Raw genomic sequence first — 47,463 nt, 5'->3', positions numbered from 1 at the left:
TCCATCGCGAAGCGACGCCGAAGGCGCCCTTGACTTTGGAGGGGCGGCCCCGTACGCAAGCGCCACCCCACCACCCGAACACCCCTCACGCCGATTCTCCCGAACAACCCCTCATACCGATCCCGATCCGTCGATGGCGTCACCTCAATGGCGTCACCTCGATGCGACCACCCCGGCACGCCCCCCCGGCACGATTCCCCCCCAGCACGACCACCCCCCAGCACGACCACCCCGATGCGAGCATCTCGGCGCGACCACCTCGATCCATCCCCGCGCGGATTCGTCGAGGCTTCCCGGTGGCCCTCTGCCACTATTCGTCCGTGGGCCTTGCCGTCACCGTGTCGTGCTCGGCGAGCAGGAGCGCGGCGACGGCCTCCGGGGCCTCGCGCATGGCGTCGTGACCGGTCGGCAGCTCGTGGACCCGCCACCCGGGATCGGCCAGGAGCCGGCCGCGGAGGCCGGCGAAGGGCGTCCGGTCCTCCCACCCCGAGCAGTAGACGAACTCCCGGCGAGGGACCCGGTCGAGCTCACCGGTGAGCCGGGCCGCCTGCACGAACGAGGCGAGCGGGTGGGGCCGGCGGCGGGGATCGCCGCCGCCCGGCGGCCGGACGGCGTAGCCGGTGGCCGCGGCGCCGGCGGCGAACACCTCCCGGAAGCGCTCGGTCGTCGACGACCAGCACGACTCGCCGTCGCGCGGGACGTAGGCGTCGAGATGCACCAGCCGCGCGACCCTCCCGGCGGCGCGGTCGGCGGCGGCGGAGATCACCATCCCGCCGTAGCTGTGCCCCACCAGCGTCACGCCGGTGAGGCCGGCGCGATCGAGGAGCCGCAGGACGTCATCGGCGTGCGTGTCGAGGTTGGCGGACGCGACGGTCGCCTCGTCGTCGTCCGGCCGCAGGCCGGTCAGGGTCAGCGCGTGAACCGCATGCCCGGCGCGCTCCAGCAGCGGAACCACCGCCTCATACGTCCAGGAGCCGCGCCAACCGCCGGGCACGAGAACGAACGTCGCCATGCACTTCTCCCTCAACTCGGCCACGGCGTCCAGGCACGCCGCTGCGACGGCCCGCGGTCTCGGGCGTCGCTCCGCATGAAGGCAGTGTCACAAGCCCCAGGCGTGGCCGACCACCGTCAGGAAGCCAACCGATACCCGTCCACCGCCAAGAGCCCCGGCCCAAGCCAGGCTGCTCCAGTTCGCCCCGTCGGGACGCGAATGATGATCTTCGTGGTACTTTCGGCGTCGCCGTGCACCACTGCGACTTCGAGGAGGTGAGACCGATCAACGCTGTGACAGGTCGGGGCTCCCTCCTTCGCATGGCCTAGGGAGCGCCCGCACAAGGCATCCCGAAAGGCGTGAAACGTTGATGCGCTTCACCTCCCGGACGTCGTCGGACGGCGTCACCGAGCAGTTCTTCACCCTCGGCGAGATCCCCGGTGTGCTGTGGACGCCGGAAGGCGCCCGCGGCACTCGCCCCCTGATTCTGCTGGGCCACGGCGGAGGGCAGCACAAGGCGGCCACCGGCATCGTGTCCCACGCGCGCCGCTACGCCGCCGAGGGTTTCGCGGTCGTTGCGATCGATGCGCCTAACCACGGCGACCGGCCCAAAGACGAGGAGTTCGGCCGGATCGCGGCCGGGATGCGGGCCGGTATGGCCGCTGGTGAGGATCCGGGCGCGCTGGTCGCCGGCATGCACAGCCATCTGGCCGGCCGGGCCGTCGCGGACTGGCAAGCGGTCCTGAGCGCGGTCCAACGCCTCGACCAGGTCGGCGTCGGCCCGGTGGGCTACTACGGCATGTCGATGGGCTGCGGGCTCGGCATCCCGCTCATCGCCGCAGAGCGCCGGATCCGCGCGGCGGTGCTCGGCCTGCTCGGTGTGCACGGGCTGGCCGAGGACGCCGCGCGGATCACCGTTCCGGTGCAGTTCCTGGTCCAGTGGGACGATCAGATGGTGCAGCGGGACCAGAGCCTGGCGTTGTTCGACGCCTTGGCCTCGACCGAGAAGACGCTGCACGCCAACCCCGGCAGGCACGGGGATGTGCCGTCGTTCGAAGCGGACAGCTCGTTGAGGTTCTTCGCCCGGCATCTGAGCTGACACGAGGTCGCACTGCTCGGCGCGCCGGCCGGAACTCGTTTTCCGGCCGGCGCGTCGGGCTCAGGTAGCCGTCGGCCGGCTCGGGGCTGAGCGTCCGCGTCTCGGCCGGGGACCGCTCCATCTCCGTCACAGTCCAGCAGGCATGCCCGGACGTGACCAGTTCGAGGACGCCGTCCATCCGCGCCTCTACCCGGACCGCCCATGGCTGGCCGGACGCGGACACCGCCGCTGCACGAGGGCGCTCGCTTGACATCTGAAATCTGACAGTTCACTATCACTTGGTAGTTGGCTGTCATTTTCTTGGAGGCGGGCCATGGCGGAGAAGAGCGGACGGCGGTGGTGGGCGCTGGCGGCGCTCACGCTGAGCGTGCTGATCGTGGGACTGGACGGGACGATCATCAACGTCGCGCTGCCCACGCTGTCGGACGAGCTGGGCGCGACCAGCGCGCAGCTGCAGTGGATCGGCGGCGGCTACCTGCTGGCGCTGTCGGTGGGGATGCTCCCTGCGGGGCTGCTCGGTGACCGGTACGGCCACCGGCGGCTGCTGGTGGGCGGGATCGCGCTGTTCGGGCTGGCGTCCGCGGCGGGCGCGCTGGCGGGGACGGCCGGGCAGGTGATCGCGGCACGCGCGGTCCTCGGCCTCGGCGCGGCGATGATCACGCCGCTGTCGATGGCGATCCTGCCGCGCGTGTTCGGCAGGGACGAGCTGCCGCGCGCCATCGGCGTGTGGACGGCGGCGACGGCGGTCGGGATGCCGATCGGCCCGCTCGTCGGCGGCTGGCTGCTCGACCACTTCCCGTGGGGGTCGGTGTTCCTGTTCAACGTGCCGGTGACGGTGCTCGCCGCGATCGCGTGCCTGCGGCTGCTCCCGGCGGACGGCCCGCGCGCGCGGGACGGCAGGCCGTTCGACTACCTCGGCACGGTGCTCGGCACCTTCGGCATCATCGCGCTCGTCTACGGGACCATCCAGGTGCCCGGGCACGGCTGGGGCAGCGCGTCCGTGCTGGTGCCGCTCGCCGCCGGCGCGGTGCTGATGGCGCTGTTCGTGCGGCGGCAGCGCCGGGCGGCGGCGCCGCTGGTCGACCTCGGCCTGTTCGCGGACGGGACGTTCCGGTGGGGCGCGATCATCGCCGTCTTCGTCAACTTCGCGGTGATGGGGCTGCTGTTCGTCGTCCCGCAGTACCTGCAGGCGGTGCTGGGGAACGGCGCGTTCGGCGGCGGGCTGCGGCTGCTGCCGCTGATCGGCGGGCTGATGGCGGCGGCGACGCTGGCCGAGCCGCTCGTCCCGCGGCTCGGCGCCCGCGTCGTGATCCCCGCGGGACTGCTGCTCCTCGCGGGCGGCGCGCTGCTCGGCGCCGCCACCGGCCCCGGCGACGGCTACGGCCCGACCGCCGGGTGGCTCTCGCTGGCGGGTCTCGGGTTCGGGCTGGCGATCGTCCCGGCGACGAGCATGGTGATCGGGTCGCTTCCGGAGGACGGCCCCGGCACGGGGACGAGCCTGCTGGAGACGATCCAGCAGCTCGGCGGGGCGCTCGGCGTCGCGGCGCTCGGCAGCGTGCTGAACGCGGGGTACCTGGCGCGGCTGTCGGTGGCGGGGCTGCCGGACGCGGCGGCGGACGCGGCGCGCGGCTCGGTGACCGGCGCGGACGCGGTGGCCGGGCGGCTGCACGACGGGGCGCTGGCGGCGTCCGCGCACGGCGCGTTCGTCCACGGGATGGATTTGACGCTGCTGGTCTGCGCGGGCGCGGCCCTTCTCGCCGCCGTCCTCGCGGTCGCCTTCCTGCCCGGGCGCCGCGCGGACGCCGCGGAGGCCGGGCGGAACGCCGCCGCGGCCCCGGTGCCCGCCGCGCGCGCGGGAGAATTGCCGGCATGAGCACCAGGGAGACCCCGGCCGGCAAGGCGTGCGGGCTGCGCGAGCGCAAGAAGGCGAAGACCCGGCTGGCGATCCGGCGCGCGGCGTACCGGCTGTTCGCCGAGCAGGGCTACGAGGCGACGACCGTCGACCAGATCGCCGAGGCGGCCGAGGTCTCCCCCAGCACGTTCTTCCGCTACTTCCCGGCGAAGGAGGACGTGATCCTGTCGGACGAGTACGACTCGGCGCTCGTCGACGCGCTCGCCGCGCGCCCGGCGGACGAGCCGGTGCTGCTGTCGCTCCGGCACTCGATGACCGACTCGCTGGGCCGCGTCCTGGAGGCCGACCGCGAGGAGCTGTTCACCCGGATCCGGCTGTCCTTCACCGACCCCGGCATCCGGGCCCGCGCGATGGACGAGCAGCTGCGCAACCAGGACGCGGTGGCCGCGGCGGTCGCGGACCGGACCGGCCGGGACGCCGCCGACCTGGACGTGCGGTGCGCGGCGGCGGCGATCATCGCGGTCTCGATGACGGTGATGCGGCACTGGGTGGACGGCGGCGGCACCGAGGACCTCACCGCCCTGTACGACCGCCAGCTGACCACCTTGTTCGAGGGCCTGCGCCTGTGACCCCATCCCCGCCCGAGCGGCCGGTGCGCGCGGTCGACGCCCGCCTCACCAGCGCTGGCGGGCCTCCTCCGCCCATCCCGTGAGGCCGTCGAACTCGATCCAGGTGCCGTCGTCGGTGCGGGCGCGCCCGCCGAAGTGCCCGAAGCACTGGTGCGTCTCGCTGCCGACGACGCCGAGCTCGACCCGGGAGACCTTCTCGTGGAAGGGCCGGAACTCCACCTCGACGCGGTCGCCGAGGATCGCCCAGGGGCGGGTCCAGCCGGACCGGTCGTAGGTCCATTCCAGCTCGTCGCCGATCTTGTGCAGGCGGCCGTCGACGATGAGCGCGTTCTCGGTCAGGCCGGTGCCGGCGGTCCACTTGCCGCCCAGCTGGAGCGCGACGCCGGGGCCGGCGGCGGCCGCCCAGTTCCACGTCATCCGGTACGGCCACTTGCCGCGCCCGTGGTCGAGGACGGCGAACGACTCGTCGCCGCCGATGGCGTGCTCGCCGGACGGGAGGACCAGCCGCCCGTGCACGGGCCGGCCCACGTCCTTCACCGTGTACTGGAACCGGGTGTCGCTCCACGGGATCACGACGCCGAGCGACTCGTGGCCGTCCGGCAGCGGGATCTCCAGCTCGATCCGGACGCCGCGCGCGGCGGCGCGCAGCGAGGTGCCGCCGGGGCGCTGCCGGATGCCGACCGCCACTCCCCCGCCGCGGACGGCGGCCTCGCCCTCGCCGCTGCGGTCGGGGAACGCGGCGCCGCGCGCGAACGGGACCACCGCGTCCCTGGCGGTCTCCTCGCCGGTCTCGCGGTCGAGGACGTAGACGCCGTGCACGCCCGCGTAGTCCAGCGACGACGCGACGATCCCGATGATGTGCCGGGGCGTGACGACGCCCCAGTACTCCCAGCGCTTCGCGCGGCCCCAGCCGCGCAGGTCCGCGCGGTGCAGGGGGCGGCGCGTCCAGCCGACCGCCGCCGGGTTGAGGCGCCCGTCGGGGAGGCACAGGTCGACGGGCTCGGTGATCTCGCGCTCGGTCGGCATCCCGCGAGCCTAACGGCGCCGGCGCGCCCTCGTCCCGCCCCGCCGGGGGTCCGTCCCGGCGGGGGCGGGACGGGGCTCACCGGCGGTCAGGACTTGTCGACGTGGCCCGGGACCGGGTCGGAGGCGTGCGGACCGGGGATCACGGTGCCGCAGCCGCCGCAGGCCTGCTGGACCTGCTTCAGCAGCGTCATCTTGTTCGCGGTGAGATAGCCGATGTTCATGGTGACCGCGGCGTTGTCCGAAACCAGCACCGCGACGGCCGAAATGTTCGTCTTGGTGTAGTTTCCGTAGGCGGTCGCCTGGGCCGGGGTGCCGAACTCGGCATAGGTCATCTGTCCCGCCGCGTTCGGGAACAGCTCGCCCTTCTTCTCGTAGCAGCTGTATTCGCGGTAGAACGTCGTCTGCTTCGAGTACGGCGTGCCGATCGCGAACGTGCCGTCGTTCCATTCGCCGTAACCGCACGCCCGGTCGCCCTCGAGGGCGGTGTCGCCCAGCCCTTTGACCAGGTCGAACGTGAGCTTCTTGGGAGCCGCCTTGACCGGCGCGGCGCTCTTGGCCGTGCTCTTCGCCGTGCTCTTCGCCGCGGTGTGCGACGTCCCGCCGGAGCCCCCGCAGCCGGCGGCCAGGACCATGCTCACCCCCATGAGCCCCACCATCGTCCCCCAACGTGTGCCGGTTCCCCGCATGTCCGGACTTCCTCTCTGAACGGCCTTTACGCGAATGATGGGCAGTTCAATGACCCAGACGCCAGGGACTCTGGAACGGTTCAGCCCGGGACACGCGGCGCTTCAATAAGTCCATACCTTGGCCAGAGTTTCTTTAGTGCCGGACCGGCGAATCTCACAATGGTGATCACCGATTCACCCTGGAGCGCGTTCGACCACGACCGGATGCTGGACGCGCTGGCGGCACGGGAGAACTTCCCGGTCGCCGCGCGGCTGCTGCCCGCCCGGCACCGCGCCGACCTGCGGGCCGTCTACGGCTTCGCGCGGCTCGTCGACGACATCGGGGACGAGGCGCCGCCCGAGCAGCGCGCGGACCTGCTGGCCCTGGTCGACGACGACCTGGACCTGGTCTACAAGGGCGGGACGCCGAAGCTGCCGCAGCTGCGGCGGCTGGCCGGCACGGTGCACGCGCACGGGATCCCGGCCGAGCCGTTCCGGCGGCTGGTCGAGGCGAACCGGCAGGACCAGGTCGTCCACCGCTACGAGACGTTCGAGCAGCTGGTGGAGTACTGCGCGCTGTCGGCCGACCCCGTCGGCCGCGTCGTGCTGCACGTGTTCGGCGCCCAGGGCGCCGGGCTGGAGGGGGCGTCGGACCGGGTCTGCACGGCGCTGCAGATCATCGAGCACTGCCAGGACGTCGCGGAGGACCACCGCGCCGGGCGCGTGTACCTGCCCGCCGAGGACCTGCGCAGGTTCGGCTGCGAGGACGCCGACCTGGCCCGCCGGGCGACGCCGACGCGGCTGCGCGGCGTGCTGGCCCTGGAGGCCGGGCGCGCCCGCGACCTGCTGGACCGCGGCGCCGCGCCGCTGATGAGGGGACTGTCCGGATGGGCCCGGGTCGCCGTGGGCGGCTACGTGGCCGGCGGGAGGGCGGCGCTGAGGGCGCTGGCCGGGGCCCGCTACGACGTGCTCGCGCATCCGCCGCGTCCCCGCCGGGCCGCAGTGCTGGCCGGGTGGGCGCGCGCACTGGGAAGGGGCTGAGCGATGACGGTTTCAGAGACGTGTGAGCGTGCCGAAGAGGTCGCCGGGGCGTACCGGCACTGCGAGCGGGTGGTTCGCGAGGAGGCCCGCAACTTCTCCTACGGGATACGGCTGATGCCGCCGCCGAAGCGCCGCGCGATGAGCGCGATCTACGCGTTCGCGCGCGGCGTCGACGACATAGGGGACGGCCCGGAGCCGGCGTGCGTGCGGCTGGACCTGCTGGACCGGTCGCGGCAGCGGCTGCTCACCGTGCAGGAGGTGCTGCGGCGGCGCAGCGACGCGCGGGCGCTGGAGGGCCATCCGGTGCTGACGGCGCTGGCGGACGCGGCGGGCCGGTTCCCGATCCCCCTCGCCGCGTTCGACGAGCTGATCGACGGCTGCGAGAGCGACGTGCGCGGCGCCCGCTACGAGACGTTCGACGACCTGCTGCGCTACTGCCAGCAGGTCGCGGGCACGGTGGGCCGGCTGTCGCTCGGGGTGTTCGGGTCGGACGGCCGGCAGCGCGCCGAGGGCCTCGCGGACTCGCTGGGCGTCGCGCTGCAGCTCACCAACATCCTGCGGGACGTCCGCGAGGACCGGATGGCGGGGCGGGTGTACCTGCCCGCCGAGGACCTGGAGCAGTTCGGCTGCACGCTGGAGCTGGACGAGTCGGGCGTGTTCATCGACCCGCCGTGGCGGCTGCACAAGCTGATCGGCTTCCAGGCGGAGCGGGCCCGCGCCTGGTACGCGGAAGGGCTGCGGCTGCTGCCGCTGCTGGACCGGCGCAGCGCGGCGTGCACCGCCGCGATGGCGGGGATCTACCGACGGCTGCTGGAGAGCATCGCGGCGAACCCGGCGGCGGCGCTGAACTCGCGGGTCTCGCTGCCGACGTGGCAGAAGGCCGTGGTCGCTGCGCGCGCGCTCACGGGGGTGGAACGGTGAGCGTCGTCGTCGTCGGCGGCGGACTGGCCGGCATCAGCACCGCGATCGCCTTGCAGGAGACGGGCGTCCCGGTCACGCTGGTGGAGGCCCGCCCGTGGCTCGGCGGCGCGACCCACTCGTTCCGCCGCGACGAGCTGAGCGTCGACAACGGCCAGCACGTGTTCCTGCGCTGCTGCACCGCGTACCAGGGGCTGCTGCGGCGGCTCCGCGCCGAGCACCTGGTGCGGATGCAGGACCGGTTCGACGTCGCGGTGCTGCGGCCGGGCGCGCGGCCGGCGCGGCTGCGCAGGTCGCCGCTGCCGAGTCCGCTGCACCTGGTGCCGTCGCTGGCGCGGTACTCGCACCTGCCGGTCGCCGACCGGCTGCGGGCGGTGCGCGCGGCGGCGGGGCTCCAGCGGCTCGACCCCGACGACCCGGCGCTGGACCTGCTGTCGGCGGGCGCGTGGCTGGCCGAGCGCGGGCAGCGGCCGTGGGCGCGGGAGGCGCTGTGGGGCCTGTTCATCACCGCGGCGCTGAACGCGGAGGTGGGCGACGCCGCGCTCGGCCTGTCGGCGATGGTGTGCCGGCGGGCGCTGTTCGGGCGGCCGGACGCCGCCGACATCGGCGTCCCGACCGTCCCGCTGGGCGAGCTGCACGGCGGCCCGGCGCTGCGCCGGATCGCGGAGATGGGCGGCACCGTCCGGCTGAAGGCGAAGGTCGAGGCGGTGACCACCGACCCGAAGGTGGTGGTGGACGGCGTGCCGATCGCCGCGGACGCGGTGGTGCTCGCCGTCCCGCACGAGGCGGCGGCGCGGCTGCTGCCCGCCGAGGCGCTGCCGCAGCCGCTGCGCTGGCACGAGCTGGACGCGAGCCCGATCGTCAACGTGCACGTGGTGTACGACCGGCCGGTGCTGGACGAGCCGTTCGCCGCCGCGGTCGGCTCCCCCGTCCAGTGGATCTTCGACCGGTCGGGGGTGGCCGGGCTGCGCGACGGCCAGTACCTGGCGATCTCGCTGTCGGCGGCGGACCGCTGGATCGACCGGCCCACCGCGGCGCTGCGCGCGGAGTTCGTGCCGGAGCTGGCGCGGCTGCTGCCGGCGGCGCGCGGCGCCCGCGTCCGGGAGCTGTTCGTGACGCGCGAGCGGCGGGCGACGTTCCGGCAGCGGCCGGGCAGCCGGTCGCCGCGGCCGGGGGCGGCGACCCGCGCCCGCGGCCTGTTCCTGGCCGGCGCGTGGACCGACACGGGCTGGCCGGACACGATGGAGGGCGCGGTGCGCAGCGGCCTGACCGCCGCACGCCTGGTCCGCCGCCATCTGGAGGGGGTGAGGGACCGGTGACCGCCGCGTCCGCCACGGCTCACCCGACCCACCGCTGCTTCGAGAGGTGTGATCGATGACGGCCGTTCCGGTCTCGATGACCGATGTTCGCGGGCTGGTCGACGGGGCGCTGCGCGCCGCGGTGGGCCGGCTCGATCCCCGCACCTACCGGGTCGCGGCCTACCATCTCGGCTGGGCCGACGAGGAGGGCCGCCCGCTCGCGGCGCCCGCCGGGAAGGCGCTGCGCCCGGCGCTGGCGCTGCTGTCGGCGCGGGCGGCGGGCGCGCCGCCGGAGAGCGCGCTGCCCGGCGCGGTCGCGGTGGAGCTGACGCACGCGTTCTCGCTGCTCCACGACGACATCATGGACGGCGACCGGACCCGCCGGCACCGCCCGGCCGCGTGGACGGTGTTCGGGGAGCCCGCCGCGATCCTCGCGGGCGACGCGCTGCTCGCGCTCGCCCTGGAGGTGCTTCTGGAGGCCCCCGGGCAGGGCTCGGCGCGGGCGGCGCGCGCGCTGACCGTCGCGACGCGGCGGCTCATCGCGGGCCAGTCCCTCGACCTGGAGTTCGAGACGCGCCGGCAGGTCGGGCTGGAGGAGTGCACCGCGATGGCGGCGGACAAGACCGCCGCGCTGCTCGCCTGCTCCTGCGCGATCGGCGCGGTGCTGGACGGGGCCGCCGAGCCGCTGGCCGCCGCGCTGGAGGCGTTCGGCGCCGACCTCGGGCTGGCGTTCCAGCTGGTGGACGACCTGCTCGGCATCTGGGGCGACCCCGCCACGACCGGCAAGCCCGCGCTGTCGGACCTGCGGTCGCGGAAGATGTCGCTGCCGGTGGTGGCCGCGCTGAACTCCGGCACGCCGGAAGGGGCGCGGCTCGCCGAGCTGTACGCCCGGCCGCCGGACCCCGAGGGTCCGGACGAGGACGAGCTGGCCGAGGCCGCCGCGCTCGTCGACGCCGCCGGGGGCCGGGCCTGGGCCGAGGCCCGGGCCGACGAGCGGATCGCGAGCGCGACCGCGCACCTGGCGTCCGCCGCGCTGCCCGAGCCCGTCCGCGCCGAGTTCCTGCGCATCGCCGCCTTCGTCACCCGCCGGGACCACTGATGACAGCGACCGAACCGACCGAGACCAGCGCGTCCACCGTGCCCGCCGCGCCCAGCGCGCCCAGCGCGTCCGCCGGGACCCGCACGCCCGCCGAGGCGATGGCGGCCGCCCGCGACCACCTCCTGCGCCTCCAGGCGCCCGAGGGCTGGTGGAAGGGCGAGCTCCAGACCAACGTGACCATGGACGCCGAGGACCTGCTGCTCCGCGAGTTCCTCGGCATCCGCACCGCCGACGACACCCGCGAGGCGGCCCGCTGGATCCGCTCGCAGCAGGCCCCCGACGGCACCTGGGCCAACTTCCACGACGGGCCGCCGGACCTGTCCACGACCGTCGAGGCGTACGTCGCGCTGCGGCTCGCCGGCGACGAGCCGGACGCCCCGCACATGCGCCGCGCCGCCGCGTTCGTCCGCGGCGAGGGCGGCATCCCCGCCACCCGCGTCTTCACCCGCTTCTGGCTGGCGATGTTCGGGCACTGGTCCTGGGACGAGCTGCCGGCGCTGCCGCCGGAGATGGTGTTCCTGCCGCGCTGGTTCCCGCTGAACGTCTACGACTTCGCGTGCTGGGCGCGGCAGACGATCGTCCCGCTGACGGTCGTCGCGGCGAAGCGGCCCGTCCGGCCGCTGCCGTTCGAGCTGGAGGAGCTGCGGTCGGGGCGGCCCGTGCGGCGCGGGCGGCGCCTCGTCCCCGGCTGGGACGAGGCGTTCACCGCGCTCGACCGGGCGCTGCGCGTCTACGAGCGGCGTCCGCTGCCCGGCCTGCGGAAGGCGGCGCTGCGCCGCGCCGGCGAGTGGATCATCGCGCGGCAGGAGCCGGACGGGTCGTGGGGCGGCATCCAGCCGCCGTGGGTGTACTCGCTGCTCGCGCTGCACCTGCTCGGCCACGGCCTGGACCACCCGGTGGTGCGGCGCGGCCTGGACGGGCTGGAGCGCTTCACCATCCGGGACGCGAAGGGCCGCCGGCTGGAGGCGTGCCAGTCCCCCGTCTGGGACACCGTCCTGGCGATGAACGCGCTGGCCGACGCGGGCGTGCCCGCCGGCCACCCGGCCCTGGAGACGGCGGCCGAGTGGGTGCTCGGCGAGGAGGTGCAGGGGCCGGGCGACTGGTCGGTGCGCCGCCCCGACCTGCCGCCGGGCGGCTGGGCGTTCGAGTTCGACAACGACTACTACCCCGACACCGACGACACCGCCGAGGCCGTCCTCGCGCTCAGCCGGGTCGCCCACCCGAAGGCGGAGCCGGCGATCGAGCGCGGGGTCCGGTGGATGGCCGGGATGGTCTCCAGGGACGGCGGGTTCGGCGCGTTCGACGCCGACAACACCCGCGCGCTGTGCCGGCGGCTGCCGTTCTGCGACTTCGGCGAGGTCATCGACCCGCCGTCCGCCGACGTCACCGCGCACGTCGTGGAGGCGCTCAGCCACCGCGGGATGGCCGACTCCACGCTGGTGAAGCGGGCCGTCGTGTGGCTGCTGAAGGCGCAGGAGGACGACGGGTCCTGGTTCGGCCGGTGGGGCGCCAACCACGTCTACGGCACCGGGAGCGTGGTGCCCGCGCTCATCGCGGCGGGCGTCCGGCCCGGGAAGCCGGCGATCCGGCGGGCCGTCCGCTGGCTGGAGCGCCACCAGCGCGAGGACGGCGGCTGGGGCGAGGACCTGCGCTCCTACCGCGACCCGGAGTGGGTCGGGCACGGCGTCTCCACCGCCTCGCAGACCGCGTGGGCGCTGCTGGCGCTGCTCGCGGCCGGGGAGCGCGGCCGGACCGTCGAGCGGGGCGTGCGGTGGCTCACCGAGCACCAGCGCCCCGACGGCACGTGGGACGAGGACCACTTCACCGGCACCGGGTTCCCCGGCGACTTCTACATCAACTACCACCTGTACCGCCTGGTGTTCCCGCTGTCGGCGCTGGGCCGCTATGTGAAGGGGATCGGTTCCTAAATGGCCATGCCACTGCGCCAGAGCCTGCGCGTCGGCGGGTACGTCCTGCGGAACAAGCTGGCGGGGCGGAAGAAGTTCCCGCTGATCGTCGAGCTGGAGCCGCTGTTCGCCTGCAACCTGGCGTGCGCGGGCTGCGGCAAGATCCAGCATCCGGCGAGCGTGCTGAAGCAGCGGATGCCGGTCGAGCAGGCCGTCGCCGCGATCCGCGAGTGCGGCGCGCCGATGGTGTCGATCGCCGGCGGCGAGCCGCTGATGCACCCGCAGATCGGCGAGCTGGTGCGCGAGCTGATCCGGATGAAGCGGTACGTGTTCCTGTGCACGAACGCCGCGCTGATCCCGCGGAAGATCGACGACTTCGAGCCGTCCCGGTTCTTCGCGTGGGCGGTGCACATCGACGGGCTCCGCGAACGGCACGACGCGTCGGTCTGCAAGGAGGGCGTGTTCGACGAGGCGGTCGCGGCGATCCGGATGTGCCAGGAGCGCGGGTTCCGGGTCACGACGAACACCACCGTGTTCAACACCGACACCCCGCAGACCGTCATCGACGTGCTGAACTACCTCAACGACGACCTGCGCGTCGACCAGATGATGATCTCGCCGGCGTACGCCTACGAGAAGGCGCCCGACCAGGAGCACTTCCTCGGCGTGCAGGAGACCCGGGCGCTGTTCCAGAAGGCGTTCGCGGACGGCAACCGCAAGCGCTGGCGGTTCAACCACTCGCCGCTGTTCCTGGACTTCCTCGAAGGCAAGGTCGACTTCCCGTGCACGGCGTGGGCGATCCCGTCGTACTCGCTGAAGGGCTGGCAGCGCCCCTGCTACCTGATGGACGACGGCTACGCCGAGACGTACCGGGAGCTGCTGGAGGAGACCGACTGGGACTCCTACGGCCGGGGACGCGACGACCGCTGCGCCAACTGCATGGCGCACTGCGGCTACGAGCCGACCGCCGTGTTCGCGACGATGGGCTCGCTGAAGGAGTCGCTCCGCGCGGTGCGCAGCATCTGATCATCGGCGGGCGACCGGCCGCGTGTGGTCGGCGGGGGGCGCTCACTCGTCCCGCAGCTCGCGGATGACGTCGCGGACGGCGGCGGCCAGCGCGCCGGCGTCGTCCACCAGCCCGGTGTCCGCGCAGAAGCCGAAGCACAGCTCGCGGTCGACGCCCAGGGCGGCGACCGCGAGCGGCGCGCCGGGCGCGAGCGGGACGACCGGGTACACGCCGGTCACCGGGACGCCGGTCAGCAGCATCCGCTCGCCGCTGGCCGGCAGGCTCGACACGATCCCCTGCAGGAACCGGCCGCCGTAGACGGCCCGCGCGAACCGCGCGTGCAGCGGCACCGGCATGAGCCGCCCCGCCCGCCGCATCACGAACCACGCGGCGAGCGCGCGGGTCCCGGACCGCAGCACGCGGCTGCGCCGGGCGATCTCCGCGAGCCGCTCGCGCTCCGGCATCGCGCCGATCGGCAGGTCCACCATGACGGCGGTGGTGTGGTTGCCCTCCATGCCCTGGCCGGGCGACCGCATCATCAGCGGCACCGCGACGCGGCACTCCCCCGCCGGCCTTCCCGGCGGGAACCGGACGGTCCGCTGCAGGGCGCCCGCGACCGCGCACATCACGACGTCCGAGACGCGGGTGCCGTGCCGCCGCGCGATCTCGCGGGGCTCGTCGAGCGGGATCCGCAGGGTGCCGAAGCGGCGCCCGGCCGTCCCGGCGGACGGCAGCCGCGCGGGCGGCGCGGCGCCGACCCCGCTGTCCACGGCGAGCTGCGCGAGGCCGAGGGCGCCGGCGAGCGCCTCGCGGACGCGGCGGCGCGGCGGCGCCGCCGGTTCGCGTCCGGTGGCCGGGCCGGGCGCGGCGGGCTCCATCAGCGAGACGGCCTGCGCGACGACGCCGACGCCGTCCGCGACGACGTGGTGCATCAGGAACACGAGCGTGGTGCGGCCGGGCGCGGCCCCGTTGACCAGGATCATCCGCCACAGCGGCCGGTCGCGGGGCAGCGGCTCGGCCTGGATCTCGGCGATCATCGCGCGGAGGCCGTCCATGCCGTCGACGTCGCGCTCGGCGACGTGCCACGACCAGTCGATGGCGGGGTGGTCGCGCCAGACCGGCCGCCGCCACCGCCCGCCGCCCGCGAGCCGCTGCCGGAACCGCGGGAGCCGGTCGAGCCGGTCGCCGATCAGCCGGACCAGGTCGAGCCGGCCGAGGGCGCGGCGGGAGGTGTCGAGCATGATGACGCCGCCCGCGTGCTGCGGCGCGGCGGCGCTCTCCACCGCGAGGAAGAACGCGTCCTGCGCCGGGACGCGCTCCTCCGCCGCGGGGCGGGCCGCCAGCCGGTCGGCGGTGACCACCGACAGCGCCACCAGCGGCACCGCCGCGACCGCGTCCAGCACGTAGTGGTTGGCCGTCGCGACGATGACGTAGGCGGTGACCGCGATGTGCGCGCCGTTCAGCGCGCGCGCCGGGCGCGGTGCCCTCGCCCGCGCGAGCTCCACACCGGCCCATAACGCCCATGCCATGTGCAGGGAAGGGACGGCCGCGAACCGGTCCGCGTGCTCGATCACCGGCGAGCCCCACGACCCCCAGGTCCGGCCGAGCCGGACGGTGTCGACGAAGCCGAGGCCGCCCAGGAACCGCGGCGGCATCACCGGGAACAGCGCGAAGCAGGCGATGGCGCCGACGTTCAGCGTCACGAACGCGTTGCGCGCCGTCCGGTACCGCCCGGGGTGCCGCACGTACAGCCAGACCAGCACCGCGAGCGTGGCCGCGATGTAGGTGGTCGCGTACTCGTAGTCGGCCAGGACGCGCAGGACGGGCCGTCCGGCGAGCCAGCCGTTGAGGGCCCGCTCGACGTCGAGGTGCAGGGTCCGCTCCAGGGCGAGCACGCTCTGCCCGCGCAGGCGGGACGCGTGCTCCCTGGCCTGCTCCGGCAGCATCGCCACCAGGGAGTACAGCCCGAACAGCGCCAGCCCGAGCAGGATCTCGCCGCTCGCCCGCCCCCGCGTCGCGGCGCCGTCCCGGGCGAGGACCGCGTCCCGCGCGGTCACCGCATCCTGAGTCCCCATCGTCCCCCCGCCCGGCTGTTACCCAGCATTTCCGCCGGTCAGACGGCCATGACCGGAATAGATGATCATGTCCGGGATGTCGGCGCGATCCGGCCGGGAGGCGGGCGCGATCCGGCCGGGAGACCGGCGCGGCGAATCCGGGAACCATCTGGCACAGCGAGCCGTCTTCGATATATCGTTGTCGTATCGCGAAGGATCAAAGAGAGATCTCAGAAGGAAGGTGCAGAACATGGGAGCGGCACACGCGCACGGCGGACCCGACTGGCGCTGGGCGTTCGCTGCGGCGGCGCTCGGAGCGAAGGCCGCGCACGCGGCGTCCCGGCACGGCCCGCACGCGCACGGCCCCGGGCCCCGGGGCGAGTTCCCCGGCTTCGGCCCGATGTTCGGCGGCGGGCCCGGCCCCTGGGGGCCGCCCGGCGGGTTCGGGCCCGGCCGGGCGCCGTGGGCGCGCGGGCGCGGCCCCTGGGGGCGGGGGCCCAAGGCGCGCAAGGGCAACGTCCGCGCGGCGATCCTCGTCCTGCTGGCCGAGGAGCCCCGCAACGGCTACCAGATCATCCAGGAGATCAACGAGCGCAGCGGCGGCGCCTGGAAGCCCAGCCCCGGCGCGGTCTACCCGGCGCTGCAGCAGCTCGCCGACGAGGGGCTCATCGCGGGCGAGGAGGGCGGCGGCCGCCGCACCTTCCACCTGACCGACGAGGGCCGCGCGTACGTCGAGGAGAACGCCGAGCGGCTCGCCGAGCCGTGGGCGGAGATGACGCCCGAGTTCGGCGAGGGCGTCCCCGAGCTGTTCAAGCAGGCCGCGCAGACGGGGGCCGCGGTCATGCAGATCGTCCATTCCGGCTCGCCGGACCAGGTCGCGCAGGCCCGGGACGTCCTGTCGGAGGCGCGCCGGAACCTGTACCGGATCCTGGCCGACGACGACCCCGCCGGCGACGACGCGGGCCCGACGGCCGCCGACGACGAGGAGTAGACCGGTGACGCGCCCGGACGACATCCGCATCGGCGACGCCGAGCGGGACGCCGTGATGGTCGCCCTGCACGACCACTTCGCGGCGGGGCGGCTCGACCGCGGTGAACTCGACGAGCGGCTGGACGCCGTGCTGGCCGCCAAGACGCACGGCGACCTGCGCGCGCTCGTCCGCGACCTGCCCGCGCCGAACGGCCTGCCCGAACCGGAACGGCCCGCGGCGGCCTTCGGCGCGGTCCCGTGGGACCTCGGCCCCGCGCTCGCGTTCGGCGGCCCGGGGCGGCCCCTGAACCGCCACCACCGGCACATGGCGCACGCCCACCGGCATATGGCGCACTACCGGCACGGCCCGCGCTTCCCGGCGTTCCCGCTGATGATCGCCGTGTTCTTCGCGGTCGCGTTCACGGTGGGCGTCGGCACGGCGGCGCTGGCCGTGCTGCACGTCGCGCTGGTGATCTGGCTGGTGCGCGCGGTGATGCTGCTGGTCGGCGCCCGCCGGTCGCGCCGCCGCCTCAACCCCGGCGCCTGAGCCGGGGACGGACCGCCCGCTCCGGCGGGCGGGCAGGCCGGCCTGGGTGCGGTCCCCGCAGCCGGGCCGGCGCCATTCCGGCGCTAGGCGGCGGGGCGTTCCGGCGCTAGGCGGCGGGGCGTTCCGGCGCTAGGCGGCGGGGCGTTCCGGCGGGAGCGCGCAGCGGGACGGGACGGCCTCGCGGAGCGCCCCGAGCGCGCGGGCGATCAGCGGGTTCGCGCGGCTGCCCCGCCGGACGCAGGTCAGCACCTGCCGCATCGGGACGGCGTCGCCGGACAGCGGGACGCGCACGACCGGCTGGTCGGCGGGCCCGTCCGCCAGCCGCGGGACCAGCGACACCCCGAGCCCGTTGCCGACCAGCGCCCAGATCACCGACCAGGTGGTGGCGTTGTGCGCGATCCGGGGCGTGAAGCCGGCGGCCGCGCAGTAGGCCATGACCTGCTGGTGGTGGGCGCAGCCCTCGGGCTGCACGCTGATCCACGCCTCGGCCGCCGCGTCCTCCAGCCGGACGCCGCGGCGGCCCGCGAGCGGGTGCCCGGCCGGGACGATCAGGTCGAGCGCCTCCGCCATCAGCGGTTCGCGGTCGAAGCGCGGATCGCCGGGCGGCGGCGCGTCCGCGGTGGGCTCGATGACCGCGACGTCGGTCTCGCCCGCCGCGAGCAGGCCCATGGCCACGTCGGTGTCGCACTCGCGGATCTCGATCGTCAGCGCCGGGTCGGCGCGCAGCAGCGCGCCGGCCGCCGGCGCGACCAGGCCGCCGACCGCCGTGGTGAACCCGCACATGCGCAGCGGCCCGGCGGCGCCCGCGCGGTGCGACTCCAGGTCGGCGAGCGCCTCCTCCCAGCGGGCGAGCATGGCGTCGGCGTGCTCGATGAGCAGGTGCGCGGCCGGGGTGAGCCGCACGCGGCGGCCCTGCGGTTCCAGCAGCGGGACCTTGAGCTCGCGCGCCAGTTCGCGCAGGTGGTGGGAGACGGCGGACGGGGTGAGGTGCAGCGCGTCCGCCGCCGCGGTGACCGTCCCGTACTGGTGGACGAGCCGGAGCATGTGCAGCCGCCGCAGGTCGATCATGCAATCATTTTGCACATATGATCGCGGAAATGTGAAATGGACGGCAACGTTCGAGTCTGTGCAGACTGCCCTCATGACACAGCGAGGCAGGATCCTTTCCCGGCATCTCACCAGTGACGGCGTCGTCGTGTGGAGCCGCTGCTCCTGCGGGCGGCTGCGGATGGACCTCGTCCCGGCGGCGGGCGGGGCCCGGCTGGGCGCCGGGCCGTGCCCGCACCGGGACGGTGGTCAGGCATCGAGCGTCAGCTCGTAGTGCAGCGTCTTGTAGTGCTTCATCCGATGGACGAGCGGGACGGCGAAGCCCTGCTGGAAGCGGTGCTTGCGCGCCAGCATCCGGCGGATGGGCTTCGCCTCCTCCTCGCTGAGCAGCCGGACGCGGCCGTGCACAGCGGGGCCGGTGACCTTGCCGCGGTAGGTGCTCGGCGCCACCTCGACCTCGGGGTTGCGGGCCATCCGCTTGGCCTTGTACGCCTTGTCGTAGGTGCGGAAGTAGGCGTGGTCGCCGCGGACGACGATGTTCACCGGCGTCCCGACCGGCGTGCCGTCCTTGCGGTAGGTGGTCAGCAGGACGGTGCGCTGGCGCGCCAGCCCGTCGAGCGTCTCGCGGATGTTCGTGGTGTCCATTGCGGGCCTCCCTTGTTCTCGCTCCTGCCCAGGAGACGTGAGGGAGACCCGCGGACGTGACATCAGGCCGGGCGGAGCTCCGCGGCCTCGGCGGCGAGACCGCGGATCCGGTCCCAGTCCCCCGCGCGGACGGCGTCGGACGGGGTCAGCCAGGTGCCGCCGACGCAGCCGACGTTCGGCAGCGCGAGGTACTCGGCGGCGTTGCCGGGCCGGATCCCGCCCGTCGGGCAGAACGTGATCTGCGGCAGCGGCCCGCCGAGCGCCTTCAGGTAGGGGACGCCGCCCGCCGGCTCGGCGGGGAAGAACTTCATCGCGGTGACGCCCTCCTCCAGCAGCGCCATCGCCTCGGACGCGCTGGACACGCCCGGCAGGAACGGCAGGCCGGTGTCCGCCATCGCGGCGCGCAGCCGGGGCGTGCAGCCGGGGCTGACGAGGAACCGCGCCCCCGCCTTCAGTGACCGCTCGGCGTCCCGCGCGGTGACGACCGTGCCCGCGCCGACGACGGCGTCCGGCACCTCGGCGGCGATCCGCTCGATCGACTCGGCGGCGGCGGGCGTGCGCAGCGTCACCTCGATCGCGGGGAGGCCGCCCTCGACCAGGGCGCGGGCCAGCGGGACCGCGTGGTCGGCGTCGTCCAGGACGACGACCGGGACGACGGGCGCCAGCCCGAACAGCTCTTCGGTGTTCACACGTGCTCCAGGGTCTCCATGGCGGCCGGGGTCTGCGCCAGCCGGACGGCGGCGCCGACGAGGGCCGGGCCGGGGTGGACGATCAGCAAGGTCGGGATGGGGCGCAGGTAGTCCTCGACGGGCGGCTTCGCCTCGAAGCGGGCGCGGAAGTCGCTGCGGCGCAGCTCGTCGGCGATGCGCGGCAGGATGCCGCCGCCGAGGTGGACGCCGCCGCGGGCGCCGAGGGTCAGCGCGACGTTCCCGGCGAGCGAGCCGAGGAGCGCGCAGAACATCGCGACGGCCTCCGCGCACAGGGGGTCGCCGTCGTGCGCGCAGATCCGCGCCGGGTCCAGCGGCTCGACCTTCACACCGTCGAGTATCGCCAGGTAGCGGTGGATGCGCGCCAGGCCCGTCCCGGACAGCAGGGACTCGGCGCGGGCCGTGCCGTGCTCGGCGCGCAGCAGCCGCGCGACCGCCAGCTCCCGGTCGGTGGCGGCGGGGACGTCCACCTGGCCGCCCTCGCCGGGCAGCGGCACCCACCCGGCGGGCGTCGGGACGAGACCGGCGACGCCGAGCCCGGTCCCCGGGCCGAGCACCGCGAGCGGCGCGGGCCCGGCGGCGCCGTCGGCGGCGGGGCCGATCGGGACCAGGTCGTCCGGCCCCAGGCGGGGCAGCGCGAGGGCGAGCGCCTCGAAGTCGTTGAGGATCTCCAGGTGCGGGACGCCGAGGTGCTCGCGCACCCCCTCCGCGGTGCCCTTCGGCCAGCCCGCGTTGGTCAGGTGGTAGGTCCCGCCGGTGACGGGGCCCGCCACCGCCAGGCACGCGGCCGCCGGGCGGACGTCCGGGGCGTACCGGTCGAGATAGGCGGCCGCGGCCTCGGCCAGCCCCGCGTGGTCGCGGGTCGGCAGCGACTCCACCCGCTCCGGGGCGCCGTCCGGGCCGTCGACGAGGGCGAAGCGGGCGTTCGTCCCGCCGACGTCGGCGACCAGCCACACCGTCTCCGCTCCATTACTCACGCGAACACCCCCGCGCCCAGCTCGGCCGCGCCGACGGACCGGCGGAACACGTCGAACAGCTCCCGGCCGGTACCCGTCCACTCCTCGGCGGACGGCGCCGCGCCGCCGGGGATGCGGGCGTCGAACTCCTCGTCCGGGACGAGGACCTCCAGCAGCCCCTTGTCGGCGTCCAGCCGGACGACGTCGCCGTCGCGGACGCGGGCGAGCGGGCCGCCTGCCGCCGCCTCCGGCGACACGTGGATCGCGGCGGGCACCGCCCCCGAGGCGCCCGACATGCGTCCGTCCGTGACCAGCGCGACCCGGAACCCGCGGTCCTGGAGCACCGACAGCGGCGGGGTGAGGCGGTGCAGCTCCGGCATGCCGTTGGCGCGCGGGCCCTGGTGCCGGACGACCGCGACGACGTCCCGGTCCAGCTCGCCGGCGGCGAACGCCTCCTGCAGCGCCTCCTGCGACTCGAACACCCGGGCGGGCGCCTCGACCGTGCGGTGCTCCGGCCGCACCGCCGACACCTTGATCACGGCGCGGCCCAGGTTCCCGGACACGGTGTGCAGGCCGCCGTGGGTGTCGAACGGCTCGTCGGCGGGGCGCAGGACGTCCGGGTCGCCGGACTCGGCGGGCGCGTCCCGCCACACCACCTTGCCGCCTTCCAGGTGCGGCGTCCTGCGGTACGCGGCGAGGGTGGCGCCGCCGACCGTCCGCGCGTCCTCGTGCAGCAGCCCGGCGTCGATCAGCTCGCCGATGAGGAACGCCGTGCCGCCGGCCGCGTGGAAGTGGTTCACGTCGGCGGTCCCGTTCGGGTAGAGCCGGGTGAGCAGCGGCGTCACCTTCGACAGCTCGTCGAAGTCGTCCCAGGTCAGCTCGATGCCCGCGGCGGCGGCCATGGCGACCAGGTGCAGCGTGTGGTTGGTGGAGCCGCCGGTCGCGAGCAGCGCGACGATCGCGTTGGCGAACGCCCGCTCGTCCAGCAGCTCGCCGATCGGGGTGTACTCGTCCGCGAGGTCGGTCAGCTTCAGCACCCGGCGCCCGGCCGCCTCGGTCAGCCCGTCGCGCAGCGGGGTCCCCGGCGGGACGAAGCTGGCGCCCGGCAGGTGCAGGCCCATGACCTCCATGAGCAGCTGGTTGGAGTTGGCCGTCCCGTAGAAGGTGCAGGTGCCGGGCGAGTGGTAGGACGCGGCCTCCGCGGCGAGCAGCTCGTCCCGCCCGATCTCCCCCGCCGCGTACCGCTTGCGGACCTTCGCCTTCTGCGCGTTCGGCAGCCCGGACGCCATCGGCCCGGCCGGCACCAGGATCACCGGCAGGTGCCCGAACGACAGCGCCCCGATCACCAGGCCCGGGACGATCTTGTCGCAGACCCCGAGCAGCAGCGCGCCGTCGAACATGTCGTGCGACAGCGCCACCGCCGTCGCCATCGCCACCACGTCCCGGCTGAACAGCGACAGCTCCATGCCCGCCCGGCCCTGCGTGATGCCGTCGCACATCGCCGGCACGCCGCCCGCGAACTGCGCGGTGCCGCCCGCCTGGCGGATCGCGGCCTTCAGGATGTCGGGGTAGTCCTTCAACGGCTGGTGCGCGGAGAGCATGTCGTTGTACGCCGACACGATCGCGATGTTCGGCGTGACGTTCCCGCGCAGCCACAGCTTGTCCTGGACGCCGCAGGCCGCGAACCCGTGCGCGAGGTTGGCGCACCCCATGCCGGTGCGCGCCGGGCCCTGCGTGCGGGCGGCGGCGATGCGGTCGAGGTAGGCGGTGCGCCGGGCGGCGCTCCGCTCGGCGATCCGCTGTGTGACACGTTCCAGGGCAGGGTGCAAGGCCATCGCGAGCTCCAGACCAGGGGGATCGGTAGATCGCCAAACTATCGAGACATAGGTCACGCATACAAGCCGACTTATGAACTTCAACTAACAAAAGTCCGTCAGTTCGGCTAACTGGACGTACGGAAGACGGCCGTGCTTGACTGACCGGATGCCGCGCCCCGTGTCCCGCCCGTGCACGACCGGCGACGTCCTGCGCCTCATCCGCGAGGACGGCGTCGCCACCCGCGCCGACCTGGGCCGCGTCACCGGCCTCTCCCGGCCCGCCGTCGCGTCCCGCGTCGCCGAGCTGATCGCCCGCGGCCTCGTCGTCGAGCGCGCCGACGGCCCGTCCACCGGCGGGCGGCCCCCGGCCCGCCTCGCGTTCAACGCCGCCGGCGGCGCCGTGCTCGTCGCCAACCTCGGCCAGTCCCGCGGCCAGCTCGCCGTCTGCGACCTCGCGGGCCGCGTCCTCGCCCGGTCCGACGCGCCGCCCGCCGACGTCACCGCGGGCAAGACGCTGCCGCGCCTCCTCGACCAGTGGAGCGAGCTGCTCGCCGATTCCGGCATCGACCCGGCGTCGATCCGGGGCGTGGGCCTCGGCGTCCCCGACGCCGTCGAGCACGTCGCCGGACGCTGGGACCGCGTCGAGGTCAGCCCGCCCGTCCTGGAGCGCTTCGGGGTCCCCGCCCACCTCGACAACGAGGTCAACACCGCCGCGCTCGGCGAGCACCAGGCCCACCCCGGCGTCCGGGACCTGCTGTTCGTCAAGGTGTCCACCGGCATCGGCGCGGGCGTCATCGCGGGCGGCGCCATCCAGCGCGGCGCGCTCGGCGCGGCCGGCGAGATCGGCCACGTCCCCGTCCCGGCCGCCGGCGACGCGCCGTGCCGCTGCGGCAACACCGGATGCGTCGAGGCCGTCGCGGGCGGCACCGCCCTGCTGGCCCGCTCGTCCGCCGCCGACCTGCCCGCCCTCGCCGCCATGGCCCGCGCCGGCGACCCCGCCACCGTCGCGCTGCTGCGCGAGGCGGGCCGCCGCATCGGCGAGGTCGTCGCCACCGCCGTGAACCTGCTCAACCCCGCCGTCGTCGTCCTCGGCGGCGACCTCGTCGGCGCCGACGAGCCCCTCATCGCGGGCCTGCGCGAGGTCGTCTACCAGCGCTCGACCGTCCTCGCGACGCGCAGCCTGCGGATCGAGCCGAGCCGCCTCGGCGAGAGCGCCGGCCTCACCGGCTGCGCCGCCATGGTCCTCGACAACATCCTCGCGCCCGGGGCCGTCGACGCCCTGTGACCCGCGCCCTCACCGGCCGGCGCCGTCAGCGCCCCGTGGGGGCGAGGTCGTCGGCGACGCGGCCGTCCGCGACGGTGAGCCGGCGGGTGGTGCGGACGGCCTGGAGCATCCGGCGGTCGTGCGTGACCAGCAGCAGCGTGCCCGGGTAGGACTCCAGCGCGGATTCGAGCTGCTCGATCGCCGGCAGGTCCAGGTGGTTGGTCGGCTCGTCCAGCACCAGCAGGTTGACGCCCTTGCCCTGGAGCAGGGCCAGCGCGGCCCGGGTCCGCTCGCCGGGCGACAGCGTGCCCGCCGGGCGCAGGACGTGGCCGGCGCGCAGCCCGAACTTGGCCAGCAGGGTCCGGGCGGGCTCCGGCTCCAGCCCGGACGCGGCGGCGAACGCGTCCAGCAGCGGCTCGTCCCCGAGGAACAGGCCGCGCGCCTGGTCGACCTCGCCGACGACCACGCCGGGGCCGAGCGCCGCGTCGCCCTCGTCCGGGACGATCCGGCCGAGCAGCGCGCCCAGCAGCGTGCTCTTGCCCGCGCCGTTCGCCCCGGTGATCGCGACCCGGTCGGCCCAGCCGATCTCCAGGTCCACCGGGCCCAGCGTGAACGCGCCGCGCCGCACGACCGCGCCGCGCAGCGTCGCCACCACCGCCCCGGATCGGGGCGCGGCGGCGATCTCCATCCGCAGCTCCCACTCCTTGCGGGGCTCGTCGACGACGTCGAGGCGCTCGATGGCCCGCTCGGTCTGCCGCGCCTTCGCCGCCTGCTTCTCGCTCGCCTCCGACCGGAACTTGCGCCCGATCTTGTCGTTGTCGGTGGCCTTGCGGCGCGCGTTGCGGACGCCCTTGTCCATCCAGGACCGCTGCATCCGGCCGCGCTCCTGCAGCGCGGAGAGCTTCCCGGCGTACTCGTCGTACTCCGCCCGCGCGTGCCGCCGGGCGACCTCGCGTTCGGCCAGGTAGGCGTCGTATCCGCCGCCGTACAGGTTGATCTGCCGCTGGGCGAGGTCCAGTTCCAGGACGGACGTCACCGTCCGGGCGAGGAACTCGCGGTCATGGCTGACGACCACGGTCCCGGCGCGCAGGCCGGTGACGAAGCGCTCCAGCCGGTCCAGGCCGTCCAGGTCGAGGTCGTTGGTCGGCTCGTCCAGCAGGAACACGTCGTACCGGCTGAGCAGCAGCGACGCCAGCCCCGCGCGGGCGGCCTGCCCGCCCGACAGCGCCGTCATCGCCTGGTCGAGCCCCACCCCGAGGCCGAGGTCCGCCGCGACCTCCCCGGCCCGGTCCTCCAGGTCGGCGCCGCCGAGGGCGAGCCAGCGCTCCAGGGCCGCCGCGTAGGCGTCGTCGGCGCCCGCGCGGCCCTCCACGAGGCCCTCGGTCGCCGCGTCGAGGTCGGCCTGCGCCCGCGCCACCCCGGTCCGGCGCGCGAGGAACCCGGCGACGGTCTCGTCCGGCCGCCGCTCCGGCTCCTGCGGCAGGTACCCGACGGACGCCGACGCCGGGCTGAGCCGGACGGTGCCCGCCTCGGGCGTCCCGAGCCCGGCAAGCAGCCGCAGCAGCGTCGACTTCCCCGCCCCGTTGCCGCCGACCAGCCCGACGACGTCGCCGGGCGCGACGACGAGATCGAGTCCGCCGAACAGGGCCCGGTCCCCGTGCCCGGCCGCGAGATCCTTGACGACGAGAGTGGCGCTCATAGACCCCCAACGCTATCCGCCCCGGGCACCCGGCCGGCCGGGCCCCGGCGGCCCGTCGCAGGACGTGACGGCCCGGAATCGTTGATCGCCAGGAGTCATCCGGTCCGTCCCGGTCGTTGGGGTGGACATGAACCCGGTTTACCTGCAGACCGAAAGAGCATGGCCCCCCGATGGCACGGCCGCCTCCCCCGCGCCGGCGGAGATCCGGTCGTTCACGGAGAGTGACCGCCCCGAGCTGCTCGCCCTGTTCGCCCGCGCCCGCGAGGACTCCCCGTCCGCGTCCCTGTGGGGCCATGAGGAGTCCGAGGCGGACATCTACCTCACCCCCTACATGGACCTGGAGCCGGAGTCCCTCTTCGTCGCCGAGTCCGGGGGACGGCTCGTCGGCTGCCTCACCGGGTGCCGCGACTCGTCCCGCCTCCCCAGCGAGGAGGCGCGCATGCTGGAGGCCATCCGGACGCACCGCCTCATGCTGCGCCCCCGCCTCGCGGCCTTCTTCGCGCGCAGCACCGGGGACCTGCTGTGGGGCGCGGCTCACCGCCGCCCCAGGGCCGCGGCCTTCGAGGACCCCCGGTGGCCCGCGCACCTGCACATCAACCTCGTCCCCGAGGCGCGCGGCACCGGAGCCGCCGAGAACCTCATGACCGCCTGGTTCGACCGCCTCAGGTCCACCGGCTCTCCCGGCTGCCACCTGCAGACCCTGTGCGAGAACACCCGCGCGCTCTCGTTCTTCCGGCGCATGGGCTTCACCGAGCACGGCCCGGCCCGCCCCGTCCCCGGCCTCAGGTACCGCGGGCGGCGCCTCCACCAGCGGACGATGATCTGGACGCCCTGACGCCCTGACGCGGGCTCAGCCCACGATCAGCAGCGGGCCGCGCACCGTCCCGCCGTCCTCCGACGTCCACTCCCCCGCGACGTACCCGGCCGCGCCCGCCGCATCGGCGTCCGGCCGCAGCACCCGGAGCACCCGCACGGCGGGCCTCCCCGGGAACCGGAGCTCGGTCCCGTCCGGCCCGTTCACGACGGCCGCCGGCCCGCCGGGGAACGGCTCTCCGCTGTAGCGGCTCTCGACCGTCTCGTTCGGCATATCGGACACGCTCTGGTCCTGCGGCACCGCGCGGCCCTCGATCAGCGCGAGCAACTGCGCCTGCAACACCGGGTCGTGGACCCCGTCGTAGATCCACCGCCGCCCCAGCACACCGTGCTCGGACGTCCCGATGAGGGCGTCCTCGGCGCCGTCGAGCGGCGCCCCCCGGTAGGACATCGGCACGAGGTGGGCGTGCCCGCCCTCCGCGACGACCATGAACTCGATGCCGACCTCGCCGGCGGGGTCGTCGAGCCGGAACCCGCCGGCCTTCCGCAGCTCGCCCCCGCTCCCCGCGTACCACGGCTGCTCCGGCAGCCAGCCCGCGAGAAGCTCCAGCTTCCCGGGCGTCATCGTGGTGTCGTAAACGACCGCCATGCCTCTCCCGCCGTCTCGCCCAGCGCCGATCGAGGCCACGCTACAGCGGCCCTGCTTCGGTACGGCCAGGGGAACCGCTGATCATCACTTGAACAACCCCGGAACCGCGCCCGGCATGCACCGGACCGGGCAGGGCAGATCATCAGCGGCTTTGTCGGATGATCAACCGCGAGTCCCTGCCATGGACCGCTCAATCATGAACCGGGGGAGACCTGAGCGATGTCACGCCTCGCACTCGTGGCCCTGGCGGTCGCCGGCGTCCTGACCGCCGCGATCACCGGGCCGCTGCGCCCCTCGTCACAGCCCGTCCGGGCGGCGTCCTCGCCGCCGCCTCCGGCGGGCGCCAAGAACGGCGAGGCGTGGGCGTGGACGCAGCTGGTCAACGGCGCTTCGCACACGACCGAGATCCGGTTCGCCACCACCGAGCAGCCCTCCGGCCAGTGCCCCACCGCGCAGTACAAGCAGGGCGGCCAGATCCGCACCGCGCCGATGCGGAAGGTGAGCGACCCCTACACCCCGGGCGGGCTCCAGCAGTTCCCCACCACGCTCTGCACGCTGCAGGTCCCCGACGGGGCGACCGGCGCGCTGATCGAGCCGAGTACCACCAGCGCGGCGACCGTCCACCCCGGCAACCTCCAGCTCCCCCTGCCGGACTGGCCCGTCAGCGGCCGCCCCCGCCGGGTCGCCGTGATCGGCGACGCCGGCTGCGAGGTCGTCTCCCCGGTGTCCGGGGCCGCCGCGAACCAGGACTGCCTGAAAGCCTGGCCCCTGCACACCCTCGCGACGCACGCCGCCGCCCAGTCCCGGCCGGACCTCGTCGTCCATGTCGGCGACTACGTCTACCGCGAGCAGCCGCAGGCCGCGAACGACGCGTCCCCGGGCTGCGACACCAAGGGGCAGGCGGCCGACTGGGGCTGCCTCGTCAAGGACTTCCTGCGCCCCGCCGAACCCCTCCTCGGGGAGGCGCCGTTCGTCTTCGCGCGGGGCAACCACGAGGTCTGCACGCCGGGGAAGGTGGGGCGGGGCGCCGAATGGTTCCGTTACCTCGCCACCACCCCGCAGAAGGACAACGAGTGCTACACGCTGCCCCAGACCCAGGTCGAACCGCAGCAGATCAACGCGGGAACGCTGCACTTCGTCCTGTTCGACTCGTCCGCGGCCGACGATGGGACCCAGCCAGACAAGACCCAGGCGGCCCTCTACGCGAAATGGTTCGACGAGGTGAACACCCTGGCCGCCAACCACCCGGCGCACGACTACTTCCTGATCACCCACAAACCCCTGTGGACGGTCAAGCAGGCCTCGTCCACCGCCGTGACGTGGACGAACCCGACGCTCGCGAGCGGCCTCACCCATTCTGTGAAGAAGGCGCTGGCGCCCAACGTCCGCCTGGTGCTCTCCGGCCACCTGCACCTGTACCAGATGCTCGACTTCGCCAAGAGCGCGCGTCCCCCGCAGCTGACCGTGGGCTCTTCGGGGACCACGCTCGACACCGCGCCGGACGACACCAAGGTGATGGGCAAGACCGTCGACGGCCAGACCGTCCAGAACTCGATCTCACACGACGTGCACGGCTACGCGCTACTGACCGACAAGAAGGACCACTGGCACCTGGCCTTCCACGACAGCTCCGGAACGGCCTGGCCCCCGGACTGCACGCTGAGCAACGGCACCACCGAGGGCTTCACCTGCAAGTGACCGCCCGCCGCCTCAGCGGCCGCCCCGCTCGTCGAGGTTCAGCTCTCCGAGCTTGATGCGCGCCACCAACCCGCCGAAGTCCCGAGCACTGACCCGGAGCCGAGGCCCCTCCGGATCCTTGGAATCCCGCACGCCGATACGTCCGCCCAGGTCGGCCACCTCGACGCACACATCGTCATTACCGCTGCCCGTGTAGGAACTCTTCCGCCACTCGATCATTCGTACGCCCTCATCGTCTCTTCGATCAGAACCTGCGAGTCGTCCCGAGACAGGGCAAGCGCCCCGATTTGGTCGAACTTTATCCCGAGGCTCGCCGTCTCAGCACCGGCCTCGATCAAGCGCCCGCCGAGCTGCGCGCCGGCGTAGGCGATCTCTCTCCCAGCGATCTTCAAGAGCTGGAACGGGCCGTCATGCCCCGGGTGGGGCCCGGCGGCCCTGGGGACGACACGAACACTCAGCCGCGGATCGTCTCCTATGTCGAGGAGGCGGCGCATCTGGTCGCGCATGACCTCCTTGCCACCGACCGGACATTCGAGAACCTCTTGATCGATGACGATCCATACGTATGGCGGTTCCGGCGCGGAAAGGACGGACTGCCGCTTCATGCGCGCCTTGCTCTCCACCTCCGCCTCACGGATCCTGCCCGCCATCCACAGGATCGCCTGCGCATAAGCCTCGGTCTGAACGAGCACCGGCAGGTTCTTCCCGTTGAAGATCTTGAACACCTCGGCACTCTCCTCGTATTGGACATACTGCTTGAACCAATCCGGGTTATGCCCTGTTTGTGCATACCAGAGCAGCCGCGCGAAATGCCCGCCCGTGTCCCATGCCTCATCGAGGCGCTTCATGTGATCTTCCTTCGGCTTGAGCCGCCCAGCCTCCCAGTTGGATACAGTCCCGCGAGCAGCGTTGACGATCAATCCGACCTGAGCCAGAGACAGTCCGCGCTTCGTGCGCTGAAACCACAGGTCAAAGGCCAGCCAGGCCCACATGGACGCCTTCGGATCGATCGTTTCCCGGACGCGCATGACACCCTCACATGTATCCGCTTTATCTCGATACAGTGCACGCTAACTCGGCGACGCCGATCCTGTGACGACATTCCCAAAAACAGGACGGCGGCAATGAACGATCAAGTCCCGACGGTTCAAATTCCCAAATCGGGCGAAATCCGGATGACCCTACTTGCAGTGGGCTCTTCGGTCGCTCTCGCTCGCGAACTCGTCCGATACGCCCTCACCAACTGGGGCTACGGCAGATCCTTGATCGACGACTCGATCCTCGTCATGAGCGAGATCACGACGAACGCCGTCAATGCGGCGCCCGGCCACCACATCCGAATCCGCATCACCGCGCACGAGGGCGCGCCCCTCCTTGAGTGCTGGGATCCGGCACCCGGGCTTCCGCTCCCCCGCGTCGCCGGCGCGGACGCCGTGAGCGGACGCGGCCTGGCGATCGTCGCCGCCTACGCCGAGGACACCGGCGTCCGCCCGTCCGCCACCGGCAAAGGCAAGATCATCTGGGCCCTCATGCCGCCGGCTTGAGCGCGAGCGCCACGGCTGTCCGAAAGAGGACTCGGCGGGACGCACCATCCGCCGGACCACACCACAGGCCACCACCGGCGACGACCACACACCTGACCTCGCGCATGTGACCGACCAGCACCGATGGCCATTCCGACCGGCGCTCGTCCGTGGATTGCGACCGCCCATTTCCGGCCAATACTCTCAACCCGGAACTAGTCGGATGATTAAGGCAACACTTGCCCGGATCGGCGCACGGATGAGAACATTCCAACTAGCACCGGCTACTGGAAGTGAGTGGCATCATGTCCAGGCCATGGGAAGCCGATCACGGCGCCGAGTTCCAGCGGAGACTCGGCAAAACGGCTGCTGAGGTGGGCGACAGCCGCACCACACAGGACTGTCCCGAGATCTGGGAACTGGACAACGGCGATATCGCCGTTATCGGCCGTGATGCCACGAGTGCGTACAGCGACCGGCTTCCGCCGGGTGTGAGCATCGGCTCCGACGAACGCCTCGTGATCATCTCAGGCCGACTGCTGTCCGCCGCGAAACCGGACATCAAAGATGCTTGACAAGATCGCGGCCCTTGACGCGGACGTGCTCGACCATGCCGCCTACCACCGGGACTTCGCACGCCAGACCGAAGACCTGACCGGCGTGGTCTGGAAGCTGGAGCGTTCCCAGTTCTTCCGCGAGTTGAACGATCCGAGCTGGCAGGCGTTCGCCGCCGGGGACTGGGAGCATTCCCTGCGCCTTCTGGAGAAGGATCGGGAGGCCATCCGCGCCGAAGCACGCCACAACCGGCGTCAGGGGTTGAGCATCCGGCGCGTTCGCGTGGTCGAATACCCGGTGCGTCCGTACCTGCAATGGGAGCTGTACGCCCTCCGGATGCTCGCCGAAGAAGGCTTCGAGGTGAGCGTGCTCCAGGCCGGTGAACTCTCGTCCCTCGAGACCCGGGGCCAACTTCCCGAGGTCGTCGTCATCGGCAGGCGGGTCCTCTACGAAGTCCGATACCTGCCGGATTGGACGCCCTGCGGAGCTCGGCGCATCACCAAGCCCCACATTATTCGCACAGCGGCCGCCGAGATAGCCGACCTGCACGACAAGGGCGAACCGCTGCTCGATTTCTTCGAGCGAGAGGTCGCGCCACTCCCCGCTCCGGCGGTGTGAACTATCGTTCGTAGATGCCTTCCGTTCGCATGGGCCGGAGCAGGCTGAGCACACTCCTCATCAGCCTCGGCACGCTCCTCGTCATCGCTGTCATCGGTGCGTCGCCCTGGGCCCTGCGAGCCTTCTCCGGGCCCACCTCCCGCTGGGAGCGATGGAGTTTCATCGGCCAGACCTATGGCGCGGCGTCCGCACTCCTGTCCGTCCTCGCCCTCATCGGCATCGTCGCCACCCTCATCTTCCAGGCGCACGACACGAAGATCGCTCGTGAGGAGGCTCGGCGGATCGCGATCGCCGAACTGCTCAAGATGGCGATGGACGACCCGGCGCTGGACGAGGCGTGGGGTCCGGTTCCCGAAGGCGAGGACCGCAAGGCACGCCGGCAGCTCATGTACATCAACATGATCGTCTCCGAGTGGCAGATGTCCTACGAGACCAAGGCCCTTCCCGAGGTCCGTCTGCGTGCCATCTCCCGCGAGATGTTCAGCGGCCGTCCCGGACGCGCCTACTGGGAGGAGGCCCGCCAGGTGCGCCTGAGCACGTCCGGCAGCAAGCGGGCCCGCCGCTTCCACGAGATCCTCGACGAGGAGTACCGCCGGGCCCCCGCTCCGCCGCCCGAGTCTCCGCCCGCACGCCGCCGCCGTTGGGCGCTCCTCGCCGCCACGGCCGCCGGCACCCTCGCCGTGGCCCCCGTCCTCCGCCGCGCCCTGACCCGGCGCGGCTCCGGCTGACATACCCGTCCGCCATGCCGTGGACGGTGTGCGCTTCCAGGAGCGGGCATGCGGCGGCCCCGGGCCGCGGAGTGGTCGCGCGGCGCCGGGGCCGTTGCTGTCGCCCGGTCAGCCTTCGGTGTGGGCTCGCTGGGCGGTGTTCGGCGTCCCGGGGATCAGGGACGCGTAGACGATGATGTTGTCGTCATAGTGGCCGCGGGCGTGGTCGAACCTGCCGCCGCACGTGATGAGGCGCAGTTCCGGCCCGCCACCGCGCCCGTAGACGCCGTCGGTCGGGAACTTGTCCTTGTCGACGCGCTGGACGCGGTCGATGCGGAAGGCCGGGACGGTCCTGTCCTCGCGGACCACCTCGATCCGCTGCCCCGGACGGAGCGCGCCGAGCTTGTAGAAGACGCCCGGCTTGGTCTTGGAGTCGACATGGCCGACGAGGACGCTGCGGCCGTTCTCGCCCGGCGTCGGCCCGTCCTGGTACCAGCCGACCTGGTCGACCCGGCTGAGCGGCGGCACCTCCAGCTCCCCGTTCGGCTTGGTGGCGACCCGAATGACCGGGGCGTTCACCTTGATGACCGGGATCCTGACCCGTTCGGGCAGCGACGGCGAGAGCGCCTGCTCCGGGTTCGGCGCCGTGTCGTCGGGCGCCTTCTCCACCAGGTTCGACGAAGGCGGCTGCGGCGGTGCGTCGGGGCCGGTCAGCCGGAACCCGACGACGCACATGGCGGTCCCTGTCGCGATGAGGACGGCGGCCAGCCAATACCACGGGTGCATTGGCCGGCCGCTGCGCCTTGCTTTGCTCATCGGTTCAGGAGAGCCCCTGCGCCCGGCGGCGGAACGCCGCGATCCCGACGCCGCCGCCCAGCGCGATCACGCCGAGGCCGGCCCCGGCCAGCAGCGGGCTGGACGCGGCGGAGGTGCCGCCCGCACCGGCCTCGACGCCGCCGCGCGCCCCGCGGATCGGCTTGAGGAACGCGCCGGAGACCCACTTGCCGAGCTGGTTCGACGGCACGCTCTGGCGGAGCGTCTTCCAGCCGGCCTCGCTGCGCCTGCAGTCGGCGGTGATGTGCTGGCCGCGCCGCAGCGGAGGCGGCGACACGCTGTAGCCGGTGCCCGGGCCGGTGCGGACGTTCAGGCTGTTCGCGGTGACCTCGTAGCGGCAGCTCCTGCCGATGTGGCTGAGCAGGCGCAGGAACCGGCCGTCGACCCACTTGCCGGTCTGGTTCGACCGGAGCTGGTGCCAGCCGGCCTGGCTGCTGATGCAGTCGGCGCCGAGGTGCTTGCCGCGCCGCAGCGGAGGCGGCACCGTCTCCCACCGGGTGCCCGGGCCCGTGCGGACGTTCAGGCTGCTCGCGGTGACCTCGTACCGGCAGATCTTCGGCGCGGCGGCCAGCTGCGACGTGGCCGTCGCCGCCTCGGCGGCGCCGCCGGCCAGCAGCGTCAGGCCGCCCGCCGCACCGGCCACCGCGAGCGCCATTCCAGTGCGCGCGCTAGAGCTCATTCTTCCCCCAACAGTGATCTTGTTGATGCCGGAGGTGTCCGACATCATCATGATCAAGCTGCCCTCAGCTGATTAGGCACATGCCGTCCTGGCCGTAAACGTTGGGGATAGCGATCCGACCACTGATCGAATATCTCATCGTTCAATGACAAAGCGGCGCCCTTGATGGCCGGTCATGGACTCCATTACGGACAATAGGCCCATGCACCCAATGCACCGCGAATATTCCCCCGCTCTCGGAAATAGCCCGCGAGTCCCTCGTAATCCGACAACGCCGTCATGGACTCGCCTCCGGCACGTCGGCGGCCGGCCGATGGAACGGACGGTCCGGCCGCCGACGGAGCGCGCGTACGCTCAGGCGGCGTCCTGCGCCCGGCGGCGCCGCACCGCGATCGCGATGCCCGCGCCGAGCGCGACGGTGCCGACGCCGGCGCCGGCCAGCATCGGGTTCGTCGCGACGGAGGTGCCGCCGGCACCGGCGGACGCGCCGCCGCTGGGAGTGATCAGCTTCAGGAACTTCTTGAAGACAAAGCCGTGCCGCTGGCTCACCGGCACGCCCCCGTGCACCTCGACCCAGCCGCCGTGGCTCGCCGTGCAGTCCGCGTCGATGTGCAGGCCGAACTTCAGCGGCGGCGGGATGAGCTTGCCGGCCGGGGTCTCGTGGACGTTCAGGCCGTCCCGCGCGATGACCTCGTACCGGCAGATGTCGCCGGCGCCGACGACCGGACCGCCGTGCGGCGCGGTGGCCGCCATGGCGGCGCCGCCGCCCAGCAGGGTCAGGCCGCCCGCCGCTCCGGCCACCGCGAGCCTCATGCCGGTTCGCGCGCTTGTCATCATACTTCTCCCCGAACTAGTGATCGTGTTGTTTGCCGGAGGTGTCCGACATCGTTTCGTTGATCACACTTCCCAGGGAGAATTCGACTGATGTCGCGCTGATCGCAAACATTGGGGACAGCGTCGGACGTAGATCATGAAGTCCGGTTCGAACGATCCCCAAGCGGAGACATTCCGCCCCCGTCAGAAGCCCAGATAATGGACATGCTGATCATGTAAGACAAAGAGGAAAAGCATTGCGAGTCGCGGCGTTCAGGTCATCCGGCGCGGCGTACCGTCCGGCGCGGGGGCGGCGTGGCAGGGTGGGGCGCATGGTGCCGATGCACACGAGCACGGAGGAACGGGACGTCCGCGTGGCGCTGCTGCCCGTCGGGAGCTTCGAGCAGCACGGGCCGTTCCTGCCGCTGGCCACGGACACGGTGATCGCCTGCACCGTCGCCGAGGAGATCGCCGAACGGTATCCCGTGCGGGTGCTGCCGCCCGTGACGATCTCCTGCTCGCACGAGCACGCGGGCTGGCCGGGGACGGTCAGCATCTCGGCGGCGACCCTGTACGCGGTGGTGCGGGACGTCGCGGAGTCGCTGCGCGGGGCGGGCGTGCCGAAGCTCGTGCTGGTCAGCGGGCACGGCGGCAACTACGTGCTCGGGAACGCCGTCCAGGAGTCGGCCGGCGCCATGGCGCTGTTCCCCGGAATGGACGAATGGGAGGACGCGCGCGCGGCCGCCGGAATGGCGACGTCCGGCATCTCCGACATGCACGCCGGTGAGCTGGAGACGTCGATCCTGCTGCACGCGCACCCGGAACTGGTGCGGCCCGGGTACGAGGGCTCCGACCACCTGGCCGACGACCGGCGGCACCTGCTGACGGCCGGAATGGCGCCCTACACCGCGTCGGGCGTCATCGGGCGGCCGTCACTGGCCTCGGCCGGCAAGGGCCGGGACGCGCTGGCCAGCCTCGTCGGGGCGTTCGGGAGGTGTCTCGCGGTGCTGGACCAGCAGGGCCAGGCCGCCCGGCAGGGCGGACACGAAGGTCAGCACGCCGTAGACGACGGAGATGGTGAGGCCCTCGGCGGAGCCTAGGCCGGCGGCGCCGAACGCCAGCGCGGTCACGGCCTCGCGCGGCCCCCAGCCGCCCACGTTGATCGGTAGCCCCATGACCAGCAGCGCCAGCAGCATCAGCGGCAGCAGTTCGGTGAGGGGCGCATGGGAGCCGGCGGCGCGCGCGGCGACGACGAACAGGGCGAGATGCCCGGCGAGCGCCGCGACCGACAGCCCGGCGATGCCGGGCCAGGCCGCGAGGACGCCGCGGGCCTCCGCGAGCGCGGCGGCGACCGCCCGGTGCCGCCACCGGGCCAGCGCGAGCAGGACGCTCAGCACCAGCGCCGCCGGGATCAGCGCGGGCGTCAGCGACGCCAGCAGGGACGGCCGGGCCGGCAGGACGGCCAGGCACGCGAGCACGAGGACGATCTGCCCCGCCGCGCGCTCCAGCACGACCGCGCGGACGCCGCGCCCCACGTCCCCGGACCGGTGGCCGTGGCTGACGGCGCGGTGCACGTCGCCGAGGACCCCGGCGGGCAGCACCGCGTTGAGGAACAGCGCCCGGTAGTAGGCGACGACGGCGCCGGACAGCGGCAGCGGCAGGCCGAGGCGCCGGGCGATCAGCCGCCAGCGGGCCGCGGCGCACACGGTGCTGAGCAGGCCGACGGCCAGCGCGGCAGCGACGGACGGCCCGTCGACCGCCTTCAGCGCGGCCACGAACGCCGACGTGCTGTGCCACCACAGCAGGCCGGCGAGGATCGCCAGCGCGGCCGCGACGCGCAGCCAGGGACGGAGTTTCACGGTGTTCCCCCGGGGAGTGCGAGCAGGTCGGTGTGGTGGACCTCGGCGGTGAGGCGGCCGGCGTCGCACTCGGCGAGTCGGCGGCGCAGGTACTCGGCGGCGGGTTCGGCGAGGTCGGGGCGCTGCTCGACGGCGGCGCCGACCCAGCCGCGCAGCCATTCGGCGGTGAGGTCGGCCCGGTCCGGGCCGAGCCGCCACGGGCTGGGACGGGTCTGGACGTGCGCGCCGCGGCGGCGGAACGCGGTCGCGGCGGCGGCGGGCGCGTCGGGGCCGAGCAGCCCGTCGCGCCGCTGGTGGGCGTCGAACGCGGCGCCGATCTCGGCGTCGAGCGGGTCGTGCGGGAGGATCCGGACGCGTCCGGCGACCGTGAGGGTCAGCAGCGCGGGGCAGGACGCGGCGGCGGCGATCCCGTCGACCTCCTCGGCGGTGAGGACGTCCAGCAGCGCGGACGCGGTGACCAGCGACGCGCCGACGAGGTCGGCGGCGCGCAGCCCGGCGAGGTCGCCCTCGCGGGTCTCGAGGGTGGCGGGCGTGCCGTCGGCGGTGCGGTAGGCGTTGGCGCGGGCCTCCTCCAGCAGCGCGGGGTCGTCGTCGTACAGGACCCAGTGCTGGGGGCCGGGCAGGCGCGGGGCGAGCCAGCGCCCGAGCGCGCCGGTGCCGCAGCCGAGGTCCCAGATGACCAGCGGCCCGCCGGCCGGCAGGCGGGCGCGCAGCGGAGCGAGCAGCTCGCCGGCGCGGGCGGCGGCGTCGGCGTCCTCGCGCAGCGCCAGCCAGGTCGGGGCGAACCCGGTCACGGTGCCTCCTCGGTGAGGCCGTCCAGGACGGCGGCCATGCGGCGGGACGTGTCGTCCCAGCCGGACAGGGTGTCGCGGCGCCGCCGCGCGGCGTCCCGCAGCCGGTCGCGCAGGCCGGGGTCCAGCAGCCAGCGGCGCAGGGCCGCGGCGAGCGCGGCGGGGTCGTCCGGCGGGACGAGCAGGCCGGGGACGGTGCCGCCGGGCGCGTGCCCGAGAGTGCCGGGGATGCCGTCGACGTCGCCGGCCAGGACGGGGGTGCCGCGCGCGAGCGCCTCGGTGACGACCATGCCGTAGGTCTCCGAGCGGGTCGGCAGGACGGCGAGGTCGGCGGCGTCCTGGACGGCGGCGAGCCGGGGGCCGGTGAGGGGCCCGGCGAGGTGGACGCGGTCGCCGAGCGAGTGCCGGGCGATCAGGTCGCGCACCCGCCCGGCGTGGGCGGGGTCGCGGTCGAGGGGCCCGGCGCAGACGCAGCTCCACGGCAGGTCGGCGGCGCGGGCGAGGGCCTCCACGAGGACGTCGTGGCCCTTGCGCGGGGTGACCGACGCGACGCACACCAGCCGCGACGCCCCGTCGGTGCCGGCGGCGAGCGGCGCCGGATCGACGCCGGGCGGGACGGCGTGCACCCGGGCCGGGTCGAGGTCATGGTGCCTGATCAGGCGTTTCATCGCCCACGGGCTGGTCGCGACGACCGCGGCGGCGGAGTGCAGCACGGCGCGTTCGAGGGCGTCGAGACGGTCGTCGCCCTCGTCGACGAGGGGCATGTGGACGAGGACGGCGAGCCGCAGCCGGGACGCGTGCGGGACGACGACGTCCGGCACCCCGCACGCGACCAGGCCGTCCATCAGGACGGCGGTGCCGTCGGGCAGGGCGGCGAGGGACCGGCCGAGCCCCTCGCGGGCCGCCGCGCCGGGCCGCGGCCAGGCGCCGGGCGCGGCGATCTCCCGGACGGGCCGCCCCGCGGCGGCGAGCGCCCGGCAGAGCCGCCGGTCGTAGACGTTGCCGCCGCTCGGGGCGTCCGGGTCGTCGATGCCGCCGGGAACGACGAACGCGGCGCCGCCGGGAACGGGGAACGCGGTACCGCCGGTCACAGCTCGCGCTCGTAACTCGCCCAGGCGACGTGTGACTCCCGCAGCGTCACCGCGATCCCGGACAGCCCGCGCGCGCTCTCCCCCATCGTCCCGGCGTGAATCCGGGCGGCGAGCCGGTCGGCGACGACCTTCGCGAGGTACTCCGTCGTCGTGTTGACCCCGGCGAACTCGGGTTCGTCGTCCAGGTTGCGGTAGTTCAGCTCCCGCAGGACCTCGCCGAGCTCGCGGGTGGCGAGCCCGATGTCGACCACGATGTTGTCGGCGTCGAGTTCCGCGCGGCGGAACGTCGCGTCCACGACGAAGGTGGCGCCGTGCAGCCCCTGCGCCGGGCCGAAGACCTCGCCGCGGAAGCTGTGCGCGACCATGAAATGGTCGCGGACGGTGATGCCGAACACGTGCCCTCCCTGTTGCGTTCCTGTGCGTGCTAGGCCGCCGGGTAGTCGATCCGGTGGCAGAGCGCGGGCGGCTCCCCGCGCGCCAAGCGGGCCATGGCCTGGGGAAGCTCGTCGAAGGGGCTGTTCCCCGTGATCAGTGCGTCGAAAGCCGGGGCGGCCAGCAGCCGCAGCGCCAGCGCGAGCCGGTCGCCGAACGACCGGCGGGACCGCCGGGCCGGCGCGACCATGCCGACCTGGCTGGCGCGGACGGCGAGCCGGCGCGAGTGGAAGAACTCGCCGAGCGGCAGGCTCACCTTCCGGTCGCCGTACCAGCTCAGCTCGATCACCTCGCCCTCCGGCGCGAGCAGCTCCAGCGAGCGGACCAGCCCGTCCTCGGTCGCGCTGGCGTGGAACACCAGGTCGCGGCCGCCGTCGGCGTCGCCGGGCAGCGCGAACCCGACGCCGAGCGCGCGCGCCGTCTCCGCCCGCGCCGGGTCGACGTCGACGAGCTGGACGTCGCATCCGGGCAGCCCGGCGAGGACGCCCGCGACCGAGCAGCCGACCATGCCCGCGCCGACGACCGCGATCCGGTCGCCGACCAGCGGCGCCGCGTCCCACAGCGCGTTCACGGCGGTCTCCACGGTCCCGGCGAGGACGGCCCGCTCGGGCGGGACGCCGTCCGGCACCGGGACGACCGCGCCCTCCGGGACCACGTAGCGGGTCTGGTGCGGGTAGAGGCAGAACACGTGCCGCCCGGCCAGCTCCGGCGGTCCGTGCTCGACGACCCCGACGTTGAGGTACCCGTACTTGACCGGCCCGGGGAACGCGCCGTCCTGGAACGGCGCCCGCATCACCGCGTACTGGTTCTCCGGGACGCCGCCGCGGAAGACGAGCGTCTCGGTCCCCCGGCTGACGCCGGAGAACACCGTCCGGACGACGACCTCGCCGGGCCCCGGCTCCGGCAGCTCCACCGGGCGGATCTCCCCCTCACCGGGCGACCGGATCCAGAACGCGCGCGCGTCGGGCTCCATGCACTTCCCTCCCCCGCCGGGTCCTGCGATGCCGTGCGGCCAGCGCCAGCACGTCCCGTCCGAACGACCAGGCCAGCAGCGCCAGCGCCGCGGCCACGAACGCCGCCGCGTACGGGACGGCCCCGGACGCCGCGGCCGTGAGCACGACGCCCTGCACCACCGCGACCGCCTTGCGCGCGAAGCTCGGCGGCAGCGGCGCCCGCAGCCACGGCGCCGCCCACGACGCCGCGGCGAACGCGTACCGCATCGCCCCGATCGCCAGCACCCACACCCCGACCACCGTCGCGACCTGCACCGACAGGATCAGGATCAGCAGCGCGTCGGTCTCCATGTCGAAGCGCGCGCCGAGGTCGGAGGACGTCCCGGTGCGGCGCGCGACCCGTCCGTCCACCCCGTCCAGCACGAGCGCGACGGCCGCGAGCGCGACCAGCGCCCCGACCGGCCCGCCGTGGACGAGCCGCGCCGTGACGAGCGCCGCGACGCATCCGACGAGCACGAGCCGCGCCAGCGTGACGTGGTCGGCTGGGCGCAGCGCGCGCCGTCCCCGGAACGCGAACTCCAGGACGCCCCACGCGACGAGGGCGCAGGCGACGCCGGCGGCGAGCCCCGCCGGGCCCGGACGCAGCCACGCCACGGCCGCCACCTGGACGCACGCGGCGCCGGCGAGCTCCCACGCCCGCCACACCACGGGCCGGCGCCGCCCCGGCCGCGGCACGGGGCGTGACACCGTCATCGGCCTGGTCATCGGCGCGCCTCACCGGCGTCCACCGGGGCCGCCTGCGCGGGCAGCACGCCGTCCAGCTGCGGCAGGTCGTGGCCGAGGCGGTCGCGCTTGGCGGTCAGGTAGCGGAGGTTGTCGGCGCTGACCGGGACGAGGAGGGGGACCCGGGCGGCGACGTCGATGCCGTAGGACCGCAGGGCGCTGACCTTCACCGGGTTGTTCGACAGCAGCCGCACCGACCCGACGCCGAGGTACCGCAGCACCCGGGCGGCGGGCCCGTAGTCGCGGGTGTCGACCGGCAGGCCGATCGCGGTCGCGGAGTCGACGGTGTCGAGCCCCTGGTCCTGCAGCACGTGCGTGCGGACCTTCGCCACCAGCCCGATCCCCCGGCCCTCGTGGCCGCGCAGGTAGACCAGGACGCCGGCGCCCTCCCGGACGAGGGCGTCCATCGCCGCGTCCAGCTGGTCGCCGCACTCGCACCGGGTGGCGCCGAAGATGTCGCCGGTCATGCACTCGGAGTGCATCCGGACGAGGACGCGCGCGCGGCCGGCGACGTCGCCCCGGACGAGCGCCATGTGCTCGTTGCCGTCGACCGGGTCCCGGAACGCCACGGCGCGGAACGTCCCGCGCCGCGTTCTCAGGTCCGCCTCCGCGATGTCCTCGCTGTCGATGCCCTGGTCGTGCATCTGCCCCTCCTCGGCTCGTGATCACCGTGCCCCGCAGCGATCGGTACGCAGCGGCCGCGGCCCGTGGTCGCGTCCCCGGCAATGAATCTACCCGTGAATCATTCAGGCTCTGAACGAATCCGTCGGGCGGTCACACCGACTGGCACGGAGGGGAGGTACCCGAGGGTTCAGCCGATTCGCGCGCGGACCACGAGGTCGTGCAGGGCACGGCGCGCCGGCGGCTGCTCGGGGAGCGCGCTGCGGCCGCGCTCGTCCTCCAGCCGGGCCGTGAGCGCGGCGACGTCCGCCTCCAGGACCTCCCGCGACGGGGCGTCCGCCGGCAGCGCGCCGTGCTCGGCGGCGCGCTTGGCCTCGACGAGTTCCGGCAGGTAGGCGGGGCCGTATCCGGTCAGGCGGGTCAGGTCCGCCTGGAGCTCCGCCTCCCGCATCAGGTGGACGCCGGTGAGCAGCACCCGGAACGTGTAGAGCAGCGGCTTCAGCTCGCCGGTCCGCTCGAACAGCTTCCACTGCGAGCGCGCGAAACCGAGGTAGTGGTGCGCGTGGTTCGACGTGAACAGGCCGGGCGTCAGCGCGACCAGCTCCTCGTGCAGCGGCGACGTCGCGACGACCAGCGGCGACAGCACCTGCTCCAGCACGTACCCGTTGCGCCGCAGCAGCAGCGCGCAGAACTTCGCGAGGTCGTGGGTGACCACGTCGGCCTCCACGCCCGCGTGGTCCCACATGAGCGTCACGGTCTCCTCGCCGGTCTCCAGCCCGACGATCTCCTCCAGCGGCAGCAGGTGGACGCCCCGCAGGTCGACGTCGGAGTCCTGCGACGGGAAGCCGTACAGGTGGGCGCCGCTGACGGTGACGAACGCCCGCGGGTACGGGTGGTCGGCGGCCAGCGCGTCGAGCATGCCTTCGGGAAGGTTCACCAGTCGACACTCCTGCGGCGGACGGAGACGAGGAGGGTCTCCACGCGGTCGCGGTCGGGTTCGGGGGGCAGCGGGCTGCGGTCGAGGGCGCCGTCGAGGCCGGCGGTGAGCGAGGCGCGCCACCGCTCGATCTCGCCCCAGCCGGTCTCGCCGCGCCGGACGGCCAGCAGCCGGTCGCGCTGGGCGCCGACGTCCACCAGCGGCTCGCCCGTCCGGACCAGGTGCTCGCCGCTCAGCAGCAGGCGCAGCAGGTGCATGACGTGCTTCCACTTCGGCTCGCCGTGGTTGCGCAAGTCGCCTTGCAGCTTGCGGAACTGGGCGTCGGCGTAGCGGAGGAAGGTGCGGTGCGCGTGCCGGGACAGGAACGCCTCCCGGACGGCCAGCAGCTCCTCCCCGACGGGCGTGACCGTCTCGACGATCGGCGACCAGAGGCACTCCAGGACGGTCGGGTTGGCGGCCAGCGCCAGCTCGCAGAACCGTTCCAGCTCCCACGAGAACTGCTCGGGCAGCGGGCCGTCCAGATGGGTCGGCGGCTTGGTGAAACGCCAGAACAGCGGCGCGGGCGCGACGAACACGCCGCGCCGGTCGGTGTCGCTGTCCCCGGTCGCGAGGCCGTACGCGCGCGAGCCGGTGACGACCGACAGCACGGTGTGGTCGCGGACGAGCCGGAGGTCTTCGGAGGTCACGACGGAAGCCTGGCGCAGGCGCCCGCCCGGACGCCACCGGGTTTGCCGGCGCGCTGTAAGGCGTTACGGCTCCGCAACAGGCTTGCAGAAACTTTCTGCAAGCTATTTACGCGACTGCAAGCCGTTGCTAACGTCCCCGTCCAGCCACCCCAATCCCGGACCTGCGGGACGACGTCCGCGTCCCGCGAAGGAGGACCCCATGCGGCGCATCCCCCCGATCGGCGCCCCGAGTTCCACCGGCCCCCTCGTCACCGGCCCCTTCATCACCGGCACCGTCGTCTGCGCCGCCCTCGCGCTCTCGCTCTCCGCCTGCGGCGGGGACGACGGGGGCGGCTCGAAGGGCGGCGCGGGCACCGCGAGCCTCACCGGCCGCGGCCCCATCACCTTCGTCACCGGCAAGGACCGCTCCGGCTACCTGCAGAAGCAGCTGGACGGCTGGAACGCCGACCACCCGCAGGAGAAGGTCCGGGTCATCGAGCTGCCGGACGAGCCGAACGACCAGCGCCAGCAGATGATCCAGAACGCGACGACGAAGTCCGACGCGTACACGGTGCTGAACCTCGACGTGGTGTGGACCGCGGAGTTCGCCGCCAACCGCTGGCTGACACCGCTGCCCAAGGACCGGATCGACCTGGCGAAGATGCTGCCCGCGACCGTCACGACCGGGCAGTACCGCGGCAACCTGTACGCGGTGCCGTCCACCTCCGACGCCGGGATGCTGTACTACCGCAAGGACCTGCTCGCCAAGGCCGGGATCTCCGCGCCGCCGAAGACCTACGCCGAGATGTGGTCCGACTGCGACAAGGTCGAGAAGCTGCCCGAGGGCAAGGGCGTCGACTGCTTCTTCACCGAGGTCAACAAGACCGAGAGCGTCACCATCAGCGCGGTCGAGGCGATCGGCAGCGCCGGCGGGTCCATCGTCGGCGCGGACGGCAGGCCGACGCTGAACACGCCGCAGGCCAAGCAGGGCCTGCAGTTCCTCGTCGACGCCAAGAAGGACGGGCGGATGCCGAAGGAGGCCGTCACGCTCGACACCGAGGGCGGCCGCCGCTACTTCCAGTCCGGCAAGCTGCTGTTCCAGCGGCAGTGGCCCTACCAGTACGCGCTCGCGAACTCCGGCGACGGGTCGTCGAAGGTGGCGGGCGAGTTCGCGGTGGCGCAGCTGCCCGGCCCGAACGGGCCGGGCGTCGCCAACCTCGGCGGCCACAACCTCGCGATCTCCGCGTTCGCCAAGAACAAGGCGACCGCGCTCGACTTCATCCGGTACCTGACCGGTGAGCAGTCGCAGCGCGCGAACCTCCTCGCCACCTCGCAGGCGCCGACGCTCGCCTCGCTCTACGACGACCCCGAGATGGTGAAGAAGTTCCCGTACCTGCCGGTGCTGAAGCAGGCCATCAGCAACGCCAAGCCGCGCCCCGTCGCGGTGAAGTACGGCGACGTCACCGCCGCGATCCAGGGCGACGTGTACGACGCCGTGACCGGTAGGAAGACCGTCGACCAGGCGCTGACCGACCTGCAGGGCAAGCTCGGTCCGCTGACCGCGCAGTGACCGGCATGACCACCACGTACGACGGCACGCCGCCCGCCGCGGACACCGCCGCGGCGGGCGGGTCACGCCCCCGCAAGCGCGACGTGCAGGGCACGAGGCGGCTCGCGGCGCTGCTGCTGTCCCCGACGCTGCTCGTGCTCGCGCTGGTCATCGGCTACCCGGTGCTCGCCGGGTTCCGCGAGTCGCTGTACACGCGCGGCGAGGGCCTCGACGCCAACGGGTTCGTCGTTCAGGGCGAGCGCTTCGTGGGCCTGGACAACTACACCGCGATCTTCCACGGCGACCGCGGCGACGCGTTCTGGAACGCCTTCGGCAACACGACGTTCTTCACCGTCACGACGGTCGTGCTGGAGACGGTGATCGGCGTCGCGATGGCGCTGATCATGCAGCAGGCGTTCCGCGGCCGGGCGTTCGTGCGGGCCGGCATCCTCGTCCCGTGGGCGATCCCGACCGCGATCTCCGGCCTGCTGTGGCGGTGGATCTTCCAGGCGGACGGCGCCGCGAACGCGGTGCTGCGGCACCAGGTCCTGTGGACCGCCGACGGGTTCCAGGCGAAGATCGCCGTCGTCGTCGCCGAGGTCTGGAAGACCTCCCCGTTCATCGGGCTGCTCGTGCTCGCCGGCCTGCAGATGATCCCCCGGGACGTCTACGAGGCGGCCCGGGTGGACGGCGCCGGGCCCGTCCAGCGGTTCTGGCGGATCACGCTGCCGCTGGTCAAGCCCGCGCTGCTGGTCGCGGTGCTGTTCCGGATGCTGGACGTGCTGCGGATGTTCGACCTGCCCGCCGTGCTGATCGGGGTGAACCAGCGGTCGGTGGAGACGCTGACGATGATCGCCTGGTTCGAGGCGTCCAACCTGCGGTACGGGTCCGCGGCGGCGTACGCGACGATCCTGTTCCTGTACATCGCGCTGATCGCGTACCTGTTCGTCAAGCTGCTCGGCGCCGACATCATCGGCGAGGCGCGGCAGCAGGCGAAGCGGCCGCGCAGGAACCGCCCGGTCAGGGGGAAGCGAAGGAAGGTGACCGCATGACCGGGTCGCTGCCGAAGCGGGTACTGTCCTACCTCGGGCTCGCCGTCGTGGCCATGTACTGCCTCGCGCCGTTCTACTGGATGGCCGTGTCGGCGTTCCGGCGCCCGCAGGACCAGTTCGACAACTCCATCGTCCCCACGCGCTGGTCGTGGGAGAACTTCCACGCGGTGTTCTCCGGCGACAACGGCTTCGGCCGCGCGCTGCTGAACAGCCTCGTCGTCGCCGGCTGCACCACCGCGCTGACCCTGCTCATCGGCACGTTCACCGCGTACGCCCTCGCCCGGCTGGACTTCCGGTTCAAGAACGCGGTGCTGGGACTGATCGTCGCGACCACGATGTTCCCGGGAATCTCGCAGCTGGTGCCCTTGCTGAAGCTGTTCACGGACATCAAGTGGATCAACACGTACCAGGCGATGATCCTGCCCAGCCTGGGGTTCGCGCTGCCGCTGTCGGTCTGGCTGCTCACCGCGTTCTTCCGCCAGCTCCCGTACGAGCTGGAGCAGGCCGCGATGGTGGACGGCTGCACCCGCGGCCAGGCGTTCCGCAAGATCATCGTGCCGCTGGCGGCGCCCGGGGTGTTCACCACGGCGATCCTGACGTTCATCGCCGCGTGGAACGAGTTCCTGATCGCGCTGTCCATGGTCAACAAGAAGGAGATGCAGACCGCCACCGTGGCGATATCCAAGTTCACCGGCGTCTCGGGCTTCGACCAGCCGTTCGGCACCCAGATGGCGGCGGGGGTCATCGTGACCGTCCCGCTCATCGCCGTCGTGCTGGTCTTCCAGCGCCGGATCGTCGCCGGCCTCACCGCCGGCGGCGTCAAGTGACGGCCCGCACGTGACCCCGACACGCTCCCTACCCGAAGGACCTTCATGACGCAGGACACCCTCGCCGTCCCCGCCCCGGGCTCCCCCGCCGGGGACGCCGCCCGCTGGTGGCGCGACGCCGTCATCTACCAGGTGTACGTGCGCAGCTTCGCCGACTCGGACGGGGACGGCGTCGGCGACCTGCCGGGCGTCCGGTCCCGGCTGCCGTACCTGGCCTCCCTCGGCGTGGACGCGCTGTGGCTGACCCCGTTCTACGTCTCGCCGATGGCCGACTTCGGCTACGACGTCGCCGACTACCGCGACGTCGATCCGCTGTTCGGCACGCTCGCCGACGCCCGCGCCCTGATCGAGGACGCGCACGCGGCGGGCCTGCGGATCATCGTCGACGTGGTGCCGAACCACACCTCCGACCGGCACGCCTGGTTCCGGGCGGCGCTCGCCGCCGCGCCCGGCTCGCCGGAGCGCGCCCGCTACGTCTTCCGCGACGGCCGCGGCCCGGACGGCGCCGAGCCGCCCAACGACTGGGAGTCGGTGTTCGGCGGCCCCGCGTGGACGCGGGTGCCGGACGGGCAGTGGTACCTGCACCTGTTCGCCGCCGAGCAGCCCGACCTGGACTGGGAGAACCCCGAGGTCCGCGCCGAGTTCGCGGACATCCTGCGGTTCTGGCTCGACCTCGGCGTGGACGGGTTCCGGATCGACGTCGCGCACGGCATGGCGAAGGCGCCCGGCCTGCCCGACGTCGGGCACCCGAACCAGGTCGAGATGCTCGGTACCGACGTCCTGCCGTACTTCGACCAGGACGCCGTCCACGACATCCACCGCGAGTGGCGCCGCGTCCTGGACGGCTACGGCGGGCGGCGGATCGCGGTCGCGGAGGCGTGGGCGCCGACCCCGGAGCGGCTCGCGCTCTACACCCGCCCGGACGAGCTGCACCAGGCGTTCAACTTCCACTACCTGACGGCGCCGTGGAACGCGGCCGGGATGCGGGAGGTGGTCGACGAGTCGCTGCGCACCGCCGGGGCCGTCGGCGCGCCCGCGACCTGGGTGCTGTCGAACCACGACGTGAAGCGGCACGTGACCCGCTACGGCGGCGGCGACACGGGCCTGCGGCGGGCCCGCGCGGCGGCCCTGCTGACGCTCGCCCTGCCCGGCTCCGCGTACGTCTACCAGGGTGAGGAGCTGGGCCTTCCCGAGGTGCTCGACCTGCCGGAGGAGTTCCAGCAGGATCCGCAGCGGCTGCGCGGCGAGGGCCAGGGCCGGGACGGCTGCCGCGTCCCCCTGCCGTGGGAGGGCGAGGAGCCGCCGTTCGGCTTCGGCGCGGGCGCCTCGTCCTGGCTGCCGATCCCGACGTCGTGGCGCGACCTGACCGTGGCGGCGCAGAGCGAGGACCCCGGCTCGATGCTCGCGCTGTACCGGACGGCGCTGCGCCTGCGGCACGAGCATCCCGCGCTCGGCGACGGCCCGCTCCGCTGGCTGGACGGCCCCGAGGGCACGCTGTCGTTCGTCCGCGAGGACCCCGCGACCGGGCGCGCGTGCGCCTGCGTCGTGAACATGGGCGACCGTCCGGTCCGCGTCCCGGCCGGGGGCGTTCCGCTGCTCGCGAGCGGACCGGTCCATATCGAGGGCGACACGGTCGTGCTCCCGCCGGACACCGCGCTGTGGCAAAGCCGTGAAGAGGGATAATTTGAGACCTATGACGACACGCCTGGCGGACATCGCCGCGCACGCCGGGGTGAGCGAGGCGACCGTGAGCCGGGTCCTGAACGGCAAGCCGGGC

At 73.6% G+C, this 47,463-nt stretch carries 49 protein-coding genes and 1 pseudogene; 25 read left to right on the top strand and 25 right to left on the bottom strand.

Annotation, left to right across the window (positions count from 1 at the left end):
- Positions 1–310: 310 nt before the first annotated feature.
- On the bottom strand, positions 311–1,012 hold the full coding sequence (locus ABT299_RS41210; protein WP_500254073.1) for an alpha/beta fold hydrolase: 702 nt from the start codon (positions 1,010–1,012) through the stop codon (positions 311–313).
- 349 nt (positions 1,013–1,361) lie between these two features.
- On the opposite strand from ABT299_RS41210, the gene ABT299_RS41205 reads away from it, so the two are divergent.
- The 3 genes from ABT299_RS41205 (at position 1,362) to ABT299_RS41195 (ending at position 4,571) form a co-directional block, all read left to right on the top strand.
- Complete coding sequence (locus ABT299_RS41205) at positions 1,362–2,090, top strand: dienelactone hydrolase family protein (RefSeq protein WP_500254072.1); 729 nt, start codon at positions 1,362–1,364, stop codon at positions 2,088–2,090.
- A 313-nt stretch (positions 2,091–2,403) separates the two neighbouring features.
- A complete protein-coding gene (locus ABT299_RS41200; protein WP_500254071.1) occupies positions 2,404–3,963 on the top strand; it encodes an MFS transporter in 1,560 nt (519 codons plus the stop codon).
- Positions 3,960–4,571: an acyl-CoA-like ligand-binding transcription factor gene (locus ABT299_RS41195; protein ID WP_387028751.1), complete on the top strand. Its 612-nt coding sequence runs from the start codon at positions 3,960–3,962 to the stop codon at positions 4,569–4,571. Before ABT299_RS41200 ends, ABT299_RS41195 begins: the two co-directional genes overlap by 4 nt.
- Positions 4,572–4,616: 45 nt before the next feature.
- Here the strand turns inward: ABT299_RS41195 and ABT299_RS41190 are convergent, their stop codons facing one another.
- Together ABT299_RS41190 and ABT299_RS41185 are read right to left on the bottom strand one after the other, a co-directional pair.
- A complete protein-coding gene (locus ABT299_RS41190; protein WP_500254070.1) occupies positions 4,617–5,597 on the bottom strand; it encodes a DUF2804 domain-containing protein in 981 nt (326 codons plus the stop codon).
- An 86-nt stretch (positions 5,598–5,683) separates the two neighbouring features.
- On the bottom strand, positions 5,684–6,241 hold the full coding sequence (locus ABT299_RS41185; RefSeq protein WP_500254069.1) for a hypothetical protein: 558 nt from the start codon (positions 6,239–6,241) through the stop codon (positions 5,684–5,686).
- A gap of 201 nt (positions 6,242–6,442) precedes the next feature.
- Here ABT299_RS41185 and hpnC point away from each other — a divergent pair, with 201 nt between their 5' ends.
- Genes hpnC through hpnH form a run of 6 tightly spaced genes read left to right on the top strand, consistent with a single transcriptional unit; the run spans position 6,443 to position 13,551 of the window.
- A complete protein-coding gene (gene hpnC, locus ABT299_RS41180) occupies positions 6,443–7,303 on the top strand; it encodes a squalene synthase HpnC (RefSeq protein ID WP_190857507.1) in 861 nt (286 codons plus the stop codon).
- A 3-nt stretch (positions 7,304–7,306) separates the two neighbouring features.
- Complete coding sequence (hpnD, locus tag ABT299_RS41175) at positions 7,307–8,224, top strand: presqualene diphosphate synthase HpnD (RefSeq protein WP_190857509.1); 918 nt, start codon at positions 7,307–7,309, stop codon at positions 8,222–8,224.
- Complete coding sequence (gene hpnE, locus ABT299_RS41170; RefSeq protein WP_190857511.1) at positions 8,221–9,540, top strand: hydroxysqualene dehydroxylase HpnE; 1,320 nt, start codon at positions 8,221–8,223, stop codon at positions 9,538–9,540. The genes hpnD and hpnE overlap by 4 nt, the downstream gene beginning before the upstream one ends.
- 55 nt (positions 9,541–9,595) lie before the next feature.
- On the top strand, positions 9,596–10,618 hold the full coding sequence (locus tag ABT299_RS41165) for a polyprenyl synthetase family protein (RefSeq protein ID WP_190857513.1): 1,023 nt from the start codon (positions 9,596–9,598) through the stop codon (positions 10,616–10,618).
- Positions 10,618–12,546, top strand: coding sequence for a squalene--hopene cyclase (gene shc, locus ABT299_RS41160; protein ID WP_190857515.1), 1,929 nt, complete (start codon positions 10,618–10,620; stop codon positions 12,544–12,546). Before ABT299_RS41165 ends, shc begins: the two co-directional genes overlap by 1 nt.
- Positions 12,547–13,551 carry an adenosyl-hopene transferase HpnH gene (gene hpnH, locus ABT299_RS41155; RefSeq protein ID WP_190857517.1) on the top strand — a complete coding sequence of 335 codons (1,005 nt, stop codon included), beginning with the start codon at positions 12,547–12,549 and terminating at the stop codon, positions 13,549–13,551.
- A gap of 42 nt (positions 13,552–13,593) precedes the next feature.
- On the opposite strand, the gene ABT299_RS41150 is transcribed toward hpnH, so the two are convergent.
- Positions 13,594–15,606: a bifunctional phosphatase PAP2/O-acyltransferase family protein gene (locus tag ABT299_RS41150; protein ID WP_500254068.1), complete on the bottom strand. Its 2,013-nt coding sequence runs from the start codon at positions 15,604–15,606 to the stop codon at positions 13,594–13,596.
- 229 nt (positions 15,607–15,835) lie between these two features.
- Here ABT299_RS41150 and ABT299_RS41145 point away from each other — a divergent pair, with 229 nt between their 5' ends.
- Positions 15,836–16,576 carry a PadR family transcriptional regulator gene (locus ABT299_RS41145; RefSeq protein WP_190857521.1) on the top strand — a complete coding sequence of 247 codons (741 nt, stop codon included), beginning with the start codon at positions 15,836–15,838 and terminating at the stop codon, positions 16,574–16,576.
- Between the two features lie 4 nt (positions 16,577–16,580).
- Complete coding sequence (locus ABT299_RS41140; protein WP_387028739.1) at positions 16,581–17,102, top strand: DUF1707 SHOCT-like domain-containing protein; 522 nt, start codon at positions 16,581–16,583, stop codon at positions 17,100–17,102.
- 129 nt (positions 17,103–17,231) lie between these two features.
- Here the strand turns inward: ABT299_RS41140 and ABT299_RS41135 are convergent, their stop codons facing one another.
- Positions 17,232–18,170, bottom strand: coding sequence for a LysR family transcriptional regulator (locus tag ABT299_RS41135; RefSeq protein ID WP_206700002.1), 939 nt, complete (start codon positions 18,168–18,170; stop codon positions 17,232–17,234).
- Between the two features lie 73 nt (positions 18,171–18,243).
- Here ABT299_RS41135 and ABT299_RS41130 point away from each other — a divergent pair, with 73 nt between their 5' ends.
- The gene (locus ABT299_RS41130; protein WP_190857596.1) at positions 18,244–18,423 is read left to right on the top strand and encodes a hypothetical protein; all 180 of its coding nucleotides are present in this window, start codon (positions 18,244–18,246) and stop codon (positions 18,421–18,423) included.
- Here ABT299_RS41130 and ABT299_RS41125 read toward each other — a convergent pair.
- The 4 genes from ABT299_RS41125 to edd all read right to left on the bottom strand — a co-directional run bounded on the left by ABT299_RS41125 (position 18,399) and on the right by edd (position 22,292).
- A complete protein-coding gene (locus ABT299_RS41125; RefSeq protein WP_500254067.1) occupies positions 18,399–18,794 on the bottom strand; it encodes a PPOX class F420-dependent oxidoreductase in 396 nt (131 codons plus the stop codon). The two genes, ABT299_RS41130 and ABT299_RS41125, sit on opposite strands and share 25 nt — an antisense overlap.
- A gap of 62 nt (positions 18,795–18,856) precedes the next feature.
- On the bottom strand, positions 18,857–19,483 hold the full coding sequence (eda, locus tag ABT299_RS41120; RefSeq protein ID WP_190857528.1) for a bifunctional 4-hydroxy-2-oxoglutarate aldolase/2-dehydro-3-deoxy-phosphogluconate aldolase: 627 nt from the start codon (positions 19,481–19,483) through the stop codon (positions 18,857–18,859).
- On the bottom strand, positions 19,480–20,478 hold the full coding sequence (gene glk / locus ABT299_RS41115; RefSeq protein ID WP_500254066.1) for a glucokinase: 999 nt from the start codon (positions 20,476–20,478) through the stop codon (positions 19,480–19,482). The genes eda and glk overlap by 4 nt, the downstream gene beginning before the upstream one ends.
- The gene (gene edd, locus ABT299_RS41110; protein ID WP_190857533.1) at positions 20,475–22,292 is read right to left on the bottom strand and encodes a phosphogluconate dehydratase; all 1,818 of its coding nucleotides are present in this window, start codon (positions 22,290–22,292) and stop codon (positions 20,475–20,477) included. Before edd ends, glk begins: the two co-directional genes overlap by 4 nt.
- A gap of 148 nt (positions 22,293–22,440) precedes the next feature.
- Between edd and ABT299_RS41105 the strand changes: the two genes are divergently transcribed.
- Positions 22,441–23,559: an ROK family protein gene (locus ABT299_RS41105; protein ID WP_500254065.1), complete on the top strand. Its 1,119-nt coding sequence runs from the start codon at positions 22,441–22,443 to the stop codon at positions 23,557–23,559.
- Positions 23,560–23,584: 25 nt separating this feature from the next.
- Here the strand turns inward: ABT299_RS41105 and ABT299_RS41100 are convergent, their stop codons facing one another.
- The gene (locus tag ABT299_RS41100; RefSeq protein WP_500254064.1) at positions 23,585–25,237 is read right to left on the bottom strand and encodes an ABC-F family ATP-binding cassette domain-containing protein; all 1,653 of its coding nucleotides are present in this window, start codon (positions 25,235–25,237) and stop codon (positions 23,585–23,587) included.
- Between the two features lie 127 nt (positions 25,238–25,364).
- On the opposite strand from ABT299_RS41100, the gene ABT299_RS41095 reads away from it, so the two are divergent.
- The gene (locus ABT299_RS41095) at positions 25,365–26,072 is read left to right on the top strand and encodes a GNAT family N-acetyltransferase (RefSeq protein WP_387028730.1); all 708 of its coding nucleotides are present in this window, start codon (positions 25,365–25,367) and stop codon (positions 26,070–26,072) included.
- Positions 26,073–26,087: 15 nt separating this feature from the next.
- Here ABT299_RS41095 and ABT299_RS41090 read toward each other — a convergent pair whose 3' ends face one another.
- On the bottom strand, positions 26,088–26,699 hold the full coding sequence (locus ABT299_RS41090) for a maltokinase N-terminal cap-like domain-containing protein (protein WP_500254063.1): 612 nt from the start codon (positions 26,697–26,699) through the stop codon (positions 26,088–26,090).
- A 219-nt stretch (positions 26,700–26,918) separates the two neighbouring features.
- Between ABT299_RS41090 and ABT299_RS41085 the strand changes: the two genes are divergently transcribed.
- On the top strand, positions 26,919–28,397 hold the full coding sequence (locus ABT299_RS41085) for a metallophosphoesterase family protein (protein WP_500254062.1): 1,479 nt from the start codon (positions 26,919–26,921) through the stop codon (positions 28,395–28,397).
- Between the two features lie 12 nt (positions 28,398–28,409).
- Here ABT299_RS41085 and ABT299_RS41080 read toward each other — a convergent pair whose 3' ends face one another.
- Together ABT299_RS41080 and ABT299_RS41075 are read right to left on the bottom strand one after the other, a co-directional pair.
- The gene (locus ABT299_RS41080) at positions 28,410–28,616 is read right to left on the bottom strand and encodes a DUF397 domain-containing protein (protein WP_387028722.1); all 207 of its coding nucleotides are present in this window, start codon (positions 28,614–28,616) and stop codon (positions 28,410–28,412) included.
- Positions 28,613–29,425 (bottom strand): helix-turn-helix domain-containing protein, encoded by an 813-nt coding sequence (locus ABT299_RS41075; protein ID WP_500254061.1) that lies wholly within the window; start codon positions 29,423–29,425, stop codon positions 28,613–28,615. Before ABT299_RS41075 ends, ABT299_RS41080 begins: the two co-directional genes overlap by 4 nt.
- 96 nt (positions 29,426–29,521) lie before the next feature.
- On the opposite strand from ABT299_RS41075, the gene ABT299_RS41070 reads away from it, so the two are divergent.
- From ABT299_RS41070 to ABT299_RS41055, 4 genes are all read left to right on the top strand, one after another.
- Positions 29,522–29,941: an ATP-binding protein gene (locus ABT299_RS41070; RefSeq protein WP_500254060.1), complete on the top strand. Its 420-nt coding sequence runs from the start codon at positions 29,522–29,524 to the stop codon at positions 29,939–29,941.
- 284 nt (positions 29,942–30,225) lie between these two features.
- Positions 30,226–30,495: a hypothetical protein gene (locus tag ABT299_RS41065; protein ID WP_433151031.1), complete on the top strand. Its 270-nt coding sequence runs from the start codon at positions 30,226–30,228 to the stop codon at positions 30,493–30,495.
- Entirely contained in the window at positions 30,488–31,093 is a 606-nt protein-coding gene (locus tag ABT299_RS41060) for a DUF6879 family protein (RefSeq protein ID WP_500254059.1), read from the top strand. The genes ABT299_RS41065 and ABT299_RS41060 overlap by 8 nt, the downstream gene beginning before the upstream one ends.
- A 14-nt stretch (positions 31,094–31,107) precedes the next feature.
- A complete protein-coding gene (locus ABT299_RS41055) occupies positions 31,108–31,821 on the top strand; it encodes a DUF6082 family protein (protein WP_500254058.1) in 714 nt (237 codons plus the stop codon).
- 108 nt (positions 31,822–31,929) lie between these two features.
- Here the strand turns inward: ABT299_RS41055 and ABT299_RS41050 are convergent, their stop codons facing one another.
- From ABT299_RS41050 to ABT299_RS41040, 3 genes are all read right to left on the bottom strand, one after another.
- On the bottom strand, positions 31,930–32,616 hold the full coding sequence (locus ABT299_RS41050) for a class F sortase (RefSeq protein ID WP_500254057.1): 687 nt from the start codon (positions 32,614–32,616) through the stop codon (positions 31,930–31,932).
- 4 nt (positions 32,617–32,620) lie between these two features.
- Positions 32,621–33,313 carry an SH3 domain-containing protein gene (locus ABT299_RS41045; RefSeq protein WP_500254056.1) on the bottom strand — a complete coding sequence of 231 codons (693 nt, stop codon included), beginning with the start codon at positions 33,311–33,313 and terminating at the stop codon, positions 32,621–32,623.
- A gap of 354 nt (positions 33,314–33,667) precedes the next feature.
- On the bottom strand, positions 33,668–34,147 hold the full coding sequence (locus ABT299_RS41040; RefSeq protein ID WP_387028711.1) for a hypothetical protein: 480 nt from the start codon (positions 34,145–34,147) through the stop codon (positions 33,668–33,670).
- A 311-nt stretch (positions 34,148–34,458) separates the two neighbouring features.
- On the opposite strand from ABT299_RS41040, the gene ABT299_RS41035 reads away from it, so the two are divergent.
- On the top strand, positions 34,459–35,226 hold the full coding sequence (locus ABT299_RS41035; RefSeq protein ID WP_500254055.1) for a creatininase family protein: 768 nt from the start codon (positions 34,459–34,461) through the stop codon (positions 35,224–35,226).
- Here ABT299_RS41035 and ABT299_RS41030 read toward each other — a convergent pair.
- The 9 genes and pseudogenes from ABT299_RS41030 to ABT299_RS40990 all read right to left on the bottom strand — a co-directional run.
- Positions 35,218–35,901, bottom strand: a pseudogene (locus ABT299_RS41030) (lysylphosphatidylglycerol synthase transmembrane domain-containing protein); the annotation flags it as partial. The gene ABT299_RS41035 and the pseudogene ABT299_RS41030 sit on opposite strands and share 9 nt — an antisense overlap.
- Positions 35,902–35,981: 80 nt before the next feature.
- Complete coding sequence (locus tag ABT299_RS41025) at positions 35,982–36,779, bottom strand: methyltransferase domain-containing protein (RefSeq protein ID WP_500254054.1); 798 nt, start codon at positions 36,777–36,779, stop codon at positions 35,982–35,984.
- The gene (locus tag ABT299_RS41020) at positions 36,776–37,867 is read right to left on the bottom strand and encodes a glycosyltransferase family 4 protein (RefSeq protein WP_387028706.1); all 1,092 of its coding nucleotides are present in this window, start codon (positions 37,865–37,867) and stop codon (positions 36,776–36,778) included. The genes ABT299_RS41025 and ABT299_RS41020 overlap by 4 nt, the downstream gene beginning before the upstream one ends.
- Entirely contained in the window at positions 37,864–38,262 is a 399-nt protein-coding gene (locus tag ABT299_RS41015) for a 6-carboxytetrahydropterin synthase (protein ID WP_190866901.1), read from the bottom strand. The genes ABT299_RS41020 and ABT299_RS41015 overlap by 4 nt, the downstream gene beginning before the upstream one ends.
- Positions 38,263–38,291: 29 nt before the next feature.
- Positions 38,292–39,272 (bottom strand): zinc-dependent alcohol dehydrogenase, encoded by a 981-nt coding sequence (locus ABT299_RS41010; RefSeq protein WP_500254053.1) that lies wholly within the window; start codon positions 39,270–39,272, stop codon positions 38,292–38,294.
- Positions 39,229–40,005 carry a CDP-alcohol phosphatidyltransferase family protein gene (locus tag ABT299_RS41005; RefSeq protein ID WP_500254052.1) on the bottom strand — a complete coding sequence of 259 codons (777 nt, stop codon included), beginning with the start codon at positions 40,003–40,005 and terminating at the stop codon, positions 39,229–39,231. The genes ABT299_RS41010 and ABT299_RS41005 overlap by 44 nt, the downstream gene beginning before the upstream one ends.
- Positions 40,006–40,013: 8 nt before the next feature.
- A complete protein-coding gene (gene ribA, locus ABT299_RS41000; RefSeq protein WP_190866897.1) occupies positions 40,014–40,679 on the bottom strand; it encodes a GTP cyclohydrolase II in 666 nt (221 codons plus the stop codon).
- 167 nt (positions 40,680–40,846) lie between these two features.
- Positions 40,847–41,593 (bottom strand): nucleotidyltransferase domain-containing protein, encoded by a 747-nt coding sequence (locus tag ABT299_RS40995; RefSeq protein ID WP_387028697.1) that lies wholly within the window; start codon positions 41,591–41,593, stop codon positions 40,847–40,849.
- Entirely contained in the window at positions 41,590–42,279 is a 690-nt protein-coding gene (locus ABT299_RS40990; protein WP_500254051.1) for a nucleotidyltransferase domain-containing protein, read from the bottom strand. The genes ABT299_RS40995 and ABT299_RS40990 overlap by 4 nt, the downstream gene beginning before the upstream one ends.
- A gap of 199 nt (positions 42,280–42,478) precedes the next feature.
- Here ABT299_RS40990 and ABT299_RS40985 point away from each other — a divergent pair, with 199 nt between their 5' ends.
- From ABT299_RS40985 to ABT299_RS40965, 5 genes are all read left to right on the top strand, one after another.
- Positions 42,479–43,828, top strand: coding sequence for an ABC transporter substrate-binding protein (locus ABT299_RS40985; protein WP_500254050.1), 1,350 nt, complete (start codon positions 42,479–42,481; stop codon positions 43,826–43,828).
- A 5-nt stretch (positions 43,829–43,833) separates the two neighbouring features.
- Positions 43,834–44,859, top strand: coding sequence for a carbohydrate ABC transporter permease (locus ABT299_RS40980; protein ID WP_500254049.1), 1,026 nt, complete (start codon positions 43,834–43,836; stop codon positions 44,857–44,859).
- Entirely contained in the window at positions 44,856–45,686 is an 831-nt protein-coding gene (locus ABT299_RS40975; RefSeq protein ID WP_500254048.1) for a carbohydrate ABC transporter permease, read from the top strand. The genes ABT299_RS40980 and ABT299_RS40975 overlap by 4 nt, the downstream gene beginning before the upstream one ends.
- A 45-nt stretch (positions 45,687–45,731) precedes the next feature.
- A complete protein-coding gene (locus ABT299_RS40970) occupies positions 45,732–47,369 on the top strand; it encodes a glycoside hydrolase family 13 protein (RefSeq protein WP_387028690.1) in 1,638 nt (545 codons plus the stop codon).
- A 10-nt stretch (positions 47,370–47,379) separates the two neighbouring features.
- The coding region (locus tag ABT299_RS40965) for a LacI family DNA-binding transcriptional regulator (protein ID WP_500254074.1) at positions 47,380–47,463 on the top strand (84 nt) is incomplete at its 3' end.

Source organism: Spirillospora sp. NPDC000708 (genome assembly GCF_040299565.1).
Classification (GTDB): domain Bacteria; phylum Actinomycetota; class Actinomycetes; order Streptosporangiales; family Streptosporangiaceae; genus Spirillospora.
This window is presented reverse-complemented; position numbering and strand designations above follow the sequence as displayed.

Bases quoted from the DNA above. Each gene is read 5' to 3' on its own strand.
- ribA (WP_190866897.1), bottom strand. From the start codon at position 40,679: ATGCACGACCAGGGCATCGACAGCGAGGACATCGCGGAGGCGGACCTG.
- ABT299_RS41035 (WP_500254055.1), top strand. From the start codon at position 34,459: ATGGTGCCGATGCACACGAGCACGGAGGAACGGGACGTCCGCGTGGCG.
- ABT299_RS40970 (WP_387028690.1), top strand. From the start codon at position 45,732: ATGACGCAGGACACCCTCGCCGTCCCCGCCCCGGGCTCCCCCGCCGGG.
- ABT299_RS41200 (WP_500254071.1), top strand. From the start codon at position 2,404: ATGGCGGAGAAGAGCGGACGGCGGTGGTGGGCGCTGGCGGCGCTCACG.
- ABT299_RS41050 (WP_500254057.1), bottom strand. From the start codon at position 32,616: ATGAGCAAAGCAAGGCGCAGCGGCCGGCCAATGCACCCGTGGTATTGG.
- ABT299_RS41125 (WP_500254067.1), bottom strand. From the start codon at position 18,794: ATGGACACCACGAACATCCGCGAGACGCTCGACGGGCTGGCGCGCCAG.
- ABT299_RS41075 (WP_500254061.1), bottom strand. From the start codon at position 29,425: ATGCGCGTCCGGGAAACGATCGATCCGAAGGCGTCCATGTGGGCCTGG.
- ABT299_RS41135 (WP_206700002.1), bottom strand. From the start codon at position 18,170: ATGATCGACCTGCGGCGGCTGCACATGCTCCGGCTCGTCCACCAGTAC.
- hpnD (WP_190857509.1), top strand. From the start codon at position 7,307: ATGACGGTTTCAGAGACGTGTGAGCGTGCCGAAGAGGTCGCCGGGGCG.
- ABT299_RS41065 (WP_433151031.1), top strand. From the start codon at position 30,226: ATGTCCAGGCCATGGGAAGCCGATCACGGCGCCGAGTTCCAGCGGAGA.
- ABT299_RS41190 (WP_500254070.1), bottom strand. From the start codon at position 5,597: ATGCCGACCGAGCGCGAGATCACCGAGCCCGTCGACCTGTGCCTCCCC.
- ABT299_RS41045 (WP_500254056.1), bottom strand. From the start codon at position 33,313: ATGAGCTCTAGCGCGCGCACTGGAATGGCGCTCGCGGTGGCCGGTGCG.
- ABT299_RS41210 (WP_500254073.1), bottom strand. From the start codon at position 1,012: ATGGCGACGTTCGTTCTCGTGCCCGGCGGTTGGCGCGGCTCCTGGACG.
- ABT299_RS40985 (WP_500254050.1), top strand. From the start codon at position 42,479: ATGCGGCGCATCCCCCCGATCGGCGCCCCGAGTTCCACCGGCCCCCTC.
- shc (WP_190857515.1), top strand. From the start codon at position 10,618: ATGACAGCGACCGAACCGACCGAGACCAGCGCGTCCACCGTGCCCGCC.
- ABT299_RS41150 (WP_500254068.1), bottom strand. From the start codon at position 15,606: ATGGGGACTCAGGATGCGGTGACCGCGCGGGACGCGGTCCTCGCCCGG.
- ABT299_RS41090 (WP_500254063.1), bottom strand. From the start codon at position 26,699: ATGGCGGTCGTTTACGACACCACGATGACGCCCGGGAAGCTGGAGCTT.
- ABT299_RS41185 (WP_500254069.1), bottom strand. From the start codon at position 6,241: ATGGGGGTGAGCATGGTCCTGGCCGCCGGCTGCGGGGGCTCCGGCGGG.
- ABT299_RS41095 (WP_387028730.1), top strand. From the start codon at position 25,365: ATGAACCCGGTTTACCTGCAGACCGAAAGAGCATGGCCCCCCGATGGC.
- ABT299_RS41005 (WP_500254052.1), bottom strand. From the start codon at position 40,005: ATGACGGTGTCACGCCCCGTGCCGCGGCCGGGGCGGCGCCGGCCCGTG.
- ABT299_RS40975 (WP_500254048.1), top strand. From the start codon at position 44,856: ATGACCGGGTCGCTGCCGAAGCGGGTACTGTCCTACCTCGGGCTCGCC.
- ABT299_RS41070 (WP_500254060.1), top strand. From the start codon at position 29,522: ATGAACGATCAAGTCCCGACGGTTCAAATTCCCAAATCGGGCGAAATC.
- ABT299_RS41080 (WP_387028722.1), bottom strand. From the start codon at position 28,616: ATGATCGAGTGGCGGAAGAGTTCCTACACGGGCAGCGGTAATGACGAT.
- ABT299_RS41195 (WP_387028751.1), top strand. From the start codon at position 3,960: ATGAGCACCAGGGAGACCCCGGCCGGCAAGGCGTGCGGGCTGCGCGAG.
- ABT299_RS41105 (WP_500254065.1), top strand. From the start codon at position 22,441: ATGCCGCGCCCCGTGTCCCGCCCGTGCACGACCGGCGACGTCCTGCGC.
- ABT299_RS41060 (WP_500254059.1), top strand. From the start codon at position 30,488: ATGCTTGACAAGATCGCGGCCCTTGACGCGGACGTGCTCGACCATGCC.
- ABT299_RS41165 (WP_190857513.1), top strand. From the start codon at position 9,596: ATGACGGCCGTTCCGGTCTCGATGACCGATGTTCGCGGGCTGGTCGAC.
- ABT299_RS41145 (WP_190857521.1), top strand. From the start codon at position 15,836: ATGGGAGCGGCACACGCGCACGGCGGACCCGACTGGCGCTGGGCGTTC.
- ABT299_RS41130 (WP_190857596.1), top strand. From the start codon at position 18,244: ATGACACAGCGAGGCAGGATCCTTTCCCGGCATCTCACCAGTGACGGC.
- ABT299_RS41040 (WP_387028711.1), bottom strand. From the start codon at position 34,147: ATGACAAGCGCGCGAACCGGCATGAGGCTCGCGGTGGCCGGAGCGGCG.
- ABT299_RS41085 (WP_500254062.1), top strand. From the start codon at position 26,919: ATGTCACGCCTCGCACTCGTGGCCCTGGCGGTCGCCGGCGTCCTGACC.
- ABT299_RS40980 (WP_500254049.1), top strand. From the start codon at position 43,834: ATGACCACCACGTACGACGGCACGCCGCCCGCCGCGGACACCGCCGCG.
- hpnH (WP_190857517.1), top strand. From the start codon at position 12,547: ATGGCCATGCCACTGCGCCAGAGCCTGCGCGTCGGCGGGTACGTCCTG.
- edd (WP_190857533.1), bottom strand. From the start codon at position 22,292: ATGGCCTTGCACCCTGCCCTGGAACGTGTCACACAGCGGATCGCCGAG.
- hpnC (WP_190857507.1), top strand. From the start codon at position 6,443: ATGGTGATCACCGATTCACCCTGGAGCGCGTTCGACCACGACCGGATG.
- ABT299_RS41010 (WP_500254053.1), bottom strand. From the start codon at position 39,272: ATGGAGCCCGACGCGCGCGCGTTCTGGATCCGGTCGCCCGGTGAGGGG.
- ABT299_RS41100 (WP_500254064.1), bottom strand. From the start codon at position 25,237: ATGAGCGCCACTCTCGTCGTCAAGGATCTCGCGGCCGGGCACGGGGAC.
- ABT299_RS41205 (WP_500254072.1), top strand. From the start codon at position 1,362: ATGCGCTTCACCTCCCGGACGTCGTCGGACGGCGTCACCGAGCAGTTC.
- ABT299_RS41055 (WP_500254058.1), top strand. From the start codon at position 31,108: ATGCCTTCCGTTCGCATGGGCCGGAGCAGGCTGAGCACACTCCTCATC.